56 protein-coding genes and 1 other RNA gene (1 of these 57 only partly in view) are annotated in these 54822 nt (G+C 71.4%); 26 read left to right on the top strand and 31 right to left on the bottom strand.

Going from position 1 to position 54822, the window contains the following annotated elements:
• The 3 genes from DEJ31_RS00280 to sucB all read left to right on the top strand — a co-directional run.
• Nucleotides 1-332, top strand: partial view of a leucyl aminopeptidase gene (locus tag DEJ31_RS00280; RefSeq protein WP_111120938.1) — the end only. 1174 nt of this gene lie to the left of the window's left edge; 332 of the gene's 1506 nt are visible here — the last part of the coding sequence; the start codon falls outside the window, past its left edge; it ends in the stop codon at nt 330-332.
• Between the two features lie 171 nt (nt 333-503).
• Complete coding sequence (gene lpdA, locus DEJ31_RS00275; RefSeq protein ID WP_110902448.1) at nt 504-1877, top strand: dihydrolipoyl dehydrogenase; 1374 nt, start codon at nt 504-506, stop codon at nt 1875-1877.
• 67 nt (nt 1878-1944) lie between these two features.
• A complete protein-coding gene (sucB, locus tag DEJ31_RS00270) occupies nt 1945-3480 on the top strand; it encodes a 2-oxoglutarate dehydrogenase, E2 component, dihydrolipoamide succinyltransferase (protein WP_110902449.1) in 1536 nt (511 codons plus the stop codon).
• A 145-nt stretch (nt 3481-3625) separates the two neighbouring features.
• Here the strand turns inward: sucB and DEJ31_RS00260 are convergent, their stop codons facing one another.
• A complete protein-coding gene (locus DEJ31_RS00260) occupies nt 3626-4414 on the bottom strand; it encodes a hypothetical protein (protein WP_111120937.1) in 789 nt (262 codons plus the stop codon).
• Nucleotides 4415-4541: 127 nt separating this feature from the next.
• Between DEJ31_RS00260 and DEJ31_RS00255 the strand changes: the two genes are divergently transcribed.
• Nucleotides 4542-5255: a DUF4191 domain-containing protein gene (locus DEJ31_RS00255; RefSeq protein ID WP_110902451.1), complete on the top strand. Its 714-nt coding sequence runs from the start codon at nt 4542-4544 to the stop codon at nt 5253-5255.
• Nucleotides 5256-5529: 274 nt separating this feature from the next.
• Here DEJ31_RS00255 and DEJ31_RS00250 read toward each other — a convergent pair whose 3' ends face one another.
• A complete protein-coding gene (locus tag DEJ31_RS00250; RefSeq protein WP_110902452.1) occupies nt 5530-5967 on the bottom strand; it encodes an RDD family protein in 438 nt (145 codons plus the stop codon).
• Nucleotides 5968-6109: 142 nt separating this feature from the next.
• Between DEJ31_RS00250 and glnA (DEJ31_RS00245) the strand changes: the two genes are divergently transcribed.
• Nucleotides 6110-7534 carry a type I glutamate--ammonia ligase gene (gene glnA, locus DEJ31_RS00245; RefSeq protein ID WP_110902453.1) on the top strand — a complete coding sequence of 475 codons (1425 nt, stop codon included), beginning with the start codon at nt 6110-6112 and terminating at the stop codon, nt 7532-7534.
• Nucleotides 7535-7925: 391 nt separating this feature from the next.
• Here the strand turns inward: glnA (DEJ31_RS00245) and DEJ31_RS00240 are convergent, their stop codons facing one another.
• From DEJ31_RS00240 to glnA (DEJ31_RS00220), 5 genes are all read right to left on the bottom strand, one after another.
• Entirely contained in the window at nt 7926-9344 is a 1419-nt protein-coding gene (locus DEJ31_RS00240; protein WP_111120936.1) for a UDP-glucose/GDP-mannose dehydrogenase family protein, read from the bottom strand.
• Nucleotides 9341-10897, bottom strand: coding sequence for a glycoside hydrolase family 26 protein (locus DEJ31_RS00235; protein WP_111120935.1), 1557 nt, complete (start codon nt 10895-10897; stop codon nt 9341-9343). The genes DEJ31_RS00240 and DEJ31_RS00235 overlap by 4 nt, the downstream gene beginning before the upstream one ends.
• Complete coding sequence (locus DEJ31_RS00230; RefSeq protein ID WP_111120934.1) at nt 10890-12473, bottom strand: glycosyltransferase family 2 protein; 1584 nt, start codon at nt 12471-12473, stop codon at nt 10890-10892. Before DEJ31_RS00230 ends, DEJ31_RS00235 begins: the two co-directional genes overlap by 8 nt.
• Before the next feature lie 525 nt (nt 12474-12998).
• Complete coding sequence (locus DEJ31_RS00225) at nt 12999-15974, bottom strand: bifunctional [glutamine synthetase] adenylyltransferase/[glutamine synthetase]-adenylyl-L-tyrosine phosphorylase (RefSeq protein WP_111120933.1); 2976 nt, start codon at nt 15972-15974, stop codon at nt 12999-13001.
• Nucleotides 15975-16010: 36 nt separating this feature from the next.
• Nucleotides 16011-17348: a type I glutamate--ammonia ligase gene (gene glnA / locus DEJ31_RS00220; protein WP_110904548.1), complete on the bottom strand. Its 1338-nt coding sequence runs from the start codon at nt 17346-17348 to the stop codon at nt 16011-16013.
• A 232-nt stretch (nt 17349-17580) separates the two neighbouring features.
• Between glnA (DEJ31_RS00220) and DEJ31_RS00215 the strand changes: the two genes are divergently transcribed.
• Nucleotides 17581-18720 (top strand): iron-containing redox enzyme family protein, encoded by a 1140-nt coding sequence (locus DEJ31_RS00215; protein WP_258366039.1) that lies wholly within the window; start codon nt 17581-17583, stop codon nt 18718-18720.
• Nucleotides 18710-18943 carry a CDGSH iron-sulfur domain-containing protein gene (locus DEJ31_RS00210; protein ID WP_258366038.1) on the top strand — a complete coding sequence of 78 codons (234 nt, stop codon included), beginning with the start codon at nt 18710-18712 and terminating at the stop codon, nt 18941-18943. Before DEJ31_RS00215 ends, DEJ31_RS00210 begins: the two co-directional genes overlap by 11 nt.
• A 6-nt stretch (nt 18944-18949) precedes the next feature.
• On the opposite strand, the gene DEJ31_RS00205 is transcribed toward DEJ31_RS00210, so the two are convergent.
• Entirely contained in the window at nt 18950-19135 is a 186-nt protein-coding gene (locus tag DEJ31_RS00205; RefSeq protein WP_110904550.1) for an SPOR domain-containing protein, read from the bottom strand.
• 187 nt (nt 19136-19322) lie between these two features.
• Here DEJ31_RS00205 and map point away from each other — a divergent pair, with 187 nt between their 5' ends.
• The 3 genes from map to rnpB all read left to right on the top strand — a co-directional run bounded on the left by map (nt 19323) and on the right by rnpB (nt 21443).
• A complete protein-coding gene (gene map, locus DEJ31_RS00200) occupies nt 19323-20186 on the top strand; it encodes a type I methionyl aminopeptidase (RefSeq protein ID WP_110904551.1) in 864 nt (287 codons plus the stop codon).
• A gap of 70 nt (nt 20187-20256) precedes the next feature.
• Nucleotides 20257-21009 (top strand): polyphosphate--glucose phosphotransferase, encoded by a 753-nt coding sequence (ppgK, locus tag DEJ31_RS00195; RefSeq protein ID WP_110904552.1) that lies wholly within the window; start codon nt 20257-20259, stop codon nt 21007-21009.
• 77 nt (nt 21010-21086) lie between these two features.
• An RNA gene (gene rnpB, locus DEJ31_RS00190) (RNase P RNA component class A) lies at nt 21087-21443 on the top strand.
• 338 nt (nt 21444-21781) lie between these two features.
• Here rnpB and DEJ31_RS00185 read toward each other — a convergent pair.
• The 8 genes from DEJ31_RS00185 to DEJ31_RS00150 all read right to left on the bottom strand — a co-directional run bounded on the left by DEJ31_RS00185 (nt 21782) and on the right by DEJ31_RS00150 (nt 29972).
• Nucleotides 21782-22516: a zinc ribbon domain-containing protein gene (locus DEJ31_RS00185; protein WP_111120932.1), complete on the bottom strand. Its 735-nt coding sequence runs from the start codon at nt 22514-22516 to the stop codon at nt 21782-21784.
• A 2-nt stretch (nt 22517-22518) separates the two neighbouring features.
• Nucleotides 22519-23352 (bottom strand): Nif3-like dinuclear metal center hexameric protein, encoded by an 834-nt coding sequence (locus tag DEJ31_RS00180; protein ID WP_110904554.1) that lies wholly within the window; start codon nt 23350-23352, stop codon nt 22519-22521.
• A 38-nt stretch (nt 23353-23390) separates the two neighbouring features.
• Nucleotides 23391-24512, bottom strand: coding sequence for a hypothetical protein (locus DEJ31_RS00175; RefSeq protein ID WP_110904555.1), 1122 nt, complete (start codon nt 24510-24512; stop codon nt 23391-23393).
• Between the two features lie 131 nt (nt 24513-24643).
• Nucleotides 24644-25603 (bottom strand): helix-turn-helix domain-containing protein, encoded by a 960-nt coding sequence (locus tag DEJ31_RS00170; protein WP_181421662.1) that lies wholly within the window; start codon nt 25601-25603, stop codon nt 24644-24646.
• A 66-nt stretch (nt 25604-25669) separates the two neighbouring features.
• Nucleotides 25670-26098, bottom strand: a complete 429-nt coding sequence (locus DEJ31_RS00165) for an ATP-binding protein (RefSeq protein ID WP_110904557.1) — start codon at nt 26096-26098, stop codon at nt 25670-25672.
• Nucleotides 26089-26427 (bottom strand): STAS domain-containing protein, encoded by a 339-nt coding sequence (locus DEJ31_RS00160; RefSeq protein ID WP_110904558.1) that lies wholly within the window; start codon nt 26425-26427, stop codon nt 26089-26091. Before DEJ31_RS00160 ends, DEJ31_RS00165 begins: the two co-directional genes overlap by 10 nt.
• A gap of 108 nt (nt 26428-26535) precedes the next feature.
• On the bottom strand, nt 26536-29193 hold the full coding sequence (locus DEJ31_RS00155; RefSeq protein WP_110904559.1) for a phosphoenolpyruvate carboxylase: 2658 nt from the start codon (nt 29191-29193) through the stop codon (nt 26536-26538).
• A 110-nt stretch (nt 29194-29303) separates the two neighbouring features.
• On the bottom strand, nt 29304-29972 hold the full coding sequence (locus DEJ31_RS00150; RefSeq protein WP_110904560.1) for a heme oxygenase (biliverdin-producing): 669 nt from the start codon (nt 29970-29972) through the stop codon (nt 29304-29306).
• 76 nt (nt 29973-30048) lie between these two features.
• Here DEJ31_RS00150 and DEJ31_RS00145 point away from each other — a divergent pair, with 76 nt between their 5' ends.
• Nucleotides 30049-30894 (top strand): siderophore-interacting protein, encoded by an 846-nt coding sequence (locus tag DEJ31_RS00145; RefSeq protein ID WP_111120931.1) that lies wholly within the window; start codon nt 30049-30051, stop codon nt 30892-30894.
• Between the two features lie 37 nt (nt 30895-30931).
• Nucleotides 30932-31507: a GIY-YIG nuclease family protein gene (locus DEJ31_RS00140; protein WP_111120930.1), complete on the top strand. Its 576-nt coding sequence runs from the start codon at nt 30932-30934 to the stop codon at nt 31505-31507.
• A 33-nt stretch (nt 31508-31540) separates the two neighbouring features.
• Here the strand turns inward: DEJ31_RS00140 and DEJ31_RS00135 are convergent, their stop codons facing one another.
• The 3 genes from DEJ31_RS00135 to DEJ31_RS17485 all read right to left on the bottom strand — a co-directional run bounded on the left by DEJ31_RS00135 (nt 31541) and on the right by DEJ31_RS17485 (nt 33816).
• Nucleotides 31541-32521 (bottom strand): hypothetical protein, encoded by a 981-nt coding sequence (locus DEJ31_RS00135; protein ID WP_110904563.1) that lies wholly within the window; start codon nt 32519-32521, stop codon nt 31541-31543.
• A 70-nt stretch (nt 32522-32591) separates the two neighbouring features.
• Nucleotides 32592-33272, bottom strand: coding sequence for an RES family NAD+ phosphorylase (locus DEJ31_RS00130; RefSeq protein WP_111120929.1), 681 nt, complete (start codon nt 33270-33272; stop codon nt 32592-32594).
• On the bottom strand, nt 33259-33816 hold the full coding sequence (locus DEJ31_RS17485) for a hypothetical protein (RefSeq protein WP_110904565.1): 558 nt from the start codon (nt 33814-33816) through the stop codon (nt 33259-33261). The genes DEJ31_RS00130 and DEJ31_RS17485 overlap by 14 nt, the downstream gene beginning before the upstream one ends.
• A gap of 129 nt (nt 33817-33945) precedes the next feature.
• On the opposite strand from DEJ31_RS17485, the gene DEJ31_RS17480 reads away from it, so the two are divergent.
• Entirely contained in the window at nt 33946-34914 is a 969-nt protein-coding gene (locus tag DEJ31_RS17480; protein WP_111120928.1) for an acetylxylan esterase, read from the top strand.
• A gap of 18 nt (nt 34915-34932) precedes the next feature.
• Here DEJ31_RS17480 and DEJ31_RS00115 read toward each other — a convergent pair whose 3' ends face one another.
• Both DEJ31_RS00115 and DEJ31_RS00110 read right to left on the bottom strand, forming a co-directional pair.
• Nucleotides 34933-35184, bottom strand: coding sequence for a DUF4287 domain-containing protein (locus tag DEJ31_RS00115; RefSeq protein WP_111120927.1), 252 nt, complete (start codon nt 35182-35184; stop codon nt 34933-34935).
• Between the two features lie 49 nt (nt 35185-35233).
• Entirely contained in the window at nt 35234-36718 is a 1485-nt protein-coding gene (locus DEJ31_RS00110) for a reverse transcriptase family protein (protein ID WP_181433426.1), read from the bottom strand.
• A gap of 64 nt (nt 36719-36782) precedes the next feature.
• Here DEJ31_RS00110 and DEJ31_RS00105 point away from each other — a divergent pair, with 64 nt between their 5' ends.
• Genes DEJ31_RS00105 through DEJ31_RS00095 form a run of 3 tightly spaced genes read left to right on the top strand, consistent with a single transcriptional unit; the run spans nt 36783 to nt 38151 of the window.
• Nucleotides 36783-37295, top strand: coding sequence for a heme-degrading domain-containing protein (locus tag DEJ31_RS00105; protein ID WP_220034835.1), 513 nt, complete (start codon nt 36783-36785; stop codon nt 37293-37295).
• Nucleotides 37292-37729, top strand: coding sequence for an HIT family protein (locus DEJ31_RS00100; protein ID WP_111044260.1), 438 nt, complete (start codon nt 37292-37294; stop codon nt 37727-37729). The genes DEJ31_RS00105 and DEJ31_RS00100 overlap by 4 nt, the downstream gene beginning before the upstream one ends.
• Nucleotides 37726-38151 carry a RidA family protein gene (locus DEJ31_RS00095; RefSeq protein WP_111120925.1) on the top strand — a complete coding sequence of 142 codons (426 nt, stop codon included), beginning with the start codon at nt 37726-37728 and terminating at the stop codon, nt 38149-38151. Before DEJ31_RS00100 ends, DEJ31_RS00095 begins: the two co-directional genes overlap by 4 nt.
• A gap of 18 nt (nt 38152-38169) precedes the next feature.
• Here the strand turns inward: DEJ31_RS00095 and DEJ31_RS00090 are convergent, their stop codons facing one another.
• From DEJ31_RS00090 to DEJ31_RS00075, 5 genes are all read right to left on the bottom strand, one after another.
• Nucleotides 38170-38829 (bottom strand): copper resistance CopC family protein, encoded by a 660-nt coding sequence (locus DEJ31_RS00090; RefSeq protein ID WP_111120924.1) that lies wholly within the window; start codon nt 38827-38829, stop codon nt 38170-38172.
• Nucleotides 38830-39133: 304 nt separating this feature from the next.
• Entirely contained in the window at nt 39134-39298 is a 165-nt protein-coding gene (locus DEJ31_RS17030) for a hypothetical protein (protein ID WP_181433425.1), read from the bottom strand.
• Nucleotides 39299-39354: 56 nt separating this feature from the next.
• The gene (locus DEJ31_RS00085) at nt 39355-40314 is read right to left on the bottom strand and encodes an SDR family NAD(P)-dependent oxidoreductase (protein WP_111044262.1); all 960 of its coding nucleotides are present in this window, start codon (nt 40312-40314) and stop codon (nt 39355-39357) included.
• A 57-nt stretch (nt 40315-40371) separates the two neighbouring features.
• Entirely contained in the window at nt 40372-41061 is a 690-nt protein-coding gene (locus tag DEJ31_RS00080) for a hypothetical protein (protein ID WP_111120923.1), read from the bottom strand.
• A gap of 56 nt (nt 41062-41117) precedes the next feature.
• Nucleotides 41118-43160 carry an acyltransferase family protein gene (locus tag DEJ31_RS00075; protein WP_111120922.1) on the bottom strand — a complete coding sequence of 681 codons (2043 nt, stop codon included), beginning with the start codon at nt 43158-43160 and terminating at the stop codon, nt 41118-41120.
• A gap of 117 nt (nt 43161-43277) precedes the next feature.
• Here DEJ31_RS00075 and DEJ31_RS00070 point away from each other — a divergent pair, with 117 nt between their 5' ends.
• A complete protein-coding gene (locus DEJ31_RS00070; RefSeq protein WP_111120921.1) occupies nt 43278-43739 on the top strand; it encodes a BLUF domain-containing protein in 462 nt (153 codons plus the stop codon).
• A gap of 72 nt (nt 43740-43811) precedes the next feature.
• Nucleotides 43812-45071: an APC family permease gene (locus DEJ31_RS00065; RefSeq protein WP_111044265.1), complete on the top strand. Its 1260-nt coding sequence runs from the start codon at nt 43812-43814 to the stop codon at nt 45069-45071.
• A gap of 7 nt (nt 45072-45078) precedes the next feature.
• Here the strand turns inward: DEJ31_RS00065 and DEJ31_RS16800 are convergent, their stop codons facing one another.
• Both DEJ31_RS16800 and DEJ31_RS00055 read right to left on the bottom strand, forming a co-directional pair.
• Complete coding sequence (locus tag DEJ31_RS16800; protein WP_146243074.1) at nt 45079-45264, bottom strand: hypothetical protein; 186 nt, start codon at nt 45262-45264, stop codon at nt 45079-45081.
• Between the two features lie 227 nt (nt 45265-45491).
• Complete coding sequence (locus tag DEJ31_RS00055) at nt 45492-46253, bottom strand: SDR family NAD(P)-dependent oxidoreductase (RefSeq protein WP_110904576.1); 762 nt, start codon at nt 46251-46253, stop codon at nt 45492-45494.
• Between the two features lie 238 nt (nt 46254-46491).
• Between DEJ31_RS00055 and DEJ31_RS00050 the strand changes: the two genes are divergently transcribed.
• The gene (locus tag DEJ31_RS00050; protein WP_111044267.1) at nt 46492-46875 is read left to right on the top strand and encodes a DUF2267 domain-containing protein; all 384 of its coding nucleotides are present in this window, start codon (nt 46492-46494) and stop codon (nt 46873-46875) included.
• Between the two features lie 117 nt (nt 46876-46992).
• Here DEJ31_RS00050 and DEJ31_RS00045 read toward each other — a convergent pair whose 3' ends face one another.
• Entirely contained in the window at nt 46993-48099 is a 1107-nt protein-coding gene (locus DEJ31_RS00045; protein WP_375537602.1) for a fatty acid desaturase family protein, read from the bottom strand.
• A gap of 163 nt (nt 48100-48262) precedes the next feature.
• Here DEJ31_RS00045 and DEJ31_RS00040 point away from each other — a divergent pair, with 163 nt between their 5' ends.
• The 6 genes from DEJ31_RS00040 (at nt 48263) to DEJ31_RS00015 (ending at nt 52811) form a co-directional block, all read left to right on the top strand.
• Nucleotides 48263-48979, top strand: a complete 717-nt coding sequence (locus DEJ31_RS00040; RefSeq protein ID WP_111120919.1) for an alpha/beta fold hydrolase — start codon at nt 48263-48265, stop codon at nt 48977-48979.
• A gap of 49 nt (nt 48980-49028) precedes the next feature.
• The gene (locus tag DEJ31_RS00035; RefSeq protein WP_111120918.1) at nt 49029-50054 is read left to right on the top strand and encodes an LLM class flavin-dependent oxidoreductase; all 1026 of its coding nucleotides are present in this window, start codon (nt 49029-49031) and stop codon (nt 50052-50054) included.
• Nucleotides 50055-50185: 131 nt separating this feature from the next.
• On the top strand, nt 50186-50863 hold the full coding sequence (locus tag DEJ31_RS00030; protein WP_146243073.1) for a DUF402 domain-containing protein: 678 nt from the start codon (nt 50186-50188) through the stop codon (nt 50861-50863).
• Nucleotides 50860-51456, top strand: a complete 597-nt coding sequence (locus tag DEJ31_RS00025) for a GNAT family N-acetyltransferase (protein ID WP_181433424.1) — start codon at nt 50860-50862, stop codon at nt 51454-51456. The genes DEJ31_RS00030 and DEJ31_RS00025 overlap by 4 nt, the downstream gene beginning before the upstream one ends.
• Nucleotides 51457-51506: 50 nt before the next feature.
• A complete protein-coding gene (locus DEJ31_RS00020; protein ID WP_111077931.1) occupies nt 51507-51788 on the top strand; it encodes a hypothetical protein in 282 nt (93 codons plus the stop codon).
• A gap of 456 nt (nt 51789-52244) precedes the next feature.
• On the top strand, nt 52245-52811 hold the full coding sequence (locus DEJ31_RS00015) for a DNA N-6-adenine-methyltransferase (RefSeq protein ID WP_181433423.1): 567 nt from the start codon (nt 52245-52247) through the stop codon (nt 52809-52811).
• A gap of 58 nt (nt 52812-52869) precedes the next feature.
• On the opposite strand, the gene DEJ31_RS16795 is transcribed toward DEJ31_RS00015, so the two are convergent.
• On the bottom strand, nt 52870-53286 hold the full coding sequence (locus DEJ31_RS16795; protein ID WP_146243071.1) for a hypothetical protein: 417 nt from the start codon (nt 53284-53286) through the stop codon (nt 52870-52872).
• Complete coding sequence (locus DEJ31_RS00005) at nt 53283-53795, bottom strand: hypothetical protein (protein WP_111120913.1); 513 nt, start codon at nt 53793-53795, stop codon at nt 53283-53285. Before DEJ31_RS00005 ends, DEJ31_RS16795 begins: the two co-directional genes overlap by 4 nt.
• Nucleotides 53796-54600: 805 nt before the next feature.
• Here DEJ31_RS00005 and DEJ31_RS17400 point away from each other — a divergent pair.
• On the top strand, nt 54601-54822 hold a 222-nt coding region (locus DEJ31_RS17400), incomplete at its 3' end, for a hypothetical protein (RefSeq protein ID WP_220034834.1).

The raw sequence follows: 54822 nt of genomic DNA, 5'->3' as shown, positions 1-54822 counted from the left end.
TCACACAGGTCCGTGCGCTCGCCGACGCGGTCGCGGAGCCGATCTGGCCGATGCCGTTGCCGGAGGAGCTCGACGGCCGTCTCAGCAGCGACGTCGCCGACATGGTGAACGCCACCGTCGGACAGACCGCGGGCGGCATGCTGCTCGCCGCGAAGTTCCTGGAGCGCTTCGTCGGGCAGACCGCCGAGGGCACCACGATCCCGTGGGCGCACCTCGACATCGCCGGACCGTCGGAGAACCGCGGCGCGGGGTACGGCTGGCTCGGCAAGGGCGCGACCGGTGTGATGGTCCGCACCCTGGTCGCACTCGCAGAAGACCTGCAGTCCAAGTAGTAGGTTGGGTTCCGGCGGGGCCGCCGCGTCCGCGCGCGCTCCCCCGCCGGAACTGACGGGACGGGACCGGTACAGACGGTCCGACCGCCGGACGCCGCCGCGCGGTGTCCACCGGGACGGCGTCCAAGAGACACGAAGCCGCCCCCGACACGCACGAGGGAGTTGCACCAGGTGACGGAACAGACTTACGACGTCGTGGTCCTCGGTGGCGGCAGCGGCGGTTACGCCGCAGCGCTCCGAGCCGCTGAACTCGGGATGAGCGTCGCGCTCATCGAGGGCGACAAGCTCGGAGGGACGTGCCTGCACCGCGGCTGCATCCCGACGAAGGCACTGCTGCACTCGGCCGAGGTCGCCGACGCCACCCGTGACGCCGAGAAGTACGGCGTCGTCGCCGAGTTCGCCGGCGTGGACGTGCCGAAGGTCATCGAGTACCAGCAGGGCGTCATCAACTCGAAGTACAAGGGCCTCCAGGGTCTCATCAAGGCGCGAGGGATCACCGTCGTCGAGGGCTGGGGCCGTCTGACCTCGCAGAACACCGTGCAGGTCGGTGACCAGACCGTCACCGGTCGCAACGTCGTGCTCGCCACCGGTTCGTACTCGAAGTCGCTGCCCGGTCTCGAGATCGGCGGCCGGGTCATCACCTCGGAGACCGCCCTCCGCATGGACTACGTCCCGAACAAGGTCGTCATCCTCGGTGGTGGCGTGATCGGCGTCGAGTTCGCCAGCGTGTGGAAGTCGTTCGGGGCCGAGGTCACGATCGTCGAGGGCCTGCCGCACCTGATCCCGGCCGAGGACGAGTCGATGTCCAAGCAGCTCGAGCGCGCGTTCCGCAAGCGCGGCATCGACTTCTCTCTGGGTGTCCGGTTCGACCACGTCGACCAGCACGAGAACGGCGTCGTCGTGACGCTCGAGAACGGCAAGACCTACGACGGCGACGTCCTCCTGGTCGCCGTCGGCCGTGGCCCGCTCACGCAGAACGTCGGCTACGACGAGGTCGGTGTGGCCATGGACCGCGGGTTCGTCACGACGAACGAGCGGCTCGCCACCAACCTGCCGAACGTCTACGCCGTCGGTGACATCGTCCCCGGTCTGCAGCTCGCCCACCGCGGCTTCCAGCAGGGCATCTTCGTCGCCGAGGAGATCGCCGGTCTCAACCCGGTCGTCATCTCGGACAACAACATCCCGAAGGTCACCTACTCCGACCCCGAGGTCGCCTCGGTCGGTCTCTCGCAGTCGAAGGCCGAAGAGCAGTACGGCGCCGACAAGGTCGACACGTACGAGTACAACCTCGCCGGCAACGGCAGGAGCCACATCATCGGGACGTCCGGCGCGGTCAAGGTCGTGCGGGTCATCGACGGCCCCGTCGTCGGCGTCAGCATGATCGGCGCCCGCGTCGGCGAGCTCATCGGAGAAGCACAGCTCGCCGTCAACTGGGAAGCACACCCGGAGGACGTCGCGCCGCTCGTGCACGCGCACCCGACGCAGAACGAAGCCCTCGGCGAAGCCTTCCTGCACCTCGCGGGCAAGCCGCTCCACGCGCTGTGAGCAGCACCGTCGTGCGCACCACGAACACCACAACCCAGAACCACGCCTGCGAGAAGGAGTCCACCCGATGAGCGAATCCGTCAACCTCCCGGCGCTCGGGGAGAGCGTCACCGAGGGTACGGTCACCCGATGGCTGAAGAACGTCGGTGACCGGATCGAGGTCGACGAGCCGCTGCTCGAGGTCTCCACCGACAAGGTCGACACCGAGATCCCGTCGCCGATCGCCGGCGTCATCGAGGAGATCCTCGTCCAGGAGGACGAGACCGTCGAGGTCGGCACCGCCCTCGTCAAGATCGGCGACGGAGCCGGCGGCGGCGACTCCTCCGACCAGGGTGGGTCCGAGTCGACCGACAGCCAGACCGAGGCGGTCGCCGAGGACACCGAGCCCGAGACCGCGCCGAGCACGGAGCAGGACACCGAGGCGAAGGCCCCGGAGCCCGCCGAGCCCGAGCCGACCCCGTCCGGCCAGACCCAGCCCGCGGCTCCGCAGGCACCGTCGGCGCCGCCGGCCGCCTCGCCGGTCCCGCAGGCTGCCCCGGTCCCGCCGCCCGCAGCTGCCCCGCCCGCAGCCGTCCCCGCCCCCGCCAAGGCAGCACCCGCTCCGGCTGCGGCCCCCGCAGCCGCTGCGCCGTCGTCGACCCCGTCCGCGGAGGTCCCGAACCCGACCGCCAACGGTGCGGCCTCGGGGTACGTCACCCCGCTGGTGCGCAAGCTCGCGAACGAGCAGGGTGTCGATCTGTCCACCGTGACCGGCACCGGCGTCGGTGGACGCATCCGCAAGGAGGACGTGCTCGCCTCGGCCTCCGCTGCTGCGGCCGCCCCGGCACCGTCCGCCTCGGGCTCGGCGGCTCCGGCACAGTCCGGGCCGTTCGTCGCAGAGGTCTCGCCGCTCCGCGGGACGCGCGAGAAGATGACCCGCCTGCGCAAGGTCGTCGCCGAGCGTGCCGTGCAGTCGATGACCTCGACCGCACAGCTCACCAGCGTCGTCGAGGTCGACGTGACCAAGGTCGCGCAGTTCCGTGACGCCCACAAGGCTGAGTTCCTCGAGAAGACGGGTGCGAAGCTCTCCTTCATGCCCTTCTTCGCCCTGGCGGCGTCCGAGGCGCTCAAGGCCCACCCGAAGATCAACTCGACGGTGGACGGCGACGAGATCGTCTACCCGGAGACCGAGAACGTCTCGATCGCGGTGGACACCGAGCGAGGTCTGCTCACCCCGGTGATCAAGGACGCGGCGTCGCTCGACCTCGCCCAGTTCTCGCAGTCGATCGCGGACCTGGCGGAGCGCACGCGCAACAACCAGCTCAAGCCCGACGAGCTCGCCGGTGGCACCTTCACGCTGACGAACACCGGTTCCCGCGGCGCGTTGTTCGACACCCCGGTGGTCTTCCTGCCGCAGTCGGCGATCCTCGGCACGGGCATCGTGACGAAGCGCCCGGCGGTCGTGCAGGTCGACGGGCAGGAAGCCATCGCCATCCGCTCGTTCGTCTACCTGGCGCTCTCCTACGACCACCGGATCATCGACGGCGCCGACGCCTCCCGGTACCTGGTGGCCGTGAAGAACCGTCTGGAAGAGGGCAACTTCGGCCCCAACCTGGGCTACTGAGTCCTGGGCTACTGAGTCCTGGGCTACTGAGTCCTGAGCTACTGAGTCCTCGGCTACTGGTCGCTCGGTAGCCGGCGAGTTCGACGGCGGCCCCGTCTCCCCCGGTGGGAGGCGGGGCCGCCGTCGTTCCCGCGCCAGGCGACGTTCATCTCGCACCCCACGCCCCGGCCACGACGACACCGACCACGACGACCAGTCCGGTGGTCAGCCGGCGCACGCCGAACCGGTGCGATCCGACGGGCAGCCCGGACCGCAGGAGTCCGCGCCCCGACTGCAGGAGTCGTCCGACGGCCGAGTGCGGTGCCGCAGGCCCTGGCACTCTCGGATCCACATCGAACGCGAAGGTCATCGGCGGTGGATCCCAGCGCACCGGCCTCGGCGGGGCAGCGGCACGGATCACGCGGTCGAGCGCGAGGAGCGCCGCTCCGCCGTCCCGGCGGGCAGCCGAGCACGCCTGGTCGACCTCGTCGTGGCGGACCTCACGCGGATCGACGCGTTCCCAGACGGCACGCACGGCGAGGACCAGCGCCTCGACACCCGAGACGACACCGGGCCCGGAGCGATCGGTGGTTCCGGGCGGTCGGTCGACCAGCACGACGGCACCAGCGTCGTCGACCAGGACGTCGTCGATGCCGGCACGACCGAGCAGGACCGCGCCGGCGTCGGCCAGGAGGGCGAGCTCGAGCAGTGGGAGCGTCAGCGTCACGGCGACACCAGCCGTCGGTGACCCGATCCGGTCCAGTGCCGCGGGCAGTGCGAGCCCCACCGGCGCAGATGCCCGCGCGACCAGGGCGCCGGTCTCGTCGCGCCCGATCTCAGCGACTCCCACCAGGTGGTCGTGCGTCACGGTGCTGCGGTCGGCGAGCCACTCGGCGAAGTCGTCGGCGGGCTCCGGGGCTCGCCAACAGAGGTCCATCTGTTCCCACGGTTCCATGGCGACCATCGTGGCGGGGGCGGGGCGGGCCTCCCGGCCGGATCAGCGACCTGTGGACAACGCTGTTCGCCCACAGCCTGGCGTCGGACGGTCCACGATCGACGTGCCAGGCCGTATCCTTGTCGGCATGGCACGCAGCAGTTCCTCAAGCTCCCCGGCGAAGGAGCCCGGTCGTCTCAAGCAGATGTACCAGGTCTTCACCATGACCCGTCGGGCCGACCCCAGCTCCGTCTGGTGGTTCGCCCTCGCGTTCCTCGGACCGGTCGTGGTCGGCGTCCTGGCGGCGCTGCTCATCCCGGGTCAGAACTGGCTCGCGATGACGCTCTGGATCATCGCCGGCGTCCTGCTCGGTGTGCTGCTGTTCCTGATCGTGCTCGGCCGTCTCGCCGAACGGGCCGCTTACTCGCAGATCGAGGGCCAGCCCGGTGCCGTCGGCGCCGTCCTGTCGAACTCCCTGCGACGGCAGTGGCGCTCGAGCGAGATGCCCGTCGCCGTCCACGGTCGGTCGCAGGCAGCGGTCTACCGCGCCGTCGGGACGCCGGGTGTCGTCCTTATCACCGAGGGTCCGGTCACGAACCTGAATCGTCAGGTCGAGGAAGAGCGTCGCAAGGTGGCCCGTATCGTGCCGAACGTCCCGATCCACGTCGTCAACGTCGGTGACGCGGACGGCCAGGTCACGCTCCACAAGCTGCCGCGTGCGATGAACAGGTACAAGAAGGCGCTGAACCGCAACGAGGTCCTGGCGGTGTCGAACCGTCTCGACTCCCTCACGCACGGTCCGGCCGCGGCGATCCCGAAGGGCATCGACCCGACCCGGGTCCGTGCCGGGCGGCCGCGCTGACACGTCGCTCCCCCCGCGTGCCACGACGCCCTCGACCCTTCGGGGTCGGGGGCGTCGTGTCATTGCGGCGTGCTGGTCGGGTCGAGGTCGCACGAGGTGCTGATCTGCGGGCAATGAGGCGGCAGGTCGTGCGACCTCGGCGGACGAGCAGCGGCAGGTCGTAGGACCTCGGCGGACGAGCAGCAGGCTGCCCGGCAGCGGACCGCCATGCTCCGAGACGACCGGGCCCGACCGGGTCTGCCAGGCCGACCAGGCCGACCGGGCCGACCAGGCCTCAGCGGCGGACGAGCACCGTCCCGGCGACCGCGTCGTGCAACGCCCGGCCGTCCTTCGCGTGGATGAGCACCGGGACGACGATGCAGAGCAGGACCGTCCGGACGATTGGCCGCCACACGCCGACGTAGCCGCCGCGGACCGGGACGACCCGCAGCCCGACGCAGACGTGCCCGAAGGACCCGGACAGCAGCGCGATGAAGACGACCTGCAGTGCCGCGAAGATGCCGAGCGTCACGAAGTTGCCCGCCGCACCGTAGGTCCCGATCACCAGCGAGATCAGCGACGCGAGTGCCCAGTCGATGACGAGGCCCAGGAACCGACGTCCGAACGACCCCATGCTGCGTGGCCCCGACTCCGGCAGTCCGAGGATCTTGCCCGGCCATTCGGTGCGCCCGGGACCGGGAGCGGGCGAGGAGGGCAGAGTGGAGCGGGCCATGTGCTCAGCGTAGGCGTTCCCCCGGCACGTAACACGCTGGAAACAACCCAGTCACGTCCGGGAAACTCCAGGTCAATAGCCTCGTCGGAGGGTGCCTCCTGGTTCCCTCGACACCACCCAACCCCACAGGAGACCGACTCGTATGTTCAGCGATTCCTCCGAGGTGCTTGCCTTCATCAAGGACACGGACGTCAAGTTCCTCGACATCCGGTTCACGGACCTCCCCGGGGTCCAGCAGCACTTCAACATCCCCGCATCAACGGTCGACGAGGACTTCTTCGCCGTCGGTCAGCTCTTCGACGGCTCCTCGATCCGCGGCTTCGCGTCGATCCACGAGTCGGACATGCAGCTCATCCCCGACGTGACGACGGCGTACGTGGACCCGTTCCGTGCGGAGCGCACGCTGATCATGGTGTTCGACATCTACAACCCGCGCAACGGCGAGATCTACGGCCGTGACCCGCGCCAGGTCGCGAAGAAGGCCGAGAAGTACCTCGCCTCGACGGGCATCGCGGACACCGCGTTCTTCGCCCCCGAGGCCGAGTTCTACATCTTCGACGACGTCCGCTACTCCGTGACGCAGAACGAGGCGTTCTTCTCGGTCGACTCCGAAGAGGGCGCCTGGAACACCGGTCGCGAAGAAGAGGGCGGCAACCTCGCCAACAAGACCCCGTACAAGGGCGGCTACTTCCCGGTGTCGCCGGTCGACAAGACCGCCGACCTCCGCGACGACATCTCCCTCAAGCTGATCGACGCGGGCCTCGAGCTCGAGCGTGCGCACCACGAGGTGGGCACCGGTGGCCAGCAGGAGATCAACTACAAGTTCGACACGCTGGTCCACGCCGCGGACGACATCCTGAAGTTCAAGTACATCGTGAAGAACACGGCCGAGCAGTGGGGCAAGGTCGCGACCTTCATGCCGAAGCCGCTCTTCGGCGACAACGGCTCGGGCATGCACACACACCAGTCGCTGTGGTCCGACGGCACCCCGCTGTTCTACGACGAGAACGGCTACGGCGGCCTGTCCGACCTGGCCCGGTGGTACATCGGTGGCCTGCTCAAGCACGCTCCGGCCGTGCTGGCGTTCACGAACCCGACGATCAACTCGTACCACCGATTGATCCCGGGCTTCGAGGCCCCGGTGAACCTCGTCTACTCGGCGGGCAACCGATCGGCGTCCATCCGAATCCCGATCACCGGCACGAACCCGAAGGCCAAGCGCATCGAGTTCCGCGCGCCCGACGCCTCCGGCAACCCGTACCTGGCCTTCGCGGTGCAGCTGATGGCGGGTCTCGACGGCATCCAGAACCGCATCGAGCCGCACGAGCCGGTCGACAAGGACCTGTACGAGCTCCCCCCGGAGGAGGCGAAGAACATCCCGCAGGTGCCGGCATCGCTCGGCGCCGCGCTGGACGCGCTCGAGGCGGACCACGAGTTCCTCCTCAAGGGCAACGTCTTCACCGAGGACCTGATCCAGACCTGGATCGACTACAAGCGCGAGAAGGAGATCCTCCCGATGGCGCAGCGTCCGCACCCGTTCGAGTACGAGCTGTACTTCGGCGTCTGACGCTCCACGCTCCACCACGAAGGGCCCCGCACCGGTCAGGTGCGGGGCCCTTCGTGTGCCGTCCCCTCCGCGGGAGCGACAGATGGTGGCCGTACTCCGGCACGCATCTGTCGCTTTCGCGGATGAGACCGACCCGTTCAGGCGGTGGGGGTGGGCGACGGCCTGGAGGCCCGGCGGCGGCCCGGCGGACCGGCACCGGGCCTCCAGGCCGGCCAGGTCAGGTCAGCGGATCCGGAGCAGGTTCCGCAGGTTGGGACGCGAAGGCGACAGATCACCACCGGATTCCGGTGCAGATCTGTCGCTTTCGCGCACTGTACCGCGGCCCCGGCGCGGCGGCCGACGCACGAGAGCGGAACCCGTGCCGACGGCACGGGCCCCGCTCCGGGGACGATCAGCGGCTGGTGGCCAGCGCGTCGACCGTGCCCGCGGCGACGCTCGCGGGAGCACCCGTGACGGGGGTGGGCCGTCCCAGGGAGCGGACGGTCCACCCCGCCGCGACCCAGCGGCCCGTCGGGAGGCAGTTGCGCGCGTCGATCACGACGCGCTGGCCGACGACGGCCGCGAGGGCGACGGGGTCGGCGTCGACGACCTCGTCCCACTCCGTGAGGACGAGGACCAGGTCCGCGCCCTCGATCGCCTCGGTCATCGACGTGGCGTAGGTGAGCGTCGGGAACGACCGGCGGGCGGTCTCCATCGCCTCCGGGTCCCAGAGCGTCACCTGCGCGCCACGGAGGTGCAGCGCGGCGGCCACGTTGAGCGCCGGGGAGTCACGGACGTCGTCGGTCAGTGGCTTGAACGCTGCCCCGACCACGGCGATGCGACGGTTGAGGACCGATCCCCCGGTGGACTCGATCGCCATGTCGATGACCCGCTGGCGCTGGCCCATGTTGATCTCGTCGACCTGCTGCATGAGGCCGACGACCCGGCCGGCACCGATCTCGTTCGCCCGGTGCATGAGGGCTCGGATGTCCTTCGGTAGGCATCCGCCGCCGAAGCCGAGCCCGGCATTGAGGAACTTCCGGCCGATACGGGCGTCGTGGCCGAGTGCGTCGGCGAGGGTCGTCACGTCGGCCCCGGCGATCGCACACATCTCGGAGATCGCGTTGATGAACGAGATCTTCGTGGCGAGGAACGCGTTGGCGCTGACCTTGACGAGCTCGGCGGTGGCGAGGTCGGTGGTGATGACCGGGGTGCCCTCGCTGATCGGGGCGGCGTAGACCTCGCGGATCACGGCGTCGGCAGCGTCCGACGCACCGCCCCACACCAGGCGGTCCGGGTGCAGCGTGTCCTCGACGGCCTTGCCCTCCCGGAGGAACTCGGGGTTCCAGATGAGCTCTGCGTCGATGCCGGCGGGCGTGAACTCACTGACGATCCCGCGGAGCCGTGCGGCGGTGCCGACCGGGACGGTCGACTTGCCGACGATGAGTCCCGGGTGGGTCAGGTTCTCGGCGACGCCGCGGGTGGCGTTCTCCACGAAGGACAGGTTCGCCGCGTGCGACCCGGCCTTCTGCGGGGTCCCGACGCAGACGAAGTGCACGTCCGCCGCAGCGACCGCTTCGGCGATCGAGGCCGTGAACCGGAGCTTCCCGCTGGCGACGTGCTTCGTGATGAGCTCGGGGAGTCCGGGCTCGTAGAACGGCACCTGGCCGGCGGAGAGCGCGGCGAGCTTCGCGGGGTTGACGTCCACGCCGATGGTCTCGAAGCCCATCTCGGCCATGGCGGCGGCATGCGTGGCACCGAGGTACCCGGTGCCGATGACGCTGATGACCGGTGCGGGTCGGGCGTCGGCGGACTTCTTCGATGCGGTCACTTCTTGACCTCCTGCAGGTCGTAGTCGGTGTCGGTGCGGGCGATGCCGGCGACGAACGCCGCCAGGCTGTCGGCACGGGAGTCGAGTCGCCAGTCGTTGGTGGTGCGGGCACCGTCGACGATCGTGGTGGCGGTCTCGCTGAAGTACGCGAATCCGATGACGTCCGAGTTGGCGGGGTCGGCGAGAGCGTCGAACAGCGAGTCGATCCACTGCGACTTCTGCCCGTTCGACACGGCGGAGCCGGTCTCGGTCGCGCCGATCTCGCTGAGCAGGATGCGCTTGTCGGGCGCGATCTGCCGGATCTGGTCGAGCGTCGCACCGAAGGTGGTAGCGAAGGTGGGCGACTCAGCGGCCTTGCGGTAGTACCCGCTCATGCCGACCCAGTCCACGTAGTCGTCGCCCGGGTAGTACGCCTGCATGTAGTCGACGGTCTGGTACTTCGGGTTGCCCAGGGCGTCGATGCGGGTCGGAGCCCAGTTCCAGATGACGTAGTCGTTCGCACCCGCACGCTCGAACACGTCGTGCACGTGCTTCCACATCGCGACGAACGAGCCCGGCGCGTTCTGCTGGGCGGTGCCGTCGGACCAGTTGTACCAACTGCCGTTCATCTCGTGGTCGAGACGGATCACCACGGGCTGTCCGTTCGCCTTGAGCGCGTCGGCGTACTTCGTCAGGTAGTCGTCGAACGCTCCGCCGGTGATGTCGGCGTTCGCGTACCCGGCGACGTACTTCTGGTCGTTGCCGGTCGTCGCCGGCCGGGTCTCCCAGGTGAGCAGCGGCACGCGGCCGTTGGTCCACGATCGCTGCACGGCACCCGCGTTGAAGTCCTGGTCGAAGCCCTGGAAGTAGCCGACCATGTTCGTCGACCTGCCGACCTGCTGGGACACCTCGTCGTACTCGGCCCAGTTGAAGGGCGACTGGGCCGTGTACAGGCCGTACCAGCGGGACTGCTGGGCGAGGACCTCGGTCTTCGTCGGCACGTCGACCGGGGTCGCCGGGTCCGGGTCGGTCGAAGGGCCGTCGGTGCCCGGGACGACGGTCGGACCGCCGCCCTGGCCCGACCCGCCGTGGCCCGACCCGTCGGACGAGGAACCGCCCGCGCCGGCCCCCTTGCCCGCTGTGATCGACGTGCCGGAGGAGGACGAGCCTCCCGAACCGGCGCCGTGTCCGTGGCCGGAGGCCGTGCCGGAACGGGCGTGCCCGAGCTGCGACCGCAGGTCCGCGATCTGCGCCTTGAGCTGGGTGACCTGGTCGCTGCGGGAGCCGGACTGCGCCGAGGTGCTCTGCAGCTTCCCCTCGAGCTTCCAGATCTGCTGCTGTGCGGCGGCGAGCTTCGCCTGCAGGGCGTCGACGTCGGCTGCCGGTTCCTGCTGGGTCGGGACGCCGAGCGCCCGGCTGACGGCGGTGGAGACCGGCCCGGAGGGCGAGATCCACACGGACCAGGTGATCAGTGCGAGGACGGCGACGATCGCCGCCATGCCGAGGGCGGTGCGCTTGGCGTGCTTGGTGGAGGGCGCCCACCAGGTGCCGTCGGTGTGGTCGAGATCAGACAATGAGGAACGCCTCCAGAGCGAAGACCGCGATCCCGATGCAGTACGGGATCGATGCGTACGGGTTGAGTCGGCGACGTGCGGGCTTCGCCGCGCGGTGCGGTGCACGGGCGGTCGCGGTCGTGGTCGCTGTGGCGACGTCGCGTCGGGTGGCGAGCACGGTCGCGGTGGAGGCCGTGCTCGCTTCGGGTCCGAAGAGCTCGTCGAACGCGCGGTCAACGGCGGCCTGCTCGCTCGGTCGCTCGGACGTGTCGGTCAGTCCGCGGTCCACCGGGCTCATCGGCAGGGTCGTGCCCGAGCGCTGCGGCTGCGCCGGGTCCTCCTCCATCGGCCCACCGGCGTAGGCACCGGCCCGGGTCCCCCAGCCGCTGGCGTGCGCCAGGCGGAAGAACCCGATGAGCCGGATCGGCATGAGGAAGAACGTCGAGACGATGATGAACATCGGCAGGCGGAAGAAGTCCGACGGCTTCTCGGCCAGGTGCCGCATCTGCCGGATGGCCATGCTCAGCACGCTCGAGACCACCATGAGTCCGGCGACGTAGACGAAGCCGGTGGAGAACCCGTACTGGTGCAGGATGCCCTCGTAGAGGTTCTGCCCCTGCCCGGTGAGCGCCCGGTAGATCCAGCCGGCGATCACGCCGAAGAGCATGAACGGCAGGATGATGTCGGTCAGGAAGAACACGGCCAGGATCGGCGCGTGGCCGAGCATCCACGGCAGCATCCGCAGCGTGTTGTACTGCGACCCACGGGCCCAGCGGAGTTGCTGCTTGAACAGCTTCTTCACCTGCAGCGGAGCGTCCGTGTACACGAGCGACGTGTACTGGTAGACGGTCCGGTACCCCTCCTTGAGCGTCAGGTTCGTCAGGGTCCGGTCGTCGGAGACCTCGAGGAAGACCCCCATGAACTCCTCGTGCATGAACCTGTCCATGACGCGGACCAGGATGCTCCGACGGAACGCGATCGTGCGGCCGGGCAGGCAGCCGATCTGTCCGAGGACGCTCTGCGCCGGCATCGAGTACAGCGCGCGGGAGTTCTCGAGCCAGTCCGCCCAGCGGGTGATCCAGGATCGCGTCGGCTCGAGGATGCGCTGGCGGGTGGTCACGCCACCCACGGACTCGTCCGCGAACGGCTTGAGCAGCTCGACCAGCGCGCCGGGCGTCCACACCGTGTCCGAGTCGACGAGCACGGTGATGTCGCCGTTCGACATCTCGGTGCCGACCTTGACCGCGTTGCGCTTGCCGGGGATCGGCGTGTGGGTCCAGCGCACGAGGGGGGCGAACTCGTCGCACACCGCTTCGAGCGCCGGGTTCCGGGCGCCGTTGATGACGACGATGATCTCGCCGGGACGCTGTTCGACCATGCGGCCGATCACGTCACGGAACAGGTCGAGCGGCTCGTCCACCACGGGGACGACGACGCTCGTCGTCCCGGTGTACGTGCCGGTGAAGGGGCGGTACCGGGCGGAGAGGACGACTTTGAGCAACCAGAGCAACCAGATCACCAGTGAGTACACGGTGAACAGGTAGAACTCGGGGTGGCCGTCGACCATCTGCCGGATTTGGAGGATGAAGGTGAACATCGATCCCTGCTGCAACGTTCGAAGGGAGATTCCGCGTCATCGGGAAATCGGGGTCGGTTCGGGTGTCCTCATTCAGACAGATCGCAGACAACCCCTGCAACGTGCCCCTCGGGTGGGGGTGACCGCGGTGTCGATCGGGGGACAGAGTGGTCCACCGCACGCCGGACCGACTCTTGTCCCCACTGGTGCTGACAGCAGTTGCGCGGACCGGTCCGACGGCCGCCGGTGGTGGGCGGAGCGTCGGACACGGCCGGGAGGCTCACCCTCGGTCCGCAGAGAACCCCGGATCAGAAGGCGGTTCAGCCGGTCGTCGTCGACTGACGCCGTCGACGCTGCTCTTGTGTTCCGAAACCCTGGTCGTGCGCTGACAACGGTTCAGCGTCGGCACCGATCGGGGTACGGTGCACAGTGCAACGGGGTACGGACGGTTCGAGTCGAGAATTGTCTTTGACAACTCGTCATCTTGCCCCGGTTCGCAACACCCCGGGCGTGTCGCGTTGCCGGGGGCTCCGTGCGGGACGACGATCAGGCGCCGTAGAACTCGCGCTCGAAGACCTGCCGGGAGCGCCGGGTCACGGCGAGGTAGTCCTCCTCGAGCTGCGACGCCGACCCCGGCGGGTACTCCAGCAGGCGCGCGATGCCCTCCAGCTGCGTCCGCTCGACCGGCAGCACGTCCGTCGTCCGTCCCGACCACAGCACGAGCGCGCTCCGGGTCCGGGACGCGAACCGCCATGCTGCGGCCAGGCGCTCGGCGTCCTCCGGCGCGACCCAGCCGGCGTCCGTGGCCGCCTGCAGCGCCTCGAGCGTCGACGTGGTGCGGAGTGACGGCTGCTCGTGGCCGTGCTGCAGCTGGAGGAGCTGCACGAACCACTCGACGTCGCTCAACGAACCGCGACCGAGCTTCAGGTGACGCGCAGGATCGGCGCCGCGGGGCAGTCGTTCGGACTCCACCCGGGCCTTGATGCGCCGGACCTCGCGGACCTCCCGGTCCTCGATCGCGGCGGGGTACCGGGTCCGATCGGCGAGGTGCTCGAAGTCGCGGAGCAGCTGGGCGTCGCCCACAGCGCCGCGGGCGCGCAGGAGCGCCTGGGCCTCCCACGTCAGGGACCAGCGGGCGTAGTAGGCCGCGTACGAGTCGATCGAGCGCACCACGGGGCCGTTCTTCCCCTCGGGCCGCAGGTCGATGTCGAGGTCGAAGGGGTGCAGGGCGTCCTCGGTCAGGCGGTTCAGTTCACGCACGATGACCTGCGACGCGCGCGCGGCGACCTCGTTCGGCACCGTCGACGAGCGGTAGACGAAGAGGACGTCGGCGTCCGAGCCGAACCCGAGTTCGCGGCCGCCGTAGCGTCCCATCGCGATCACCCCGAACTCCAGACCCTGCGGGGCGTCCCGTCGTGCCAGGTCGAGCGCACCGCTCAGCGTCGCCTCGGTGACGTCGCTGAGCGCCGGACCCAGCCCGTCGACGTCCAGGTGCCCGAGCACGGCGGCCATGCCGAGCCGGAGCGTCTCGCGCCGCCGGACCCCGCGCAGGAGCGAGGCCGCCGTGTCCACGGCGTCCCCGTGTCGCGCGGTCGTCGCGCCCGTCTCGGCCAGCAGTGCCGGCAGCGGACGGGGCTTGAGGAGAGTGTCCGGCTCGTCCAACCAGGCCACGGCCTCGGGGAAGCGTTCGAGGAGGCCGGACAGGAACGCCGACTCGCTCAGCACCGTCGTCAGGCTGTGCGCGGCGCCCGAGGAGTCCCGGAGCATCCGGAGGAACCAGCTCGACTCCCCCAGGGTGTCGCTGAGTCGCCGGAAGGCCAGCAGCGCCCGGTCCGGCGCGAGCCCCTCCGCCATCCACCGCAGGAGGACCGGCAGGAGGTTCCGCTGGATCGCCGCCCGCCGGGTCGTCCCCTGCGTCAGTGCCCGGATGTGGGTGACCGCCCCGTCCGGATCGAGGAACCCGATCGCGGTGAGCCGGTCGCTGACCTGACTGCTCGTCAGGACGATCTCGCCGGCGGTGGACGCCACCGCCGCGAGCATCGGTCGGTAGAAGAGCCGCTCGTGCAGGCCGCGGACCTCGAGCTTCACCGATCGCCAACGGTCCTGCAGCGCCGACGCCGAGGACGCCAGGCGAGTGGAGCGAGCGAGGACCCGGAGTTCGTCCTCGTCGGACGGCATCAGGTGGGTGCGCTGCAGCCGCCGGAGCTGGATGTGGTGTTCGAGGACCCGGAGCAGGGCGTAGTCCGGTCCGAAGCGCGCCGCTTCCGGCCGTCCGACGTACCCGGCGGTCGCCAGGGCGTCCATCGCCTCGAGCGTCGAGCGGACGCGCACGGACTCGTCGTCACGTCCGTGGACGAGCTGCAGGAGCTGCACGGTGAACTCGACGTCACGCAGACCGCCCGGGCCGAGCTTCAGCTGCCGGTCGACCTGGGCGTCCGGGATGTGCGCTGTCACCCGCTCCCGCATCCGCTGCACCGACTCCACGAACCCCGGACGCTTCGACGACTGCCACACGAAGGGCTCCACCGCGGCGACGTAGCGCTCGCCGAGGTCCATCGACCCGGCGATCGCCCGGGCCTTGAGCAGCGCCTGGAACTCCCACCCCTTCGCCCAGCGCTCGTAGTACGCCACGTGCGACTCGAGCGTCCGGACGAGTGCGCCGTCCTTGCCCTCCGGCCGGAGGTTCGCATCGACCTCCCACAGTGCGGGCTCCGCGGCGAGGTCCGTGATGACGTGGGTCGCGGCGATCGCCAACCGCGTGGCGATGAGGACCGCGCGGTCGGTGCTGATCCGGGGCGCGTCGTCCCCCTCGGTCGGCTCGGTCGGCTCGGTCACGAAGATGACGTCGACGTCGCTGACGTAGTTGAGCTCGCGTGCCCCGGCCTTCCCCATCGCGATCACCGCGAGCGGCGTGGCGGCGACGTCCGCGACGGGGAACGGGACCTCGCGACGCGCGACCGTCACGGCGGCGTCGAGCGCAGCGCCGGCGAGATCGGCGAGGCCTGCGGCGACGTCCGGGAACGCCTCGGTCGGGGACGGGTGCAGGACGTCGAACAGGGCGATCTGCGCCAGGTGCCGGCGGTAGCGGACACGGAGTCGCCGGCGAGCGGTCTCGCCCGAGCTCCCGTCCACCGCCTGGTCGAGGGAGGCCGTGTACCGCTCCTGGGACCACGGCGGTGCGACGGGATCGAGCACCAGCGCGAGCTCGTCCGGCCGGCGCTGCAGGAACTCGGCGAGCCCGGTGGACGCACCGAGCAGCCGAACCAGGCGCTCGGTCGCCCCGGGGTCGGCCAGGACCGGGCGCAACTGCTCCGGAGCCGACTCGATGAGCCGCTCGAGCGCGAGCAGCGCTCCGTCCGGGTCCGCCGTGGCGGCCCAGACCGACTCGGCATCCGCGATCGGGACGCGCAGATCCGAACCGGGACGGGCCTCCAGGGCGGCGATCCGCTCCAGCGAGCCGGACAGGTCGGCGAACCCGAGCCGGGCCAGCTGGGAACGCGAGGTCTCGGTCCGGCTGGTCATCTGGCGTGCGCTCCCGTCGTGTGTCCTGACGTGGTGTCAGAGCATGCCGAGGTTGGTGTCCAACTCGAACGGGGTGACCTGGTCGCGGTACCGCTTCCACTCCTGGCGCTTGTTGAGGAGCACGAAGTTGAAGACCTGTTCCCCCAGGGTCTCGGCGACGAGCTCCGAGTCCTCCATCAGCGACAGGGCGTGGTCGAGGCTCGCCGGCAACTGGCTGTAGCCGAGCGCCTTGCGCTCCGAGTCGGACAGGCTCCAGACGTTGTCCTCGGCCTCGGCCGGGAGCTCGTAGCCCTCCTCGATGCCCTTCAGGCCCGCGGCGAGCAGCAGCGAGTACGCCAGGTACGGGTTGGCTGCGGAGTCGATCCCGCGGTACTCGATGCGCGCCGACTGGCCCTTGTTCGGCTTGTACAGCGGCACGCGGACGAGCGCCGAACGGTTGTTGTGGCCCCACGTCACGAAGGACGGGGCCTCATCGCCGCCCCAGAGACGCTTGTAGGAGTTGACGAACTGGTTCGTGACCGCGGTGATCTCCGGCGCGTGCCGCAGCACACCCGCGATGAAGTGCTTGGCCGTGCGCGAGAGCTGGTACTCGCCACCGGGCTCGTAGAACGCGTTCTGGTCCCCCTCGAAGAGCGACACGTGCGTGTGCATGCCTGATCCCGGCTGCCCGGAGAGCGGCTTCGGCATGAACGTCGCGTAGACGCCCTGCTCGATCGCGACCTCTTTCACGACGGTGCGGAACGTCATGATGTTGTCCGCCATGGTCAGGGCGTCGGCGTAGCGGAGGTCGATCTCGTTCTGGCCCGGGCCGGCCTCGTGGTGGCTGAACTCCACCGAGATGCCGAGGTCCTCGAGCATCCGGACCGAGCGGCGACGGAAGTCGTGCGCGCTGCCGCCGGGGACGTTGTCGAAGTAGCCGGCCTGGTCGACGGGCTTCGGGCCGCCGTCCTTCCAGTCGCGGTCCTTGAGCAGGTAGAACTCGATCTCGGGGTGCGTGTAGAACGTGAACCCGCGGTCGCTCGCCCGGGCCAGGGTCCGCTTCAGGACGTTGCGGGGGTCGGCCACGGCCGGCTGCCCGTCCGGTGTCGTGATGTCGCAGAACATCCGCGCGGTCGGGTCGATCTCGCCCCGCCAGGGCAGGATCTGGAACGTCGAAGGGTCCGGGTGCGCGAGCACGTCGGCCTCGTACGAGCGGGTCAGGCCCTCGATCGCGGAGCCGTCGAACCCGATGCCCTCGGCGAACGCGCCCTCGACCTCGGCCGGCGCGATGGCGACCGACTTCAACGTGCCGATCACGTCGGTGAACCAGAGCCGGATGAACTTGATCCCGCGCTCCTCGATGGTGCGGAGCACGAAGTCCGTCTGCTTGTCCATGCACGACCTTTCCGTGTTCACCGAGCCGCGATGCGACCCGCCGGGCCGCATCGCGGCCGTGCACACAGGCTAGTGCCCGTGCGGCTCCTCGTGGGCGGGGCGCGCGCGGGCTGTGGACGGCGCGAGGGCGACGACGACGCGTGTACCGGGTGCGGTCCGCGGCCTCTCGCGCCGGGCCTGTCAGCCGCCTGGGCCAGGCTCGGACCGTACCGACCCTGCGAAGGAGCACCACATGGCCGTCCTCGACGCCGCCGAAGTCCTCACCCAGACCCCGATGCCCGTGCCGGCACCACGGGGACCTCTCAGCACCGCAGTCCTCGCCGCACTCACCACCGGCGCACCGGACGAGACCCTCCGTGACGTCGCCGTCGCCGCCGTCGCCCGTTCCCAGGACGTCCTGAACGACGACGACCTGCAGCTCGCACTGTTCGTCCTCTACGAACTCCACTACGGCGGCATCGCCGGCGTCGACGACTCCCTGGAGTGGGACGTCCACCTGCTCGGCACGCGTGCGGTCGTCGAGACCGCGCTCGAAGCCGCCGTCCGCGCCGCCGTCCCGGTTCCCGAGCGCCCCGAGCCGACCGCCGAGGCGGTGTCCGCGGCGCTGTTCGCCCTGACCGCCGCCGACAGCGGACCGAGCGTGTCCCGGTGGGTGGCCCGGAAGGCCGATCGCGCGCAGATCCGCGAGTTCCTGGTGCAGCGCACCGTGTACACGCTGAAGGAGGCCGACCCGCACAGCTGGGCGATCCCGCGGCTGTCGGGTCGGGCCAAGGCCGCGTTGGTCGAGATCCAGTCGGACGAGTACGGCGGCGGACGCCCGAAGCGCATGCACTCGGCGATCTTCGCCAGGACGCTGCGCGCCGCCAGCCTGGACGACTCCTACGGGGCCTACGTCGACCACCTGCCGGCGATCACGCTCGGTGCGCTCAACATGATGAGCATGTTCGGTCTCCACCGGAGCCTCCGCGGAGCCATCGTCGGGCACCTGGCGGCGTTCGAGATGACCTCGTCGATCCCGAGCAAGCTCTACGGCGACGGGTTCCGGCGGAACGGGTTCGACGAGGACGCGACGTGGTACTTCGACGAACACGTGGAGGCCGACGCGGTGCACGAGCAGATCGCCGGCCGTGACCTGGCCGGCGGGATGGTCGAGGCCGACCCGACGCTGCTCGACGACGTGATGTTCGGCGCCGCCGCGTGCCTCGTCGTCGAGGGCATGGCAGGGACGCAGCTGCTCTCCAGCTGGGAGCAGGGACGCAGTTCCCTGCGGCTCCCCCTCGACGGCGAGTCCCGGAGCGCTGGCGACGCGGATGCCCCCGGCACCGACGTCACGGCGATGCGGTCGACGGACGGTGCCTCCCGTGTCGCGTGAGCGCGAGGACGAGCCGTCGGTGGTCGCGTACCCGGACGGCCCGTTCCTGCTGCGCGGTGACGTCGCGGTGCTCGGTCCGGACGGACAGGAACTGCCCCGGCGACGCCGGACGGTCGCCCTCTGCCGGTGCGGCAAGTCGATGCTGAAGCCCTACTGCGACGGCACGCACAAGATCATCGGGTTCCGGACCGAACCGGAGCCGCCCGCCGAGCCGACGGCCTGAGGCCGGTCAGCTCTCCTGGTCCGCGGCGTCGGCTCGCTCGTTGTTCTGCCGGACCCGGTCCAGCGCGTGTGCGGCCTCGTCGCGGGTCGGGAAGGGGCCGATGTGGTGCCGGTTCGTCGACTTCGGGCCCTGCTCGACCTCTCCGGTCTTGTCGTTGTACCACCACTGGGATTCGATGCGCTCGTCGGTCATGGGCCCGACCGTACCCGGGCGGACCCGGGGCGTCCGCGCAGAGGGTCGGGTCGTGAGCCGGGCGGTGAGCCGGCGGGCGGGCGCGTGCCGCGTGCCGCGTGCCGTGTGCCGTGTGCCGTGTGCCTGCAGACGAGCCCCACAGCCGGGAGGCGACGGCCGGGCCCGACACGCCGCTAGAGTGGAACGCATGCCCCGGGACGAACACGGACACCTGACTGCCGGCCGCATCTCACCGCAGCGGCCCGTCCCGAAGGACATCGAGCGACCCGAGTACGTCGGCAAGGTCGAACCCCATGAGCACGGGCTCGGCGACACGTACACGCCGGACGAGGTCGAGCGGATCCGCACAGCCGGTCGCATCGCCTCCCAGGCCATCGACGCCGTCGGTGCGGCGATCCGCCCGGGCGTCACGACCGACGAACTCGACCGGATCGGCCACGAGTTCGTCGTCGGCCACGGCGCCTACCCCTCGACCCTCGGTTACCGCGGGTACCCGAAGTCGCTCTGCTCGTCGCTCAACGAGGTGATCTGCCACGGCATCCCCGACGACACCGTGCTGCAGGACGGCGACATCGTGAACATCGACATCACCGCGTACAAGGACGGCATGCACGGTGACACCAACCGGACCTTCGTGGTCGGGCAGGCCGCGCCCGAGGTGCAGGACCTCGTCACCCGCACCGAAGAGGCGATGCACCGCGGCATCCGCGCCGTCGCCCCCGGCCGCCAGGTCAACGTCATCGGCCGCGCGATCGAGTCGTACGCCAAGCGCTTCGGCTACGGGGTAGTCCGCGACTACACCGGGCACGGCGTCGGACGGGCCTTCCACTCCGGCCTCGTCATCCCGCACGTGGACGACGTCCGCTACGACACCGTGATCGAGCCCGGCATGGTCTTCACGGTCGAGCCGATGCTGACCCTCGGTGGCATCGACGCGGACATCTGGGCCGACGACTGGACCGTCACCACCCGTGACCACTCCTGGACCGCGCAGTTCGAGCACACGCTCCTCGTGACCGAACGCGGCACCGAACTCCTCACCGTCTCCTGACCACCCGCGGCGCGCCCGGCCTCGGGACCGTGCCGGACACACTCGTCACCTACGGAAGGCACCGCTCCCCATGACCTCACTCGCAGTCGGCGTCGACATCGGCGGAACAGGCATCAAGGGCGCGATCGTCGACACGGCGACCGGCGAACTCACCACCGACCGGATCAAGAAGGCCACGCCCGAGGGCGGCCGGCCCAACGACATCGTCGAGGTCGCCAAGTCGATCCTCGACGACCTCTCCCCCGCCTCGGACGTCCCGGTCGGGGTCTGCTTCCCGGCCATCGTCCGCGATGGCAAGACCATGTCCGCGGCGAACGTCTCGAAGAAGTGGATCGGCTTCGAGGCCGAGGCGCTGTTCGAGAAGGAGCTCGGCCGCTCCATCCACTTCGTCAACGACGCCGACGCCGCCGGGTTCGCCGAGCAGCAGTTCGGCGCCGCGAAGGGCCGCGACGGACTCGTCATCATGACGACGCTGGGCACCGGCATCGGCACTGCCCTCATCAACGACGGCGTGCTCATCGTGAACGCGGAGCTCGGCCACCTGGAGATCGAGGGCGTCGACTACGAGACGAAGGCGTCCTTCGCCGCCAAGGAGCGGGACGACCTGTCCTGGAAGCACTGGGCGAAGCGCCTGCAGAAGTACTACTCGCGGCTCGAGGCACTGCTCTCCCCCGAGCTCTTCGTCGTCGGTGGTGGCGTGTCGAAGCAGTACGAGGAGTTCCTGCCGCTGCTCGACCTGCAGGCGGAGATCATCCCCGCGACGCTCCGCAACAACGCGGGCATCATCGGCGCGGCGACCCTGGCAGCACGCAGCACCCGCTGACCCGGCTGCGGGTGTGGGACCGGGTCGGGGTGCTGATCCGGGCTGACCAGCTGGGCCGCTAGACTCGTCGGAGCGAACGGGTCGGTGAGACGGTCGCGTCACTCCCCCGGGAGTGCCGAGGAACGTCCGGGCTCCACAGAGCAGGGCGGTGGGTAACACCCACCCGGAGCAATCCGCGAGACAGTGCCACAGAGAACAGACCGCCGGCGGCGACGTCGGTAAGGGTGAAACGGTGGTGTAAGAGACCACCAGGGATCCGGGTGACCGGATCTGCTCGGTAAACCTCGCCCGGAGCAAGGTCAGACAGAGGACGCTGAGGCTGCTCGCCGAGTCCTCGGGTAGACCGCTGGAGGCCGACGGCAACGTCGGTCCGAGAGAGATGGCCGTCACCGCCGCGAGGCGGGACAGAACCCGGCGTACGGCCGGCCCGTTCGCCCCGGACCGTACCGACACGACAGCCCGGCACCGCGAGGTGCCGGGCTGTCGTGTTCCACGCCCCCGTCGCCGCGAGACGCCGCGCAACGCGTGAGACGCCGCCGAATTCCGAGGCGTCTCGCCCGGATGGCGGCGTCTCGCGCAGACGTGCGCGTCTCAGCGGACGGGAGGCACGCGGCCAACCCGCACCGCGCCTCCCGCCCGGCACTCCCCAGGACGCCGCCATCGCGGCGAGACGCCGCGCAACGCGCGAGACGCCGCCGATTTCGGCGGCGCCTCGCGGAGACGGCGGGGTCTCGGCGACACCAAGCGACACCGAGCGGCGCCGGCTGGCCGCCTACAGGCCGGACTCAGCCGTCCGCACCAGGATCGCGTCGCTGTCCGGGCAGAGCACGACGTCGTCCGGCGCCGCGGCCCGGATCGACGCCAGGTCGGAGTTGTTCAGCGCCACGCCGGACGCCGTCGACACGCCGCCCTGCAGCAACGACGCCCCGAAGCCGTACCGGGCCCGCTGGCGCTCGTACAGAGCGAGGAGGTCCGCCGGCACCTTGGCTGCCACGTCGGCGCGGGACTGCACCGCGGCGACGCGGTCCTTCTCGAACCGGGCGATGCCGTCGTCGCGCACCCCCATCAGGCGTCCACGCTCGGCGTCGATGTCGGCGAGCTGCTTCTCGATGTCACCGACCCGGGCGCGCAGCTGGTCGAGCTTCTCCATGACCTCGAGCTCCTGCGTCTCGAGGTCGTTCGTCCGGCGGTTCAGCGAGTCGAGCTCGTTCTGCAGCCCGGCGGCGTCCTTCGCGCTGCCGACGTTCTGCAGCAGCGTGGTGTCGCGCTCGATGCGTGCCTGCGCGGTGGCGGTGTCCGACTCGAGGCGGGCGAGGTCACGCTCGGCGTCCTCCACGTCGCCCGTGGCCGCGGCGAGCTGTCTCCGCAGCCCGGCGGCCCGGGTACCGAGCTCGGTGAGGTGCTCACCCTTCTGCAGGGAGCTGATCCGGTGTGCCAACCGGGTGATGTCGTTGTCGAGTCGTTGGACGTCGAGCAAGATGGCCTGGTCCTCGGGTGCTGCCTTCATGGTCAGGCTCCTTCGTTGGGGGCGGATGGCAGGACGGCGAAGTCCCACGGGTCGGTGCGGAGGTCGCTCACGGTGACGCGGACCCCGGTGGCGGCACGCAGCTGTTCGGCGGCGACGTCGAGCCAGAGCCACTCGGTCGCCCAGTGCGAGGTGTCGATGAGCGCGGGCCCGTCGGCCACCATCGCCTGCTCGCGGAACTCGGAGGCGGGGTGGTGCCGGAGGTCGCTCGTCACGTAGACGTCGGCCGCCCGCACCTCGGGGTTGCCGAGGTACGCGTCGCCCGCACCGGCACACAGGGCGACGCTGCGGACCGGACGGTCGTACTCCCCCGACACCCGGACCCCGGTCGCGGTGGCGGGCAGGACGTCGACGATCCGCCGGGCGAGGACGCCGAGCGCCACGGGTTCGGCGAGGACGCCGACCCGGCCGATGCCGGTCACGCCGTCGGCGGCGGGTTCGAGCGGACGCTGCTGCTGCAGGCCGATCCGGTCCGCGAGCACGGCGGAGGTGCCGGTGGTGACGACGTCGGCGTTCGTGTGTGCCGCGAGGAGCGCGCAGCCGCCGCGCACGAGCGTGGCGAGGACCGAGCCCTTGTAGGTGGACTCGTCGATCGTGGTCACACCGCGCAGCAGCAGGGGGTGGTGCGTCAGCAGCAGGTCGGCCCCGGCAGCGACGGCTTCGCGTGCGGTGTCCGGCACGGCGTCGACGGCCAGGTGGACGTGTTCGACCACAGCGTCCGGGTCGCCCGAGACGAGGCCGACGGAGTCCCAGGACTCCGCCCCGGCCGCCGGCCACAGGGACTCGACGACGGACTGCAGTTCTCGGAGCGTCGGCATCCCGTCAGTGTACCGAGACGGCGGCCTCCACCCGGGTGTCAGCGACGGCCGACGAGGTGCAGCAGACGGGCGACGAGACGCGACCACCAGCCGGACGGCACGGTGGACGACGCGTCGGCACGGGCCTCCCCGTCGGCTGGGCCGTCGGCGGCGTCCGTCGCGACGGTGTCGTCGGTGGTCTCCGGTGCCGCGACCGGTGCGGCCACCGGGACCTCGACGGACACGACCGGCTGCTCGCCGGTGTGCGCGCGGAGCACGGCGGCGAACGCCTCGCGGTCGATGACGGTCGGCCCGGTGGCCGGCTGCACCAGTGGCGTCGGTCGACCGGACGCCGGGACCGGCGGGGAGGACGGCGAGACGGTCTGGAGGCTCGACACCGGTCGGACCGCGGTCCGCGGTCCGGCGGTGGCCAGGATGCCGTGGTCCGGTCGGTCGTCGGCCGGGACGTCGACCGTCACCGGATCCGCAACCGCGCGGTGCGGTGCCGGCAGGAGCGGGCGGACGGCTCCGAGCCGCACGGGCGACGTGGCGGCCCGGCGGAGGGCGGCTCGCTCACGACGGTCGGCCTCGAGTGCGGCGTCGGCCAGCAGGTCGGCGAAGACCTCGCGAGCGAAGGCCCGTGCACCCTCGACCTCCGCATCGGTGCTGTCGGCGACGACGGCCTCCCAGGCGGCGAGGCGAGCGAGGTCCTCGTCGCGGACGCGGACCTCGTCCTCGAGCAGGTCGATCCGTTCGATGGTGGTCCGGCCACTCGCGGCGTCGAGCGCGACGGCGAGGTCGTCGAAGCGGAGGGCGAAGCGCTCGGGCGGCTCCGGGAAGGACGGGGCGCAGACGGCCACGTGACGGGCACGGTCGCGGCGGAAGGCGCGGTCGTCACCCGAGGTGGTGGGGGCGGCGGGCTCGGCGGCGACCGCGGGCTCGGCGTCCACCTCGGGTTCGGTGCCGGTCTCGGCCTCGGCCTCGGGCTCGGGGAGGTCGACTGCCAGCTGTTCCCCGTGCACCGGGGGCAGCACGGGACGGCGCACCGGACCCGTCACCGGGGGGACGACGAGGTCTGCGAGGTACGGCGACCGCGTGGCCGGGGCGTCGCGCAACCACTCCTCGAGTTCGCGACCGAAGGGGTCCACGAGGGGCGTGCGTGCTCCGGACTGCGTCTCCATGTGAGGAGTATGAATATCGCACGCTCGATCGGTGCGGACATCGGCGGAGTGTCGCGGGATCCGGTGGCATGTCGCCCCGGTCGGAGCGGCGTGTCGTTGTGTCCGGGGACAGTGCGGGGCCGATCGCGGCGTCAGCCGTGCAGGGTGTCGCGGGGGTACTCCAGGAAGCGCCGGGCGTAGGCCGCCGAGAACCGACCCAGGTGCGCGAAACCCCACCGGACGGCGACGCTCGCCACAGTGGTGTCAGTCGGTGTGCCGGCGCGCAGCTCGTCGCGGACCCGGTCCAGGCGGATCCCCCGCAGCAGGGCGTTCGGTGCGACGCCGATCTGCCGCTGGAACGCCTGCTGCAGGCCGCGGACGCTGAGTCCGACGTGCTCGGCGACGTCGGTCGTGGTGATCGGCATGTGGGCGGCGGCGTGCATGTACTCGACGGCCGACCGCACACGCCCCGTGGCTCCGGACGGCAGCGGGACGTGACGGGCGGTGATGCGGTGCGGGAAGGTGGTCAGGAGCGCCAGGGCGGTCCGGCGGGCCGTGTCGGCGAGGGCGAGCACCGACACCGGGGCCTTGCCGAGCACGATCTGGGACGCCTCCTGCACCTGGTGGTTCCAGGCACGGACGGCCTCGACCCCGGGCGCTGCCGTGTGGTCGAAGACCAGGATGCCGGGTTCGGTGCCGTACGCCTCGGCCGCGATCCGTTCGAGGAAGGTCCGATCGAGCTGCACCACGCTCTGCCGCACGTCGGCCAGCTCGAAGCGGTAGGGGCGCCCGGTCGGGAACACCACCGGCCGTCCCGGCGCGAGGGCGACCTCGTCACGACCGACGTCCAGCACGCCGCCGCCGTCCGTCACCCAGGACACGCTGACCTGGTCGCCGGAATCGACCTCGCCGACCATGCGCGCGTCGAACCGGGTCGACCGGAACGACGTCGTCTGGTCGCCGACCGTCCGGAAGCGGTACCCGAAGGCGCGTTCGGTCCGCTCGGGCAGGAACCCGGAGGCCTCGTAGGCCTGCTCGAACACCGCACGGGCGGCATCGAGGTCGGCACCCGACGTCTCGAAGACGGTCCTGGGGTCCACGGTGGTGGTCATCCCGGGAATGGTGGCACGCACCGCGACAACTTCATGCATCTGGATGAACCTGCCGCGGGAAGCGGCTCACGCCGCGCGGGTGGACTTCCGGACCGTCCAGCGGTTCTCGTCGCCGTGTCGGTCGTAGCGCAGTTCGTCGACGACCATCTGCACGAGGGCGAGGCCACGACCGCTCTCTGCCATGTCGTCCGGCAGGGTGGCACCGGCCACGTCGACGGACGCGGGGCGGCCGTCGTCGGTGATCCGGGCCTCCAGTCCGTCGCTGGCGACCGCGAGCGTCAACGAGCACGTGAGCGGGATGCCGGCGGTGGCGTGCTCGATCACGTTCGACGCCAGCTCGATGATCGCGAGTTCGAGGGCCATCCGGTCCTCGACGCTGACGGCGGGCTCGGCCGTCCAGACGTCGCTGAGGAAGTCGTGCACCGAGGAGACGTCGTCGGGCGGCGACGCGAAGTCCAACCGGTGCTCGCCCACGACGGCTCCGGTCAGACCCATTCGCGGACGGCTTCGTCGCCGTCGGCGTAGCTGCGGAGGATCTTGTCGATGTTCGACAGCTTCAGCACCATCGCGACCTGCTCGGACGGTGCCGCGATCCGGAGGTCACCGCCGGCCTGTCGGGCGGTCTTCAGCGCACCGACGAGCGCTCCGAGGCCCGAGGAGTCGAGGAACTCCACGTGCGACAGCTCGACGGCGACACGAGGACGACCGCCCTCGATGACCGTCGCGACGGTCTCACGGAAGGCGGGTGCCGACACCATGTTGAGGCGTCCGGAGCACTCCAGCACCGCCGCTTCGGTGCCGGCTTCGTGTACGACGATGTCCATTGTGTGTGGGGCCCCCTCGAGAGTCTGCGCGTGCCTCATCGGAGGCTAACGGGTCATGGCGACCGGGGGAACAGGACGCGCTGGCGTCCGTGCCCCCGGTCCGGGGGATCACCCCGTGTTCTGCAGGCCGGCGGCGATGCCGTTCACCGTCAGCAGGAGCAGTCGGTGGTCGCCGTCCGTGGTGTCGGAACTGCCGGAGGAACGGATCGCCCGGAGTGCCCGCAGCTGCAGGTGCGACAGCGCGTCGACGTACGGGGAGCGCAGGCGGACGGCCCGCGCGAGCACCGGCCGGTCCTCGAGCACGTCCTCTGCGCCGCTGATCCGCAGCACCCAGGAGCGGGTCCGGTGCATCTCGTCCAGGACCTTCTGGCCGAGGTCGCCCCGGTCCGCGAGCGCGAGGTACCGCCGCGCGATCTGCACGTCGGTCTTCGCGAGCGACATCTCGACGTTCTTGACCAGCGCGGCGAACAGCGGCCACTCGGCGGCTGCCGTGCGGAGCAGGTCGAGGTCACCGACCGCCTCGAGCGCCGAGCCCAAGCCGTACCAGCCGGCGAGGTTGATGCGGGCCTGCGTCCACGAGAACACCCACGGGATCGCCCGGAGGTCCTCGAGCGACTCGACGCTGAGACCACGACGGGCCGGACGGGACCCGAGCGGCAGGAGCCCGAGTTCTTCCATCGGCGTGACACGGGCGAACCACGGTGCGAAGCCGTCGGCCTTCACGAGGTCGTAGAAGGCGGCACGGGAGACGTCGTCGAGCTGCTGCGCCAGGTCGGCGAAGCGCTCGGCGGCGGCTGCGGTACGGGACTCGTTGGACGGCGACGACGCGAACAGCGTGGCCGAGGCCATCTGCTCGAGGTGCCGGGCGGCGATGTCCTGGTCGCCGTACTGGGCGAAGATCACCTCACCCTGCTCGGTGAGCTTGAGGCGGCCGTCGATCGACCCGGGCGGCTGCGCGAGCACGGCCTCGTTCGCCGGACCACCGCCACGACCGAGCGATCCGCCGCGGCCGTGGAACAGCGTCAGCTCGACGTCGTGCTCAGTCGCCCAGGACGCGATCCGCGCCTGGGCGTCGTACAGGGCCAGGTTCGCCGACACCGGGCCGACGTCCTTCGATGAGTCCGAGTAGCCGAGCATGACCTCGAGCCGGTGCCCGGTCGCGGCCAGACGACGCTGGAACGGCTCGGTGCGGACGGCTTCGTCGAGGATGTCGACGCTGGCGTGCAGGTCGGCGAAGGTCTCGAAGAGCGGGATGACGTCGAGCACCGGAGCGGCCTCGACCGACCCGAGTGCGGCCACGGCGAGCTCGTGCACGTTCGCCAGGTCCTCGGCGGACTGGGTGAACGAGACGATGTACCGGCTGGCCGAGCGGACGCCGTAGCGGTGCTGCAGGTCCGCGATGGTGCGGAAGACGGCGAGGACCTCTTCGGTCATCGCACTCAGGTCTCCCCCGGCGCGGATCTCGGCGAGGGCCGTGCGGTGCACCTGGGAGTGCTGGCGGATCTCGAGCTCGGCCAGGTGGAACCCGAAGGTCTCGACCTGCCAGACCAGGTTCTGCAGCTCGCCGTTCGCGGCACGCAGGGCCCCGGCGGCGGTCAGCGAGGCCTGCACCACGTGCAGGTCGGCGAGCAACTCGTCCGGGCCGCCGTACGCCAGCGGTCGATCGTCGCGGCGGGTGGCGTCGATGCGGGCGGCGATGAACAGCAGCGCCCGACGGTGGGTCTCGGTGGGGGCGCGGATGCCGATGCGCTCGGCGACGTCCGGGTCGAGCGCCTCCTGCGCCGCGACCAGCGCGGTGAGCCCGGCGTCTCCCGGGGTGTGGTCGGAGTCGAGCGTCAGGGCGCTGCCGATGCGGGTGGCGGCCCGGGCCAGCCCGAGCAGGATGTGCTCTGCGGCGATCTCGGCGGCCTGGCGGGTGACGTCGGCGGTGACGTGCGGGTTGCCGTCGCGGTCCCCACCGATCCAGGTGCCGAAGCGCACGAACGCCGGGGCCTGCACCGGAGCGCGGCCGGCGTCGTCACCCTGCAGGCGATCGTCGAGCAGGCGGTACACCTGCGGCACGATCTCGAACAGGGTCTGGTCGAACACGCTCATCGCGGTGCGGACCTCGTCGAGCGGGGTCGGCCGGGTGGTGCGGAGCGGGGAGGTGCGGAGCAACGTCGCGATCTCCTCGAGGAGACGACGCTCGTTCTCGGCACGGGCGGTCGCGTTCTTCGTGCGGTCGCGCTCGTCGATGAGGTCGGTGATGCGCCGGACACCCGTGGTCACCGCACGACGGCGGGCCTCGGTCGGGTGCGCGGTGAGGACCGGGTGGAAGCGCAGGCCTTCCAGACGGGCAGCGGCTTCGTCGGCGCCGACCTGCTCGACGAGCTCGACGAAGGTCGCGGGGAACGAGTCACCCGGCTGGCCGCCGTCGTCACCGCGGGCACGGAGCACACGGACCCGGTGGTGCTCCTCAGCGAGGTTGACCAGGTGGAAGTACGAGGTGAAGGCCCGGGCGACCTCTTCCGCACGCTCGGCGGAGAACGTGGAGACGACCGCTTCGGCGCGGGTGGCGCCGTCTTCATCGGTGCCCTCGTACGCGTCGATGACCGCCTGGCGGAGCGCCTCGACGTCCCGCAGCAGGTCGTCGCCACCGGTCTCGCGGAGCACCCGTCCGAGCAGGTTGCCGAGGTACCGCACGTCAGCGCGCAGGTCACTGTCGACCGCTCCGCTGACGTCGTCACGCGCGCGTCCGAAGCGCGTCGAACCGTCGATCGCCGTCATCTCGTCCTTCCCGGGTCGGTCCGGGCTGTCCCGGCGTGGCAGCAGCGTACCGGGCGCCGACGCCACGTGACGACGACCGTCCGGACGGCCCGGTCGGACGCGCCCGTCGCTCAGGCCGGGTCGGCCAGGGCGGACGGGAGGCGCATCCGGTCCACGGCCGCGAGGAGCCCGGCGTCGAGACGGTACGCCAGCTCGACCTCGGCGATCACCCGCTCCCGCTCGTCGTCGCTCCACGGGGCCGCGTCGAGCTCCGCCCGGTAGGTGTCGGTGAACGCGGCCGGGTCGGCGACCTGGTCGAAGATCCAGAGCAGCACGCCGTTGGTCTCGAAGCCGAACTGGTCGGCGAGCAGGCGTCCGAGGGCGTGGCCGCCCGTCAGGTCCCCGAGGTAGCGCGTGTAGTGGTGAGCGACGAAGCCGCCGGGCCAGGTCGCCGCGACCTCGTTGAGCCGTCGGACGTACGCCGTCGTCGCCGGCAGCGGGGTGAGCAGCTCGTCCCAGTCCGGTCCGACCAGGTACTCCAGGTCGGCGCGGATGCCCGGCATGCGGGTCAGTCGGCTGGTCACGAACGGGGCGGCGACCGGGTGGTCCGCCATCCGGTCGGCCGCGCACTCGAGCGCGTCGTACACGAAAGCGTACTGCCCGAGGAGGGTCGCGTAGTCGGCGACGTCGCACCGCCCCTCGACCAGGTCGTGCATGAAGCCGCGGCCGGCCGAGACCCCGTGCGAGCGCCGGGTCCGGACCCGCAGGGCCTCGGAGAACGGGACGACGTTCGTGCTCATGAGGTGAGGCTAACCTCACGAGGTGTCCGTCGTCACCCCCCGGCAGGAAGACCCAGGAAAGGAGGCTCGTCCCCCGATGAGCCCCAAGCCGAACCGCCCGCAGCACGTCCTGGTCGTCGACCGCGCCGAGCGCCTCAGCCCGCACATGGTCCGCGTCCACCTCGGGGGCCCCGGGTACGACGCCTTCCTCGAGCACGCCGACCCGGACCGCCTGGCGACCACCGACAAGTACGTCAAGCTCATGCTCCCGAAGCCCGGCTCCGGCCTGCAACCGCCGTTCGACCTCGAGGTGCTCCGCGCGACGATGGCGAAGTCCGACCTGCCGGCCCGCCGTACCTACACCGTGCGCGCCGTCGACACCGTCGCCCGGACCATCGCGGTCGACTTCGTCGTGCACGGCACCGACGGGCTCGCCGGACCCTGGGCCGCCGCGGCCCAGCCGGGTGACCGCATCGCCCTGTCGGGCCCCGGCGGCGGCTGGGCCCCCTCGGAGGACCCGCAGGTCACCCACGTGCTGCTCGGTGACGACAGCGCCCTGCCCGCGATCGGTGCCTCCCTGGAGGCCATGGTCCCCACCGCGACGGGCGTCACCCTGGTCGAGGTGGCCGGCCCCGCCGACGAGCTGCCGCTCGTGCACCCGGCCGGCGTCGAGCTGCGCTGGCTGCACCGCGACGCGGCGGCTGCGGAGCCGGGCACGCTGCTGCTGGCGGCGACCCGCGAGCTGCCCCGTGCCTCCCGGCCGGTGAGCGTCTTCGCGCACGGTGAGCGGGCCGCGATCAAGGGGATCCGGCGGGTGCTGCAGGACGACTGGGGTCTCGAGAAGGCCGACCTGTCGCTGTCCGCGTACTGGGCGCTCGGCCGCGCCGAGGACCGGTTCCAGGAGGAGAAGCGCGAACCGATCGGCGTGGTCTTCGCGGACTGACCCGGGGTCGTCGGTGGCCGTCGGTAGCGTTCCGCCCATGGTCTGGTCCGAGAGCCTCGCACGCTGCTGCGTCCCCGGCTGCGGGGCGGACAGCTCCCCCGGCGCACCGGTGCCGCTCTGCACCGGACACGTCATGCTGATCGGCGAGTTCGCGGCCGAGCACGTCGGGGTGGACGACGTCCTCCCCGGCCCGTGCCTGGTCTGCGGCGGACGGATCGGGATCAGGTTCCCCTCCGGCTCGGTGTGCGCCGTCTGCGAGTGGCGCTTCGGCGACGTGCCGGACGGCGAGCTCGGCGCCCCACGGGTCGACGTCGTGTACTACCTGCGGATGCGCGACGGCACCGGCGACCGGATCAAGATCGGGACGACGGCGAACCCGCGGCAACGGCTCGGCCGGATCGCCCACCAGGACCTGCTCGGGTTCGAACGCGGCGACCGCACCCTCGAACGGCAGCGGCACGCGGAGTTCGCCGCCTCTCGCTACCCGGGCACGGAGTGGTTCCGCGTGACGCCGGAGCTCCTGGCGCACGTCGACGTCGTCGCCGCCGGCGTGCCCGACCCGTGGGCGCTGCACACGCGGTGGATGAGCGAGGCGCTGGCGCTCCGGTCCTGAGCGTCGGCGGCCCGTGTCGGCCGCGGCCGGCCGTCAGCGGGCGTAGGCGTCGACGAACAGCGGGCCGCGGACCTCGCGCAGGACGTCGACGAGCCGGTCGATCGTCCGTCCGGACACCCCGGACTCCTGCAGGTCCCACGGCCCCAGGACGGGCAGGCGCCCGGTGCGGATCCGGACGACCTCCCACCCGACGGCCCGGGTGGCGCGGTCCTTCCGGCGGTCCGACTCCTCGCGGGAGCCGACGTGTTCGAGCCCGTGTCGACCGGTGGAGTCGTACTCGATCGCGACGCGGAGTTCCGGCAGGATGATGTCCGGCCAGACCTCGACGTGCTCGTGGAAGGGCCGGTCGAGGCGGATCGCGGTGTGCTCGAACGTCAGGTCGAGGCGCTCGCGCAGCCCGGCCCGGAGCTCCGCCTCGACCGCTGAGGCCGGCGCCGGTGCGCACTGGCTGACGAACGACTCCCCCGACGGCAGCCGCGGGGTCTTCGGACAGATCGTCCGGGGCGCGGTCGTCCGGGTGCCGCGGCCGGGGACGCCGGTGCCGCCGGTGCGCGTGCGGGACTTGGTGCGCCGGGACGACGCGACCGCTCCGCCGGGCAGGCCGCGTGCGGGCGCGGCCGGGAGGGTCTGGCGCCCGGTGGAACGGACGGCTCGCTGCGGCACCGGGACGGCGCTCGGCCAGTCCTCGGGCAGCACCGGCCAGCGCTGCGGCTGGGCGAGCACGGCGCACTCCGGGCACCACACCGACCGGCGACGCTCGCGGCCGGGTCGAGACCGCTGCTCGCCCGGGGTGGCGACGAAGACGTGTCCGACGTCGCACTCCCACGTCAGCAGGACGTCGGCGGCCGGCGGGATCTGGGTGAGGACGACGCCGGCGTTCCAGTCGGGGTGGTACTGCCGCACCAGGACGGGCCATGACGCCCACTCCGCACGGAACTCGCCCACGGCGTACGGCACCGGGACACCGCGCGACCACTGCCGCCGGCGCCACCACGCATCCACTGGTTCGGCCACGACCGCACGGTAGGACGAGCCACCGACAGCAGCGGGACCGAGTCGGCCAGGGCGTCGGCGCAAGGTCCCGTCAGCGCGGCGGCGGGACGATCGTGAACCGCTCGGGCCCGGCCTGCGAGCCGTCCTCGAGCACCCGGATGCCGGACTCCCGACAGGCCGCGATGCCGTCACGGTGCACCCGCTCGGGTCGCGGCTTCCGGGGGACGCCCGCGTCGCCGAAGACCGCCCACGCGTTCGCCGCGGCGGCGCTGGTGAACCGGGTGCTGGAGCGGACTCCCGCGAACCCGGCTGCGTCGAACGCCCGCGCCCAGGCCTGCGGCACGCGGTAGTCGCCCATCGTCTGCAGCTCGGCACCGACGCCGGAGCGGACCGCCGTCGGGTCGGTCACATCGGCGAACCGTCGGCCCCGGGAGGCACGCGCCGCGACGACGACCATCTCGCGCGCCCGGGCGGCGAACACGGTGTTCGTGTGCAGCGTGTGGTGCGCCAGTCGTTCCCGCACGGCCACCTCGACCGTGTCCGCCCAGTAGCAGGTGCCGCGCGGGTCGGCGAGGTCGAACCGACCGCCGTCCACCCCGTCGGCGTCGGCCGGCGTCGATGCGAACCACCAGGCGCCGCGGTCGTGCCGCTTGGCCCGGTAGAAGGTGGTGCCGCGGGACTCGGTGGCCGGGAAGTCCGTGAGGTCGAGGTCGTCCGCCGGTCCCTGCTGGGCGACGTCTGTCCGCGCCGGTTCCCGCTCAGGCGTCGGCATGCCAGGCGTGCGCGGCTCGGCGGGCGGCGATCAGGACCGGTTCGACCCGACCGTCACGGAGCGCCTCGGCGGCCGTCGTCCCGCCGAACTCGTCCGCGACGGTGTTGAGCCAGAGCGCACTGCCCCAGGGGTCGATGCCGTCCCGGTCGATCAGGTCGAGCACCTGCCGCAGGTGCGGCAGCGGCTGGCCCGAGCGGCCGAACTGGAACGCGGGGAAGACCCGGGTGCCGTCGCCGATCTTCAGCCCGATCAGGTCGCGCTTCTGGGTGGCCTTGTGGATCGCCTGCCGGGTGACACCCCGCCAGTTCGCCAACGAGGCGGTGTCGTAGAACGGACCGACCAGCGCGTCGGCCTCGTGCTTGACGGTCGGCAGGGCGGCCAACATCCGCTCCGCCAGGGCGTCGACGTCCGCCGTGTCGGTGAGGGCGGCGTCCGCCTCACCGAGCCGGATCCGGTCGGTCAGCGCCCGCAGGAGCGCGGACTCGGCCGGGCTGAGCTCCTCCGCAGTGGCGGCGGCCCGTGTGCGGTGCAGTGTCGATTCCATCAGGACTCCTCTCGACAACCGTGTCAACCCGACGGTACTCGGAGACCGACAACCGCGTCAACCGCTCGTCACGGCGACGTCCCCCGCGGCCGTCTTCCGTCCGGCGCGCCCTCGTGCCAGGGTCGGAACGTGTACACCGACATCACCGGACCCGACCTCACCTCGTACCGCGGCAGCGTCGCCGAACCGGACGACTTCGACGACTTCTGGCGACGCACTCTCAGCGCGGCACGCGAGCACCCGATCGCCGTGCAGGCGGACCGGGTCGACACGGGTCTGGCCACCGTCGACACCTACGACGTCTCGTTCGCCGGGTGGGACGGGCAGCGCATCGCCGCGTGGCTCACCGTCCCCGCCGGCAGCAGTGCCGGCGCACCACTCCCCGCCGTCGTCGAGTACATCGGGTACGGCGGGGGCCGCGGTCTCCCCACCGAGCGACTGCTCTGGGCCTCCGCCGGCGTTGCACACCTGCTGATGGACACGCGCGGGCAGGGCTCGGGCTGGGCGATCGGCGACACGCCCGACCCGGACGGCACCGGCCCCGCGATCCCCGGCGTGATGACGCGCGGCATCGAGTCGCCCGACACCTACTACTACCGGCGCCTCACCACCGACGCCGTCCGCGCCGTCGACGCCGCACGTGACCTCGATCTGATCGACAGTGACCGGATCGCGGTCCTCGGGGGCAGCCAGGGCGGCGGCCTCGCGATCGCCGTCGCCGGCCTGGTCGAGGGTCTCGCCGGGGTGTTCCCTCGGGTGCCGTTCCTCTGTGACCACCGCCACGCGACGCAGATCACCGACGCGTACCCGTACCACGAGCTCGTCGACTACCTGGCGACGCACCGCACCGCGACCGACCGGGTCTTCGGGACGCTCGCCTACTTCGACGGGGTCCTGCACGCGGCCCGCGCGAGCGCACCGGCGTGGTTCTCGGTCGCACTGATGGACCCGATCTGCCCGCCGTCGACCGTGTACGCCGCCTACAACGCGTGGGCGGGGCCGAAGGAGATCACCGTCTGGGAGTACAACGGCCACGAGGGCGGCGGTCCGCACGAGGACGCCGACACGCTCCCCCGGCTGCGCGCGCTGTTCGGCTGACGAGTGGTGGGCGCGGCGTCAGCGGGCGAGGGCCTGCTCGACGTATGCGACGACCGCGTTCGCGTGGCCGTGCCCCATGCCGTGCTCGGTCTTGAGCCAGTCGACGACCTCCATGTGGCGGTGGTCGTCCAGGCGGTCGGCCGCCAGGTCGAGCCACTCCTGCACGGGTCGGCCGCAGGTGGTCGCGATGCTCGGGAAGTACGACGCCGGGCCATTCGGCTTGCTGCCGTCGGCCGGAGGTGCCGGTTCGCTGACGCGGTGCTCGCGCATGGCGTCACGCTAGGGAGCCGATGCGCCCGTTGGCAGGTCCCGGTCCCGCTCACCACTCGATGCGAGCGAACTCCTCGCGCAACCGCACCGCACGACCCGGGTGCACCTGGGCGACCCAGCCGATCCGGCCGAGCAGGTGCGCCCGGAAGTCCGCGTGCCCGCCACGGTCCTGCGACGCCGAGCCGTGCACCACGCAGTTGTGCAGGATCGCGTGCAGCCGGTCGACCTCGCGGCGGACCGGTGCGGTCCGCGCGTTGACGACGACGCCGGTCACCGACTGGCGGACACCGGCGCGTCGGACCCGGGTCTTCCGGGCGTTGAGCCGGTACCCCTGGTCGGTGACGATCCGCTCGACCCCGCGGAGGAACGCCTCCGGTCGCCGCGCCAGCTCGGCCCCGCCGCTGAACGTCAGGTCGTCGGCGTACCGGGTGTAGGCGGCACCGACCGATGCAGCCCATCCGGCAAGCCGGGCATCGAGGTGTCGCAACACGGTGTTCGCCAGCGCCGGCGAGGTCGGGGCGCCCTGTGGCAGGTGTGCCTCGGCGAGCACCCGACGGAGCGCTGCCCGCTCCTCCGGGTCGCCCCCGGGCGGCATCGCGGTGAGGACGTTCGGCGGCACCCGGTGCGTGCAGAGGCCGGTGAGGACGTGCGCGAGCGGTTCGGCGAACCCGGCGCTCCGGAACACGCCGTACACCGACCGTGCCCGCACACTCGCGAAGAACGTGGTGAGGTCCGCGGACACCACGACCTGCTGCCCGACGTGCACGGCGGCGCCCGTGACGACGCTGCGCCCGGGCACGAACCCGTGTGCCGCGTCGTGCACCGGCAGGACCGCGAGCAACTCGTCGAGCACGGTGCGCTGCGTCCGGCGGAGCAGGTCCATCGGCTTCTCCAGCAGCCGGGGCGTCCGTCCGGGGCGACGGACCCACTCGTGACGGTGGTGGTGCAGCGGGCTGGAGGGGCCCGGCCGACGGTTCCAGCCGCGGGTGTCGGCGAGCCAGAGCAGCCGACCGACGGTCACGTCGAGTTCCCGCGCGAGCTCGGGCAGCGTGTCGACCAGCAGGCGGCTCGACACGGTCGGGACCGCCTGCACCGCGACGGCACGTCGGAGCAGCACCCGCACCGGTCGGCGGTCGCGCCGCGAGTCGTGCAGGCGTACCAGCGGCGGCGATCCGGCCAGGACCGCGGCCAGCTGGCGGGGCGCACCGACGGGAGGCCGTGGGCACGTCTCGAGCGCAGCCCGGACCGCGAGTCCCACGTACGCACGCTCCAGGCCGACGACGTCGTACCCGGCGGCGGTCAGGTGGTCGGCGTCCCACGCGTCCGCGGCGAGGAACGCGTCGGCCAGCGCGGTGGCGACGACGTCGAGGGGCGTGGGGTTCCCGGAGGACCTGTCGGTGCCTCCGTGAGGACGCTCGCGCGGAGCGCGCCGAGCCTCTCGGGGCGTGTGGTCCTGCTGGTACTGCGTGCCCCGGGGTGACCCCGGAGAGGTCGACGCGTCACGCGCGCCGTCCGCCTCCCCCGGGAACTCCACGTGCCCACCATAGGAGGAAGCCGCTACCGTGACGAGCGACACCGCCGTCCCTGTGAGGAGCACCATGCCCGACACCACCGGAGCCCGCTACCGCGACCTGCCGACCGACGAGAAGCTCGCCGTGCTGCTCGACGAGGAGCGTGAACTCGACCACGACGCGTTCGACCTCGACGATGCCTGGGCGGTGGGGTCGTGGCTGCGGGCGACCGCGCTCGAGCGGGGACTCGGCATCGGCTTCGCGGTGTCCTTCGGCGAGCAGCGGGTGTTCCACGCCGCGACACCCGGGTCCGCCGCGGTCAACGACGCCTGGCTCGACCGGAAGTTCCGCGTGGTCCGGCACTTCGCGCACGCCACCCTGGCGGTGCGGACGCAGTACGAGCTCGGCGGGTCGTCCTTCGACGAGGCCGCGGCACTCGACCCCCGGCAGTACCAGGCCGCCGGCGGCGGGTTCCCGCTGTTCGTCCGCGGCAACCTCGTCGGGGCCGTCGGCGTCAGCGGGCTGGAGATGCACGACGACCACGCCCTCGTGGTCGAGGCCCTGCGCGCGCACCGCGCACGACAGGACGAGCGCCTGTGACCGGGACGGGCCTCCCGGACGACTGCGTCTTCTGCCACCTCATCGAGCACGACGACCAGGGCACGATCTGGGTCGAGCGCGAGCCGGACGCCGTGGCGTTCCGGCCGCTGCCGGAATCGGAACTCGCTCCCGGACACACGCTGGTCGTCCCGCGGGAGCACGCCACGGGCCTGCTGGACGTGTCCCCGGACGCGCTCCGAGCGACGACGTTGCTCGCCCAGCAGGTCGGCAGGGCGATGCGCGCCGCGCTCGGCGCGACCGGGGTCGTCGTGCTCAGCGCGACCGGTGCCGACGCCGGGCAGAGCGTGCCGCACCTGCACTTCCACGTCGTCCCGTCCTGGCCCGACGACGGGGTGCTGCGCTGGCCGGAGGCGCGGTCCGCCCACGTGGTGGACGGGGACGCGTCGACGATGCTCGCGGAGATGTTCGAGTGACGGACGCCGAGCGGCCGTCGGCGGTCCGGCTCCTCCGGTCCGCCGCGCTGAGCCCGACGGAGTACGCGTGCGCCGCGACCGCTCCGGCAGACGCCCGACTCGTGTTCCTCGCCGGGTCGTGTCCGCTCGACGCGGGCGGCGCCACGGTGGCCCCGGGTGACCACGCCGCCCAGGCCGAGCAGTGCATCGCGAACCTGCGGCAGGCACTGGCCGACGCCGGGGCACGGATGACCGACGTCCTCAGCACTCGTGTGCTCGTGGCATCGTCCCGCCAGGCTGACCTGGTCGCCGCCTGGCGGGTCGTCCGCGACGCGTTCGGCGAGCATGACGTGCCCAGCACGCTGCTCGGCGTCACCGTCCTCGGGTACGACGACCAGCTGGTCGAGGTGGAGGCGGTGGCCGCGGTCGTCGATGCGCCCTGAGGCAACCGATGGCCAGGCTCAGTCGTCGGCGGGGACCGAGCGACGGCGGCTCGCCAGGACGGCGACGACGCCGAGGACCACGACGATCGCGACACCGCCGAAAACCCAGGGCAGCGCGCTCGACGACCCGTCGCCGTCGGCCCCCACCGCGGTGTCCGCGACGGGGGTCGGCGTCGTCACGACCGACGTGCCGGACGACCCACGGGCCTCCCGACTCGGTGTGGCGGTGGGCGTGACCGTCGGTCCGGCGACCGCGGTCTGCGCCGCCTGCACCGTGAAGGCGACCTGCCCGTCGATCGGGTGGCCGTCCGGCGAGACGTACCGCCAGAGCATCGTGTGCGGCCCCGCCGACAGCTGCACCTGCTTCGACATGGTCGTCCCGGCGACGGTGACGTCGCCGGTCGACTCGTCCTGCCCGGCCTGGTCGCGGACCTCGATCCGGAGGCCCGCGTCGAGTCCCGCGAGCGGCGCCTCGGTGAACGTCAGGTCCACCTGGCGCAGGTCGCTCGCCACGACGCCACCCTCGGCGGGCGTGCTGCCGGTGAGGCCCGAGTGGGCGGACGCCGGTGCGGCGGTCGCGAGCCCGGTGAGGACCGTCGCGAGGGCGATCACCGCCCCGAGCACGGTGCGCAGGGTGGGCGTGGTCCGGGTGCGGCTGCTGCTCGCGGTCGATGGCACCCTTCGACCTACGGGGGGCGGATGTCAGTGGGCGCGCGCCGGTAGGGCCGACGGGTGGGGAACCAGCTGACGCTGCTCAGGACCGCGACCGCGCTGGCCGCCAGCGCTGCTGCCGTCACGCGAGCGTGTCGGGCGGCCGGGGGTGGCACATCGGTTCCCGCCCGGTCCGGTGGCCCGGTGACCGTCACGGACGGCGCACCGGCACCGCATCACCCGGTCGACGGGCAAGTCGCCGCCGGACCGCCCGGTGCACCAGGTGCACGACGACCAGGGGCGGCACGGTGACGAGGGCAGCGCGGCCGAACTACGGACCGGCGTCCACGGACCCGAAGGCGTTCCACCAGATCGCGAGCGCCAGGAAGCCCAGCCCGCACACCGTCCACGCGAGGACCAGGACCACAGTCCACGCCGACCCGGTCGGATCGCGCGTCACCGGCACCTCGTCCACCTGCGGCTCGTGACCGTCCATCAGCGCCCCTCGCGTCCGACCCCAGCACAGAACCGGGGTCGGGACGGGCAGCGACGTCAGCGGCGACCGCGCCGGACCACGAGCGTGACGAGCCCGGCCAGGCCGAGCCACACGAGCGGGCGCGTGACACGGCGGCGCTTCGCGACCCAGCCGCCGTCGGTGGCGTTGCCGGCGTCGTTCGGGGCGTAGAGGTTGCCGTCCGTCGGTGCCTGGTGGCCGCGGAGCGCGAAGACCTCGACCGCGGGTGTCGTGATGCGGTGGAACAGCCACGGCACGATGAACTCGGCGGCGACGAACGACGCCTGGAGGCGGCCGACGTAGCGGTTGCGCTTCGGGTGCACGGCCTGCGCGACGACGGCCTTCGCGGCCCGCTGCACGGAGACGGTGGGCGGCAGCGGGTGCGAGGCCTTGTCGGTGTAGTTCGCGCCGTTCTGGTAGATCGGGGTGTCGATCGTCGACGGCAGCACCGCGCCGAAGCGGATGCCGGTGCCCTGGTGCTCGTCCGCCAGGACGTCCATCAGCCCGAGGGCGGCGTGCTTGCTCGTCACGTAGGCCGACTGGTACGGCGCGGAGAGCAGCGACTGGATCGAGCCGACGAGGACGTAGGTGCCTTCACCGCGCTGCTTCCAGTGCGGCAGCAGGGCCTTGACCGCGTGGACGTGCCCGTGCAGGTTGGTGTCGACGACGCGCTTGAACGCCTCGGTCGGGGTCTGCTCGAACAGGCCGTACACGAAGAGCGCCGCGTTGCCGACGAACACGTCGATGCGACCGAAGCGGGCGGTGACGGTGGCGACGAGGTCGTTGACCTGCCGCTCCTCGGCGACGTCGGTGGGGATCGCGACGGCCTCGACACCGAGCGCGCGGCACTCGGCGGCCGCGGCCTCCAGGCTCTCCTTCCCGCGTGCAGCGAGGACGAGCGTGGCGCCCTGCTTGGCGAACTCGTGCGCAGCAGCCCGGCCGATGCCGCTCGATGCTCCGGTGATGACGACGACCTTGCCGCGGAAACGATGACCCATGCGTCCATGGGTACCCGCTCGCTCTGGCCGCGAGCACAGCGCGCTGTCCCCCGGCTGCTACGACGCTGCGCTCGGGGCCGTTCCGGGGTCCGAGCTGGTTCCGGTGTGGTCGAGCTCGTGTCGGAGCGAACGCAGCACCCGCAGGATGACGTCCAGCTTGTCCGGCCCGGCACCGGAGGAACGACAGAGCGCCGTCCGCGGAACGAGCACGACGTGACCCCGCGGGGTGGTCACCCAGATGCCCCAGTCCTGCCACTGCCCCTTCGCGTACGTCTTCGCCGAGCTGAACCCGTGGATGCGGGTCCAGGGCAGTTCGTGCACCGGTCGCTCGTGGTCCGGTGACCAGCCGTGCAGCCCGGCGTCGTCGACGGTCCAGATGATGGGCTTCGGGTCGGCGAACTCCTCACCGGCCACCAGTGCGGACGTCGTCACCGGCAGGTGGAAGGAGGGGCGAGGGCCCGCTACCCGGATCCGGGCGAGGGTGCGGCGGTCCCGCCTGCCGGACGCCCAGGCGGACAGTGCGATGACGGGCCCGGTGACCAGGAGGACGAGCGGGACGAGCAGCAGGGCGCCGCTGCGGCTGCTCGCATCGGCGATGCCCTGCGTCACCTCCGGGTGCACGAACTCCTGCCACAGCAGGAACACCCCGATCAGCGTGACCACCAGCGTTGCCACCACGATCCGCCAAGTCGGCGGCACCTCCCCGTCGCGCAGTCGCTGCACCCACCGGTCCGCGCTGTACTCCACCTCCCCAGCTTGGCAGCCACGGCGACGCTCGTCCGCCCGGCGCACGTCCGCCCGGCTCACCTCGCGCCGAGGGCCGCGTCCGTCCGCTGCCCGAGCGCTCCGACGAGCGTGGTGACGTACGTGCGGGTGAGGTGCTGCGAGTCGCGGTAGACGAGGACGTTGCCGATCACAGCGGGGCAGGCCCCCTGCGCGCAGAACGACGAGGTCATGTCCGTCACGACCGCCCCGGGTGTCGCCCGTGCTGCGGCGACGAGCCGATCTGCCGCAGCGAACGCCCGCCCGGTGCTGATCCGACAGGACCCCGGGTCGGCGCGGTGTTCGTCGACGCAGTGCTGCACGCCGCTGCCGACGGCCGGGGTGTCCGTGATCGCGACGATCCTCGCTCCGCGGTCGATGAGGGGCTGCCAGGAGGCTCGGTACCCGTCCCGCCCGCTCCTCGCCGGGTCCGTCCCCTCCGGTGCACCCCGGAGGTCGGCCCGAGCGGACGTGAACACGAGCGTGTACGGCGCTGCGGCCGCGAGGGACCGGTCGACGGCACGGTTCCACACGCCGCAGCGTCGTTCGTCCGCGGCGGAGACGTCACTCCAGCGGACGTGGGAGAACTCGCACCCGCCCTTCACCATGAGGTGCAGCTCCCATCCGCGCTGTTCGGCGAGGGCGATGAGGGCTGAGGACCACTGGTGTGCGTGGGAGTCGCCGATGAGCGCGACCCGGGTGCCACCATGGACGCCGACGACGCAGCTGCGGGCGTCGGTCGCCTCGGCCTGACAGTCGTCCCACGTGGGGTCCACGTCGTAGGCGGCGGTCATGGTCGACGGGGTGGTCCCGCGTCCGGGCTCCCCGGCGACCGCGCACCCACTCCCCGGCGCGATGGCGGCGGCACCCCAGCACCGGTCGCTGTCGGAGCGGAGTTCGGTGGCGAGGGCACGGTCCTCCCGGAGCTGCCCGGTGAGGGTGCCCCACCCGACGGCCGGGACGACGAGCACGAGGGCGGTGGCAGCGGCCACGACGGCGAGGGTGACGCGCGGTCGGTGGTGGGCGAGCCTCCCGGCCGTGACGGGTCGTTCGACGAGCACGGTGGTGAGGTGTGCCAGACCCGCGGCGAGGACGACCGTGACGGCGACACGCGCCGGCGGGGGCAGGTCGAGGGCCCGTGGGAGCAGGAGGGCGACCGGCCAGTGCCAGAGGTACAGGGCGTACGAGACCCGGCCGAGCCAGCGGACGGGTGCCAGGCGCGTGGCCCGGCCGAGGACGCCGGTCTCGGTCCGTCCCGCGATGACGAGGGCGGTGGCGGCGACGGGCAGGACGGCAGCCGTCCCCGGGTACACGACGGCGGGGGTGAGGAGGAGGCCGCAGACGACGAGCCCGAGCCACCCGGTCACGGCGAGGGCCGCCCGCACACGCGGGCCACGCACGGCACCGGGGGCGGCGTCGGGAGCGAGGGCGAGGATCGCGCCGACGCCGAACTCCCACGCCCGGGTGTGCGGCCAGAAGTACGCGGGTGCCGGGTCCGTGGTGGTGAGGACGGACGAGCAGGTGAGGGACGCGGCGACGACGACCACGACGGTGACGAGGACGGCGCGCTCGCCGGACCCTGGTCGTCGAACCACCCGCCACACCGCCAGGAGCAGCAGCGGCCACAGGAGGGTGAACTGCTCCTCGACGCCCAGGGACCAGAAGTGCTCGAACGGCGTGGACGGGTCCCCTGCGGCGAGGTAGTCGGTGCTGGAAGCGGCGAGCGCCCAGTTCTCGACGGCGAGCGCGCTGGCGGCGAGCTGGGCACCGAGGGTGGGCCAGTCCTGGCGTGGGGTGAGTATCACGGCGGCGGTCGCGGTGGCGGCGAGGACGAGGAGTGCGGCGGGTGCGAGTCGGCGTGCCCGTCGGGCCCAGAACGCGGGGAGGTCGATGTGTCCGGTGTCGCGGAGCTGGCGGAGGAGCTGTCCGGTGATGAGGAAGCCGGAGACGACGAAGAAGGCGTCGACGCCGACGAACCCGCCGCGGAGCCAGCCGAGGTCGAGGTGGTAGACGAGCACGAGCACGACGGCCACGGCGCGGAGGGCGTGGACGTCGGTGCGAAAGGGGGCCTGCTGCGTCGGCATCAGGGGCGACGGTAGGGACGCCGGGTGAACGGAAGGGGACGTGGGGCGGGTGCGGTATCCGGACTCGTGGAGTGGCCGCGGTTGACCGGTGCCGCGGATGCGGGGGATCGTGGATCGATGCTCTCCCTCGTCTACATGTCCATCGCCGCCGACGACCTCACCGACGCTCAGCTCGTCGCCCTGCTGCGTGAGGCGCGTCTGAAGAACGACGCCCTCGGTGTCTCGGGTCTGCTCGTGGCCAAGGACGGCCACTTCATGCAGGTCCTGGAGGGGCCGGCTTGGAGTGTCGAGGACCGGTTCGGCGCGATCCAGCGTGACCCGCGGCACCGGGACGTCCGTTCGTTGAGCCGCGAGGACATCGACGCCCGCCGCTTCGACGGCTGGTCGATGGCCTTCGGTAACCCGTCTGATGCGGAGCTCCGGGACGAGCCGGGGTTCAGTGACTTCCTGCAGCGCCGCGGTGGTCTGCCGGCCGGGCTGTCGGGTTCGCCGGCGGATTGGCTGCTGCGCTGGTTCCGTGGGCGGGAGCTGCGCGACACCCCGCTCGAGTCGGTGTCGGTCGGCCGTCACGCCGCCTGACCGCCTGGCCGCTTGGCCGCTGCACCGCACACGGAGCACGCCCTGTTCACCTGTCCTGGTCAGGATGGCCGGATGACCGCTCCCACGACCGGCTCCCTCGCGCGGCGTCTCCGGCTGCGGGACGCCGTCGTGATCGGGCTCGGCTCCATGATCGGCGCGGGCGTGTTCGCGGCGTTCGCCCCCGCGGCGTCCGTCGCCGGCAGCGGCGTGCTCGTCGCGCTGCTGGTCGCGGGCGTCATCGCGTTCTGCAACGCCACGTCGTCGGCGCAGCTCGCGGCGCAGTACCCGACCTCGGGCGGTGCGTACGTCTCCGGCCGGGAGCGCCTCGGACCCTGGGTCGGCTTCACTGCCGGGTGGGGCTTCGTGATCGGCAAGACCGCCAGTTCGGCGGCGATGGCGATGACGGTCGCCGTGTACCTGGTGCCCGAGGCCTGGCAGCGGCCCGTCGCGGTCGCCGTGGTCCTGTCCCTCACCGTGGTCAACACGCTGGGCATCACGCGGACGGCGTTCCTCACCCGGGTCCTCGTCGTGGTCGCCCTCGTCGCCCTGACCGTCGTGGTCGCCCTGGGGCTGGCGCACTCCGGGCCGACCGCGGACGACCCGGGCGTCGCCGCGACGCCGCTGGGGGTCCTGCAGGCTGCCGGCTTCCTGTTCTTCGCCTTCGCCGGGTACGCCCGCATCGCGACCCTGGGTGAAGAGGTGGTCGATCCGGCGCGCACGATCCCCCGGGCGATCACCACCGCCCTCGGGATCGCGCTCGTCGTCTACGCGTTGGTCGCGCTCGCCACGCTGCACGCCCTCGGGCCGGGAGGCACGGCCGCCTCGGCCGCGCCCCTCCGGTCCGTCGTCGCCACGGCCGGGCAGCCGTGGGCCGGCGTCGTCGTGCAGGTCGGTGCCGCCGCTGCTGCCCTCGGGGCGCTCCTTGCGATGATCGCGGGCATCGGGCGGACGAGCCTCGCGATGGCGCGGAACCGGGACCTGCCGGGGTGGTTCGCCGCCGTGCACCCGCGGACGGCGGTGCCGGCGCGTGCCGAGGTCGTGCTCGGTCTGGTCGTGTGCGTCCTCGTCGCCGTGACCGACCTGCGGGGGGCGATCGGGTTCTCGTCCTTCGGGGTGCTGCTGTACTACTTCGTCGCGAACGCGGCCGCCTTGACACAGGAGCGGCGGGACCGGCGGTACCCGCGCCTCCTGGCCGTCATCGGTGCCGCTGGGTGCGTCGTCCTGGTGGCGGCGTTGCCGTGGCCCTCGATCGTCGGCGGGGTCGTCGTGACCGCGCTCGGGCTCGTCTACCGAGCCGGGCGTCTCATCGCGCAGCGTCGCCGGCCCCGCTGAGGCTGCGTCAGGGTTCTTGCGATCCCTGGGCGTCCTCCTCGCTGGGGTCCGCGTCGGCGACGAGGGCGTCCTCGTCGGTGCCCGGGTCGTCCTCGGGCATCGCGTCCGAGTCCAAGGACAGGTCGTGCTGCAGACGCTCGGCCGTGACGGGTTCGCCGTCGACCATGGGTGCTCCCTCGTGGCTGTCGCTCATGCGGACAGCCGACTCCCGCGCGCCTGGGAGGCGTCGGAGCCGTGCCCGTGGGGCGTCGCGGACGGCCACCTCGATCCCCGCCGGCAGCGCCGCGGCCGCCGCGAAGGCGATGGGATCACCGTACCCGAACAGGAGCGCGTGTGCAGGGAGCGGCCACTGACCGAGCACCGGTGTCAGGAGTCGGTGGGGACGACGCGCCCGCTCGGACGTCTCCGCACCCGCTCTCGTCAGCGAGCCGTCCACCCTCCGTCGATCGGCAGCGCGGTCCCGGTGACGAGCGAGGCCCCCTCGCCGGCCAGGAACGTCACCGCCGCGGCGACCTCCTCCGGCTGCCCGATCCGGTGGAGTGCCGCGATGCGCTCGACCGTGTCGGTCCGGAACGCCGCGTCGGACAGCGCGGGAGCGGTGCCGTCCGTCTCGATGAAGGTCGGCGCCACCGCGTTCACCCGGATCCCGTACTGGCCCCACTCGACCGCCAGGCACTTGGTCAGGTGGATCACGGCGGCCTTGCTCAGGCAGTAGACCGACTCCCCCGGCAGGGCGACGAGCCCGGCCTGCGAGGCGACGTTCACGATCGACCCACCGCCGGCGGTCCGCATGTGCCGGGCGACGTGCTGCGAGACGAAGAACGTCGACTTCGTCGTGAGCGCCCACACCGAGTCGAAGTGTTCCTCGGTGACGTCGAGCGCGTCCTCGACGATGCCGCCGCCGGCGTTGTTCACGAGCACGTCGATGGTCCCGAGGTCGGCGATCACGTCGTCGACGGCCCGGCGACACGATGGCAGATCGGTGACGTCCATCGCCACGACTGTCACCCGGCGGCCCATCGCGCTGATCTCCGCCGCGAGCTCAGTGGCGGACTCGGTGTCGCGGACCCCGAGCGCGACGTCCGCACCGTTCGTGGCCAGGTCGAGCGCGATCGCCCGTCCGATCCCACGGGAGGCTGCGGTCACCAGGGCGACGGAACCGGTCAGGGTGGTGGGCTGCATGGCGTGTCCTTCACAGGTCGGGCCGCCGGAGGCGGTGCTGACGGGAGGCGCGGCTGGCGTCGTCGCCGCAGCCATCCTCGCGCAGACTGCCCAATCCCGGCCTGTGCGACCTCCGGGGACCGCGCGCGGTGGTCCGGGGCTCCTGGGAGTCCCGCCTCCCGCGTCGACGCTACAACCTGGGGGAGGCTCAGGGCAGGTGCGACGAACGTGGTGGGTCAACCGATCTCAGGAGGCCCGGATGGACACCGGACAGTTCGTCGACCTGGTCGCGCAGCGCGCGGACATCACCCACGTGCGGACGCGGGCGCGTCCGCTCACCGATGCGACCCTCAGCACCCTCGCCGAGCGACTGAGCGGTGGCGAGGCCGCCGCCGTCGCCGCTGAGCTGCCGGATGAGTTGCAGCACTGCCTGACCGGCGTGGACGAGGCGCCGGAACGTTTCGACGCGGACGAGTTCGTCCGGCGCGTGGCCGGGCGGGCTGACATCGACGAGTCGACCGCCCGCGAGGGCGCCCGTGCGGTGTTCGACGTCCTGCACGAAGCGGTGCCCAAGGGTACGTGGGAGAACCTGACGACACAGCTGCCGAACGACCACCTGACGGCGTTCGGGCTGTCGACCTGACCTGCGCCGTGCGAGACGCGCGGACCTGGAGCGGCTCCGGGAACGCGCCGAGCACCCGCCCCGACCACGGACGGGATCAGCCCGGTCGCGGGCCGCCTCCTCGCGGCCGACCCCTGGTCAGCTGATCCGGAGTTGCGACACCATCGGGCAGGTGAACGGGTCTCGCGCAGCGAGTCCGACGCGGTTCAGGTAGGCGACGACGATGCCGTAGGAGCGCAGCAGCGTGGTCTCGGTGTAGGGCACGTCGAGGCTGTCGCAGTGGTCCCGGACCAGGAGCCGTGCCTGCTTGAGGGCGGGGCGGGGCATCGAGGGGAACAGGTGGTGCTCGACCTGGTAGTTCAGGCCGCCCATCAGGAACGACACCCACCAGCCGCCGCGGATGTTGCGGGACGTGCGGACCTGGCGGGAGAAGAAGTCGACCTTCGCGTCGTGGGCGATGGTCGGCATGCCCTTGTGGTTCGGGGCGAACGAGGCACCCATCATCACGCCGAACACGGCCAGCTGCACCCCGAGGAACGCACACGCCATCCCGAACGGCAGGAACCAGAACACGGCGGTCAGGTAGATGCCGAACCGGGCGACGAGCAGGGAGCCCTCGATGACGCGGTGCCGGCGGTCCGCCGTGGTGCCGGTGCCGCTCACGACAGCGCGGACGGCGGACCAGTGCAGGTTGATGCCCTCCAGCGTGAGCAGCGGGAAGAAGAGCCATCCCTGGAACCGGGTGAACAAGCCCTTCAACCCGGTGACGGGAGCGTCTTCGGGGATGAAGGCGATGACGCCCGGCGCGATGTCCGGGTCCTTGCCGATCGTGTTCGGGTTGCCGTGGTGACGGGTGTGCTTGTTCATCCACCACGAGTAGCTCAGGCCGACGAGGAACGTGCCGACGTACCGGCCGGCCCGGTCGTTCCACCGCTGCGAGGCGAACACCTGACGGTGCGCGGCCTCGTGGGACAAGAAGGCGAACTGCGTGAACAGGACCCCGAGGACGCCGGCGACGATGAGCTGGAACCACGACTCGCCGAGGAACGAGAACGCCACCCATGCGAGGGCGAGCGTCCCGATCAAGGACCCGAACAGCGACCAGTAGAACCCGGTGCGGCGACGGAGCAGGTCGTGCTCCTTCACCTGTGCCAGGACCGCCGAGTACGTCGATGTGCTCGAGCCCCGTCCGTTCGTCGCGGGACGGGTGCGGGTGTAGCCCGACTGGACTGGGGTGGTGGTCAACGAGGGACCGACCTTCCGTCATCGTGGCCCTTCGACCAGCGCACAGGAGTTCACGCAATCGCGCTTGCGATGACGATATGGGTCGAAGATGCGAATCCACCGCCACCATGCGGAACTCATGGTGAATCGCCGCTGAACGCACCGGCCGTGCTTCGATGTGGGGATGCTGCTGCACGCCGAGACCACCGGAGCGGGACCCGAGGCGGTGGTGCTCCTCCACGGGATGACGGGCTCGGCGGAGAGCTGGTGGCGCATCACGGGCCTCCTGGCCGACCGCGGCGTCCGGGTGGTCGCACTCGATCTACCGGGACACGGACGCTCACCACGCTGCCCGACGATGACCGTGCCCGGTGCCGCAGCATCGGTGGCGCAGACACTCGACACGCTGGGCGTCCGGCCGACGGTCACGGTCGGGCACTCGTTCGGCGGCCTCCTGCTCGCCGTGGCCGTCGCGACCGGACGTCTTGATCCCGGCCTCGCGGTGTACGTCGACGCGCCGTTCGCCACCCGCGGTGGACACGACCGGGCCGAGGCGCAGGCCGAGTACGTGGCGGAGCGGGACAGCCGGACCGTGAACCGGCTCCGCGCGGACAAGCCGCACTACGGCGAGCGCGACTGCCAGGTGGAGGCGCTGGCCGCCTCCCGGTTCGACCCGGCGACGGCGGCGGCGATCGCCGCGGGTCCGGGCGGTTCGTGGCTCCCGCGTCCCGGCTCGTTCGTCGTCCGGGCCGACCCGAGCCACTACGTCGACGACGAGACAGCGGCGGCCCTGGCGTCGTCGGGGGTGGACGTGCGGAGCATCCCGGGGGCGGCGCACTCCGTCTGGTACAGCCACTTCGACGCGTTCGTGGCGGCGCTGCCGGAAGTGTTCGATCGCTGACGACCGCCGCGACGTGGTCGGGCACCTCGATGTCTGACACGATCGGCCCATGCCCCTCGACGGAACTCCCCCGGACCGTGTCGGCTTCCTGACCATCGGTTCGTTCGACCCCGCCCGCCCGTCCCTGGGCATCGAGGACACCCTCCGTGTGATCGAGCGCGGCGAGGCACTCGGGCTGGACGGCGCCTGGTTCCGGCATCGACACCTGCAGCACGGCATCTCCTCCCCCGTCGCGGTGATGGCTGCCGCGTCGCAGCGGACGTCGCGGATCGAGCTGGGCACGGCAGTCACCCCGATCGGTGCGGAGAACCCCTTCCGGCTCGCTGAGGACCTCGGCACGGTGGACGTGCTCCTCGGCGGTCGCCTGAACCCCGGCTTCTCCGCCGGACCACCGATGAACTACGACCTCTACCGCGATGCGATCTACCCCGACACTGCGGACCAGGAGGACCTCGGGCACGACCGTCTCCTCCGCTTCCGCGACCTGGTCCGCGGAGACCCCGTCACCGACACCGTCGAGCGGCGCGGCATCGAGGAGTTCTCGCGCACGGTGCAACCTCTCAGCCCCGGACTGGTCGATCGGCTCTGGTACGGGACGGGCAGCACACGGTCGGCCGTCTGGGCCGCTGAGAACGGGTTCCACCTACTGACGTCGAGCGTCACCCGCAGCGAGGTCGGCACCGACTTCGCCGCGAACCAGCGGGCCCAGATCGACGCGTACCTCGACGCGCACCCCGCTCCACACACGGCCCGCATCTCCCAGGGGCTCGTGGTGATCCCCACGGACAGCGCGACACGCGAGCAGGAGGAGCGCTACCGCCGGTACGTCGACTCGCGTTCCGGGCGGGTCGGGGTCCCGATCGGGCCCGCAGGGCTGCTCTTCGCCGCGGACCTCGTGGGCAGCTCGGAGGAGATCGCGGACCGCTTGCGTGCCGATGCCGGGTACCAGGCGGTCACCGAAGTCGCGTTCGCGCTGCCGTTCGACCTCGAGCCGGACGACTCCGCCCAGATCATCACCGACATCGCGCAGCGGCTCGGCCCGGAACTCGGCTGGAGCCCGACGGACGCCCGGTGACCTGACACGGAGGCCCGTCGCGCGGGACCGACGAGCGCGACGGTCCGCGGCTCACCGGGCGCCGCCGACCCGCCCGCCTCGCGCCGGTGCGATCCGTCTTCCTCGGTGCGACGGCCAGTACGGTCGGGGACATGGACACCAGCGCCCGTCCCGACAGTCGCAGCGAGCCGTTCGCCTCGGGCGACCCGGTCCTCCTCCGGAGCGTGCACGACTTCGGCGCCCGCGGTGACGCCGTCGCCTTCGCGGTTGCCGGCCGGGTCCTGGTCGACGACGACGACCTCGCCGTGGTCGCGAGTCCCATCGGCTCGGCGCTCCGACGTCGCGCCGGTGTCGGCAGCGGTCCGAACGGTCGCCTGGTCCTGCCGTCGGACTGGGACGGCTCGTACGTCGAGGACGGGTGGACGGGCGCGGCCGTCGTCCGCGTGCACCCGAAGGGCTCCCCCTGGTCCGTCTGGCGCTGGCACGACGGTTCCGGCTGGTTGCCGGACTGGTACGTCAACCTCGAGCTGCCCTGGGTCCGGACGCCGCTCGGGTTCGACAGCCAGGACTGGACACTCGACGTCGTCGCCACGACCGATCCGGACGGTACCTGGTCCGTCCGGTACAAGGACGAGGACGAGCTCGCGTTCTACGCCTCGACCGGCCATTGGCCCGAGACCATGCGCGCCGTGATCGAGCAGGCGGGCGAGGACGCGACCGCGGTCGCACGCGCGCGCCGCTTCCCGTTCGACGCCGACTGGACGGGCTGGGTCCCTGATCCCGCCTGGCCGGGTCCCGGACTGCCGACGGACTGGAGCGTGGTCCGGTGAGCAGACTGGAGGCCCGCCCAACGCAACCGACGCGGCCTGCGGTGCCGTGCCTCCCGGACGCCGTCCTCCCGGTGGACGCGACGACGGCGTTGACCGGGTTCAGCCTGGCGGACGGGCCGGCGCTCGCGGCAGCGGTCGCGGACCTCGAGATGCGTCGGTGGTTGCCGCTCCCGCGCCCGTACACGGTGCAGCTCGCCGGTCGGTGGGCGACCGAAAGCACCGAATCGATCCGTGCCAGCGGAGCCGGGCTGGTCCGCTGCATCCGGGTCGGGGGTTCCCTCGCCGGGTGCATCGACGTGAAGCGTGTCGACTGGCGCGCCTGCACGGCCGAGATCGGCTACTGGCTCGCGCCGGAATTCCGCGGTCAGGGTCACGCATCCGCTGCGGTGCGCGCGCTCTCGTCGTGGTTGCTCGACGTCCACTCCTTCGAGCGTGTCGAGCTCCGCATCGCGACAGGGAACTCGGCATCGGCGAGGGTCGCCTCCCACGCCGGGTTCGTTCGCGAGGGCGTCGCGCGGAACGCCGGGTTCACGGATGACGGCCGGGTGGACCTGGCGGTGTGGTCGCGCATCGCGGGAGAGGGGCGAGTCTGAGTCCGAGTGCTGCTCGCATCTCCGGTCCGAGGGCCAGTACGGTCGGAGCCATGGACAACGGCTGGCGCGGAGCTCTCGCAGCGATGACGATCATCATGTTCGCCGGGGCGATCGGGACGGGAGCGAGCGCGCTCGTCATCTTCTCCAGAGCGGGCGGAGACCTCGAGACGATCGCCGTGAACGCGCAGACCATCGTGTGGATGTCGAGCATCTGCGGGACGCTGCTCGTCGGGGCGTTCAGCACCCTGGTCTCGTGGCTCGCGGTCAGTGCCGTCGTCCGCGAGCACCAGAAGGACCGCGAGCAGGCCGCACGCCTGGCGAGCCACATCTGAAACTCGATCCGCGGTTCCCGTCCTGCACCGCACCGCTGGCACGGCGACCCCGGCGACAGACTGTTCTCCGATCACGTCGCCGTCGGAAGAGGTGAAGCGGCCGAGGAGGACGAGCGCGCGTTCCGGTGGGCCCTGCCGGGATCGAACCGACGACATCCACGGTGTAAATGTCCTTGTCCCTGGGCGCAGCCGGACCGGTAGGCAAGTAACCGCAAGCATCGCAGCTGTTTGAAGTCCGGTTCTTTGCGGTTGGTTGCCACCGCGTCCGCGTCTTCACCAACACCACACCGACACGCAGAAGCACCACCGCACACACCAGGACTCGCGGCGCCGGCGCCGAAGGCGGCGAAGGTCCGCGCGACGAATTGGCCGCGCCAGGAGCTCGACGATACCCGATTTGATCTGGGCTTTCCTTCATTGGAGATCCCGCGGCGTCGGGTCATGCATAGGGCGTGCATGACCAACGCAACCACCCACACCATCAAGGCCCACAGCGCTCAGACGTCGAACGGTGAGACCGCACCTTCTCGTCGTGGCCGCGGTTTCACGCACGAGTCGGGCCCGCACAACCCGAACATCGAGTGGTACACCCCGGCCGCCGTGTTCAACGCTCTGGGCGTCGAGTTCGACCTCGACCCCTGCTCCCCCGGTTCCGCTCTCTCGAACGTCCCCGCCGTGAGCTGCTTCACCATCGACGATGACGGGCTGACCTCCCCGTGGCACGGCATGTGCTGGGTGAACCCGCCGTACGACGACACGGACACATGGCTCGAGAAGCTGGCCGCACACGGCGATGGCATCGCACTCGTCTTCGCACGTACGGACACCAAGTGGGCGCACAAGGCGATGGCGTCGGCCGACGTCGTCTGCTTCACCGCTGGCCGCATCAAGTTCATCAACGGCCGGACGGGCCGGCCGCAGGGGTCGCCTGGCGCGGGGTCGATGTTCCTGGCGTGGGGAGAGCGAGCCGCGAGAGCGCTCCGCCAGGCCGACCTCGGGCTCTGCTTCTTCGTTCTGAGCTGACCACCGGCTGACCCAGAGGCCCTCGATGCGACTTCGCATCAAGGGCCTCTTCGCGCGCTCACATCACGTCGAGGATGCCAGCGCGCTCCAGCATCAGGAGCATCTGCACGACGTTCGGCCCCACCCGCTCCACCGAACCCATCGGTAACGGGGCACCGTGCAGCTGCGCGACGGTGAGGTAGAGCGCCGGCTTGCCGACCCACCGCTCGGGGAGGTCGGATTCGAACCGCTCCCCCTTCGGCGCTGTGTAGATGGCCAGCTCCTCTACCCTCATCGACGCGGCGCCATGACGTCGATGCACGCGCTCCCAGTGTTGCAGTTCGGCGTGCTGTGCTCTCTGGGCGACGGCAACCATCAGCTCGACGCTATTCGAGGCACCCGGCAGCAGGTGAACCAGCGCGGCTCGCGGATCATTGAACAGCAACCAGTCTCCGCTGATGTGGACGAGGGTGTGGGCTGACGGCTCGGCGGTCACGACGGCGGCCTACGCCGTCCCGCACGAATGTCGGCGAGGTAGTCGAGCGGTTGTTGCAGCGACCACAGCGCATCGAGCAGGTGGCCATCTTCCGGCATTGCCCAGCCGAGGAGAGCGGTGGCCTCAGCGGCTGAGAAGATCTCGCCTGCCCGGACCACCGCGGTCCAACCAGCGCGGATGTGGACGCGCCGGACCTCGTCGGGCGCATCCCGCTTCGCAACGCGCGCGTACTCCCCAGTCCCTTCCGGCGGGATGACGAGCTCAACGATCAGCCCGACGCCGCGACCCAGCGTGAGGACCTGTGCGCGAACGCGGACCTCCGCGTCTTCGTCAGGCCCGCTGCGGTACTCGATGAGCATCGGCTCGCCAGCGGGCAGCGACGACGAATGTGCATCGACGGTCGACCGCAGGCACGCCCACGAGATGGCTCGCCACGTACCGCTGCCCGATTGCAGGACGGAGAGAGTCTCGGCCGCGAGGTGCTGCTTGGCCTCGGGGTAGCGGCTCATGCGAGGCCCATAGCTGTCGGCGCCATCGCGCGTGGCACCTCGGTTGGTCCTGATCGGTTCACGAGAGGTGTATGCGCGGACTGCAAGACGAGAGTGCGTACGGACGGACTGACGACGGCATCGGATCTCGTGTTGATCCTCCACACGCGGTGGGTCCGCAGACCGATGGTCCCAATGCGCCGCGGGGGGCTGAGTTCATCACGCCCACGTCTATGCGGCGAACCGCGGCGTCGACGCGACTTTCCCGGTGATCGGCGCGATCTGGGCAGTATGGAGCATGCGGCGACTTGCCCCTGCTCGACGAACGAACGGGATCGTCAAGTCGCCGCAGATCGCCGCTAGCAAGCCGATCGGAAGGGGTAGGAGACCCCTTGACTTGAAGACTTATGTATTTGGTAGATATAGAAGAAGAAGAAGTAGTAGTTCGACCCTAGATCCCCATACCTATATACCTCCCAAAGGGTCTATAGCCGTACCTCCCCGCACCGGGTACGCAAGGAAGCCGGGCAAGGTATGCCCAGGTCAAAACGGCTTTTCATCGACTTTCGTGGCGCGTGACGGGCAAGCAGCATCCGTCCGGAACGACGGTCGGGCACCCAGGATGCACGTCCGGATCCCGTGCTGAGTTGGTCTATCAGCCCCCTGCCTCCCTGATGACGGTGGCTGCAACGCGCCAGCATCGCCGTCGAGGGATGGAACCGAAACACAGGTCAGCTCAGCCCGTCTTGGTCACTCCGAGATTTTCGCCGCATAGGTGTGTGTGGACAGCAAACAGCCTGTCCGTCCACCACGAGGAAGCGAACACATGTCCACCATCAACCAGCCAACCACCAACGGCGCAATGTCACTCCGAGAGCTCGCGGGAGCGGCCGACGTCACCATGGGCACCGTGTACGCATGGAACGCCAAAGGCATCTGTTCCGCCCCGGGTCTGATGGAGGCTCTCAATCCACGGGAGGATGAGAGTCATGGGAGCACCGAGGAAGTACCCGGAGGAGCTTCGGGAGCGAGCGGTCCGACTCGCGGT

Source organism: Curtobacterium sp. MCPF17_031 (assembly GCF_003234035.1).
In the GTDB taxonomy this organism is placed as follows: domain Bacteria; phylum Actinomycetota; class Actinomycetes; order Actinomycetales; family Microbacteriaceae; genus Curtobacterium.
Note: the sequence above shows the minus strand (reverse complement) of the source record. Positions and strands in the feature narration are given on the sequence as shown.

Excerpts from the sequence above, each read along its gene's own strand:
- DEJ31_RS00140 (WP_111120930.1), top strand. The coding sequence starts at position 30,932 with ATGGTCTGGTCCGAGAGCCTCGCACGCTGCTGCGTCCCCGGCTGCGGG.
- DEJ31_RS00055 (WP_110904576.1), bottom strand. The coding sequence starts at position 46,253 with ATGCAGCCCACCACCCTGACCGGTTCCGTCGCCCTGGTGACCGCAGCC.
- DEJ31_RS00260 (WP_111120937.1), bottom strand. The coding sequence starts at position 4,414 with ATGGAACCGTGGGAACAGATGGACCTCTGTTGGCGAGCCCCGGAGCCC.
- ppgK (WP_110904552.1), top strand. The coding sequence starts at position 20,257 with ATGACCTCACTCGCAGTCGGCGTCGACATCGGCGGAACAGGCATCAAG.
- DEJ31_RS00005 (WP_111120913.1), bottom strand. The coding sequence starts at position 53,795 with ATGAGCCGCTACCCCGAGGCCAAGCAGCACCTCGCGGCCGAGACTCTC.
- DEJ31_RS00180 (WP_110904554.1), bottom strand. The coding sequence starts at position 23,352 with ATGCCGACGCTCCGAGAACTGCAGTCCGTCGTCGAGTCCCTGTGGCCG.
- DEJ31_RS00215 (WP_258366039.1), top strand. The coding sequence starts at position 17,581 with ATGGCCGTCCTCGACGCCGCCGAAGTCCTCACCCAGACCCCGATGCCC.
- DEJ31_RS00175 (WP_110904555.1), bottom strand. The coding sequence starts at position 24,512 with ATGGAGACGCAGTCCGGAGCACGCACGCCCCTCGTGGACCCCTTCGGT.
- DEJ31_RS16800 (WP_146243074.1), bottom strand. The coding sequence starts at position 45,264 with ATGAGCGACAGCCACGAGGGAGCACCCATGGTCGACGGCGAACCCGTC.
- DEJ31_RS00075 (WP_111120922.1), bottom strand. The coding sequence starts at position 43,160 with ATGCCGACGCAGCAGGCCCCCTTTCGCACCGACGTCCACGCCCTCCGC.
- DEJ31_RS00020 (WP_111077931.1), top strand. The coding sequence starts at position 51,507 with ATGGACAACGGCTGGCGCGGAGCTCTCGCAGCGATGACGATCATCATG.
- DEJ31_RS00250 (WP_110902452.1), bottom strand. The coding sequence starts at position 5,967 with ATGGCCCGCTCCACTCTGCCCTCCTCGCCCGCTCCCGGTCCCGGGCGC.
- DEJ31_RS00170 (WP_181421662.1), bottom strand. The coding sequence starts at position 25,603 with ATGACCACCACCGTGGACCCCAGGACCGTCTTCGAGACGTCGGGTGCC.
- DEJ31_RS17485 (WP_110904565.1), bottom strand. The coding sequence starts at position 33,816 with ATGGAATCGACACTGCACCGCACACGGGCCGCCGCCACTGCGGAGGAG.
- DEJ31_RS00155 (WP_110904559.1), bottom strand. The coding sequence starts at position 29,193 with ATGACGGCGATCGACGGTTCGACGCGCTTCGGACGCGCGCGTGACGAC.
- DEJ31_RS00115 (WP_111120927.1), bottom strand. The coding sequence starts at position 35,184 with ATGCGCGAGCACCGCGTCAGCGAACCGGCACCTCCGGCCGACGGCAGC.
- DEJ31_RS00070 (WP_111120921.1), top strand. The coding sequence starts at position 43,278 with ATGCTCTCCCTCGTCTACATGTCCATCGCCGCCGACGACCTCACCGAC.
- DEJ31_RS00035 (WP_111120918.1), top strand. The coding sequence starts at position 49,029 with ATGCCCCTCGACGGAACTCCCCCGGACCGTGTCGGCTTCCTGACCATC.
- DEJ31_RS00015 (WP_181433423.1), top strand. The coding sequence starts at position 52,245 with ATGACCAACGCAACCACCCACACCATCAAGGCCCACAGCGCTCAGACG.
- DEJ31_RS00150 (WP_110904560.1), bottom strand. The coding sequence starts at position 29,972 with ATGAGCACGAACGTCGTCCCGTTCTCCGAGGCCCTGCGGGTCCGGACC.
- DEJ31_RS00185 (WP_111120932.1), bottom strand. The coding sequence starts at position 22,516 with ATGAAGGCAGCACCCGAGGACCAGGCCATCTTGCTCGACGTCCAACGA.
- sucB (WP_110902449.1), top strand. The coding sequence starts at position 1,945 with ATGAGCGAATCCGTCAACCTCCCGGCGCTCGGGGAGAGCGTCACCGAG.
- DEJ31_RS00040 (WP_111120919.1), top strand. The coding sequence starts at position 48,263 with ATGCTGCTGCACGCCGAGACCACCGGAGCGGGACCCGAGGCGGTGGTG.
- DEJ31_RS00030 (WP_146243073.1), top strand. The coding sequence starts at position 50,186 with ATGGACACCAGCGCCCGTCCCGACAGTCGCAGCGAGCCGTTCGCCTCG.
- DEJ31_RS00050 (WP_111044267.1), top strand. The coding sequence starts at position 46,492 with ATGGACACCGGACAGTTCGTCGACCTGGTCGCGCAGCGCGCGGACATC.
- map (WP_110904551.1), top strand. The coding sequence starts at position 19,323 with ATGCCCCGGGACGAACACGGACACCTGACTGCCGGCCGCATCTCACCG.
- DEJ31_RS00065 (WP_111044265.1), top strand. The coding sequence starts at position 43,812 with ATGACCGCTCCCACGACCGGCTCCCTCGCGCGGCGTCTCCGGCTGCGG.
- DEJ31_RS17030 (WP_181433425.1), bottom strand. The coding sequence starts at position 39,298 with ATGGACGGTCACGAGCCGCAGGTGGACGAGGTGCCGGTGACGCGCGAT.
- DEJ31_RS00105 (WP_220034835.1), top strand. The coding sequence starts at position 36,783 with ATGCCCGACACCACCGGAGCCCGCTACCGCGACCTGCCGACCGACGAG.
- DEJ31_RS00230 (WP_111120934.1), bottom strand. The coding sequence starts at position 12,473 with ATGTTCACCTTCATCCTCCAAATCCGGCAGATGGTCGACGGCCACCCC.
- glnA (WP_110902453.1), top strand. The coding sequence starts at position 6,110 with ATGTTCAGCGATTCCTCCGAGGTGCTTGCCTTCATCAAGGACACGGAC.
- DEJ31_RS00225 (WP_111120933.1), bottom strand. The coding sequence starts at position 15,974 with ATGACCAGCCGGACCGAGACCTCGCGTTCCCAGCTGGCCCGGCTCGGG.
- DEJ31_RS00165 (WP_110904557.1), bottom strand. The coding sequence starts at position 26,098 with ATGGGTCTGACCGGAGCCGTCGTGGGCGAGCACCGGTTGGACTTCGCG.
- DEJ31_RS00160 (WP_110904558.1), bottom strand. The coding sequence starts at position 26,427 with ATGGACATCGTCGTACACGAAGCCGGCACCGAAGCGGCGGTGCTGGAG.
- DEJ31_RS00255 (WP_110902451.1), top strand. The coding sequence starts at position 4,542 with ATGGCACGCAGCAGTTCCTCAAGCTCCCCGGCGAAGGAGCCCGGTCGT.
- glnA (WP_110904548.1), bottom strand. The coding sequence starts at position 17,348 with ATGGACAAGCAGACGGACTTCGTGCTCCGCACCATCGAGGAGCGCGGG.
- DEJ31_RS00130 (WP_111120929.1), bottom strand. The coding sequence starts at position 33,272 with ATGCCGACGCCTGAGCGGGAACCGGCGCGGACAGACGTCGCCCAGCAG.
- DEJ31_RS00145 (WP_111120931.1), top strand. The coding sequence starts at position 30,049 with ATGAGCCCCAAGCCGAACCGCCCGCAGCACGTCCTGGTCGTCGACCGC.
- DEJ31_RS00085 (WP_111044262.1), bottom strand. The coding sequence starts at position 40,314 with ATGGGTCATCGTTTCCGCGGCAAGGTCGTCGTCATCACCGGAGCATCG.
- DEJ31_RS00205 (WP_110904550.1), bottom strand. The coding sequence starts at position 19,135 with ATGACCGACGAGCGCATCGAATCCCAGTGGTGGTACAACGACAAGACC.